The sequence below is a fragment of the Sphingomonas sp. QA11 genome, from assembly GCF_028473665.1.
In the GTDB taxonomy this organism is placed as follows: Bacteria; Pseudomonadota; Alphaproteobacteria; order Sphingomonadales; family Sphingomonadaceae; genus Sphingomonas; species Sphingomonas phytovorans.
Genome location: NZ_CP098774.1, coordinates 4,485,687 through 4,541,167 on the forward strand (window position 1 = coordinate 4,485,687; position 55,481 = coordinate 4,541,167).

At 66.0% G+C, this 55,481-nt stretch carries 58 protein-coding genes (2 of these 58 cut by a window edge); 32 read left to right on the forward strand and 26 right to left on the reverse strand.

Features of this window, described 5'->3' with window-relative positions; genetic code table 11:
- A protein-coding gene (locus tag NDN01_RS20600) for a Dps family protein (RefSeq protein WP_272623711.1) crosses the window boundary here: on the forward strand, positions 1-390 show its 3' portion. The gene continues 108 nt to the left of window position 1, outside the view; only the last 390 of its 498 coding nucleotides appear in the window; its start codon lies off the left edge, out of view; it ends in the stop codon at positions 388-390.
- A gap of 57 nt (positions 391-447) precedes the next feature.
- Positions 448-633, forward strand: a complete 186-nt coding sequence (locus NDN01_RS20605; RefSeq protein ID WP_272623712.1) for a DUF1328 family protein — start codon at positions 448-450, stop codon at positions 631-633.
- Here the strand turns inward: NDN01_RS20605 and NDN01_RS20610 are convergent.
- A complete protein-coding gene (locus tag NDN01_RS20610; RefSeq protein ID WP_272623713.1) occupies positions 614-1,462 on the reverse strand; it encodes a metallophosphoesterase in 849 nt (282 codons plus the stop codon). The two genes, NDN01_RS20605 and NDN01_RS20610, sit on opposite strands and share 20 nt — an antisense overlap.
- A 64-nt stretch (positions 1,463-1,526) precedes the next feature.
- On the opposite strand from NDN01_RS20610, the gene NDN01_RS20615 reads away from it, so the two are divergent.
- Both NDN01_RS20615 and NDN01_RS20620 read left to right on the forward strand, forming a co-directional pair.
- A complete protein-coding gene (locus tag NDN01_RS20615) occupies positions 1,527-3,122 on the forward strand; it encodes a cisplatin damage response ATP-dependent DNA ligase (RefSeq protein ID WP_272628330.1) in 1,596 nt (531 codons plus the stop codon).
- Between the two features lie 78 nt (positions 3,123-3,200).
- Complete coding sequence (locus NDN01_RS20620) at positions 3,201-4,034, forward strand: DMT family transporter (protein ID WP_272623714.1); 834 nt, start codon at positions 3,201-3,203, stop codon at positions 4,032-4,034.
- On the opposite strand, the gene NDN01_RS20625 is transcribed toward NDN01_RS20620, so the two are convergent.
- A complete protein-coding gene (locus NDN01_RS20625; protein WP_272623715.1) occupies positions 4,035-4,541 on the reverse strand; it encodes a thioredoxin family protein in 507 nt (168 codons plus the stop codon).
- A 141-nt stretch (positions 4,542-4,682) separates the two neighbouring features.
- Positions 4,683-5,498, reverse strand: coding sequence for a cold-shock protein (locus NDN01_RS20630; RefSeq protein ID WP_272623716.1), 816 nt, complete (start codon positions 5,496-5,498; stop codon positions 4,683-4,685).
- Between the two features lie 199 nt (positions 5,499-5,697).
- On the opposite strand from NDN01_RS20630, the gene NDN01_RS20635 reads away from it, so the two are divergent.
- From NDN01_RS20635 to NDN01_RS20670, 8 genes are all read left to right on the forward strand, one after another.
- Positions 5,698-6,492 carry a TerC family protein gene (locus NDN01_RS20635; RefSeq protein ID WP_272623717.1) on the forward strand — a complete coding sequence of 265 codons (795 nt, stop codon included), beginning with the start codon at positions 5,698-5,700 and terminating at the stop codon, positions 6,490-6,492.
- Between the two features lie 31 nt (positions 6,493-6,523).
- On the forward strand, positions 6,524-7,144 hold the full coding sequence (locus NDN01_RS20640; RefSeq protein ID WP_272623718.1) for a ribonuclease D: 621 nt from the start codon (positions 6,524-6,526) through the stop codon (positions 7,142-7,144).
- Entirely contained in the window at positions 7,137-7,775 is a 639-nt protein-coding gene (gene lptC, locus NDN01_RS20645) for an LPS export ABC transporter periplasmic protein LptC (protein WP_272623719.1), read from the forward strand. Before NDN01_RS20640 ends, lptC begins: the two co-directional genes overlap by 8 nt.
- Before the next feature lie 6 nt (positions 7,776-7,781).
- Positions 7,782-8,342 (forward strand): LptA/OstA family protein, encoded by a 561-nt coding sequence (locus NDN01_RS20650; RefSeq protein WP_272623720.1) that lies wholly within the window; start codon positions 7,782-7,784, stop codon positions 8,340-8,342.
- A 159-nt stretch (positions 8,343-8,501) separates the two neighbouring features.
- Entirely contained in the window at positions 8,502-9,278 is a 777-nt protein-coding gene (lptB, locus tag NDN01_RS20655; protein WP_272623721.1) for an LPS export ABC transporter ATP-binding protein, read from the forward strand.
- A gap of 4 nt (positions 9,279-9,282) precedes the next feature.
- Entirely contained in the window at positions 9,283-10,782 is a 1,500-nt protein-coding gene (gene rpoN / locus NDN01_RS20660) for an RNA polymerase factor sigma-54 (RefSeq protein ID WP_272623722.1), read from the forward strand.
- Positions 10,782-11,075, forward strand: coding sequence for a putative quinol monooxygenase (locus NDN01_RS20665; RefSeq protein ID WP_272623723.1), 294 nt, complete (start codon positions 10,782-10,784; stop codon positions 11,073-11,075). The genes rpoN and NDN01_RS20665 overlap by 1 nt, the downstream gene beginning before the upstream one ends.
- 53 nt (positions 11,076-11,128) lie before the next feature.
- Complete coding sequence (locus NDN01_RS20670) at positions 11,129-11,536, forward strand: STAS/SEC14 domain-containing protein (protein ID WP_272623724.1); 408 nt, start codon at positions 11,129-11,131, stop codon at positions 11,534-11,536.
- Between the two features lie 23 nt (positions 11,537-11,559).
- Here the strand turns inward: NDN01_RS20670 and NDN01_RS20675 are convergent, their stop codons facing one another.
- A complete protein-coding gene (locus NDN01_RS20675; RefSeq protein ID WP_272623725.1) occupies positions 11,560-12,558 on the reverse strand; it encodes a ligase-associated DNA damage response exonuclease in 999 nt (332 codons plus the stop codon).
- A gap of 326 nt (positions 12,559-12,884) precedes the next feature.
- Between NDN01_RS20675 and NDN01_RS20680 the strand changes: the two genes are divergently transcribed.
- The 4 genes from NDN01_RS20680 (at position 12,885) to NDN01_RS20695 (ending at position 18,603) form a co-directional block, all read left to right on the forward strand.
- The gene (locus tag NDN01_RS20680; RefSeq protein ID WP_443025260.1) at positions 12,885-15,218 is read left to right on the forward strand and encodes a ligase-associated DNA damage response DEXH box helicase; all 2,334 of its coding nucleotides are present in this window, start codon (positions 12,885-12,887) and stop codon (positions 15,216-15,218) included.
- Between the two features lie 79 nt (positions 15,219-15,297).
- The gene (locus NDN01_RS20685; protein ID WP_272623727.1) at positions 15,298-16,218 is read left to right on the forward strand and encodes an aspartyl protease family protein; all 921 of its coding nucleotides are present in this window, start codon (positions 15,298-15,300) and stop codon (positions 16,216-16,218) included.
- Positions 16,208-17,131 carry an aspartyl protease family protein gene (locus NDN01_RS20690; RefSeq protein ID WP_272623728.1) on the forward strand — a complete coding sequence of 308 codons (924 nt, stop codon included), beginning with the start codon at positions 16,208-16,210 and terminating at the stop codon, positions 17,129-17,131. Before NDN01_RS20685 ends, NDN01_RS20690 begins: the two co-directional genes overlap by 11 nt.
- Positions 17,132-17,232: 101 nt before the next feature.
- Positions 17,233-18,603, forward strand: coding sequence for a M20/M25/M40 family metallo-hydrolase (locus tag NDN01_RS20695; RefSeq protein WP_272623729.1), 1,371 nt, complete (start codon positions 17,233-17,235; stop codon positions 18,601-18,603).
- Positions 18,604-18,695: 92 nt separating this feature from the next.
- Here NDN01_RS20695 and NDN01_RS20700 read toward each other — a convergent pair whose 3' ends face one another.
- The gene (locus tag NDN01_RS20700; RefSeq protein ID WP_272623730.1) at positions 18,696-20,579 is read right to left on the reverse strand and encodes a potassium transporter Kup; all 1,884 of its coding nucleotides are present in this window, start codon (positions 20,577-20,579) and stop codon (positions 18,696-18,698) included.
- A gap of 171 nt (positions 20,580-20,750) precedes the next feature.
- Here NDN01_RS20700 and pdeM point away from each other — a divergent pair, with 171 nt between their 5' ends.
- Complete coding sequence (gene pdeM, locus NDN01_RS20705) at positions 20,751-21,410, forward strand: ligase-associated DNA damage response endonuclease PdeM (protein WP_272623732.1); 660 nt, start codon at positions 20,751-20,753, stop codon at positions 21,408-21,410.
- A gap of 4 nt (positions 21,411-21,414) precedes the next feature.
- Here pdeM and msrA read toward each other — a convergent pair whose 3' ends face one another.
- The 4 genes from msrA to pabB form a co-directional block, all read right to left on the reverse strand.
- Positions 21,415-22,080 carry a peptide-methionine (S)-S-oxide reductase MsrA gene (gene msrA, locus NDN01_RS20710; protein WP_272623734.1) on the reverse strand — a complete coding sequence of 222 codons (666 nt, stop codon included), beginning with the start codon at positions 22,078-22,080 and terminating at the stop codon, positions 21,415-21,417.
- A gap of 65 nt (positions 22,081-22,145) precedes the next feature.
- The gene (locus NDN01_RS20715; RefSeq protein WP_272628472.1) at positions 22,146-22,295 is read right to left on the reverse strand and encodes a hypothetical protein; all 150 of its coding nucleotides are present in this window, start codon (positions 22,293-22,295) and stop codon (positions 22,146-22,148) included.
- 96 nt (positions 22,296-22,391) lie between these two features.
- On the reverse strand, positions 22,392-23,591 hold the full coding sequence (locus NDN01_RS20720; RefSeq protein WP_272623736.1) for a pyridoxal phosphate-dependent aminotransferase: 1,200 nt from the start codon (positions 23,589-23,591) through the stop codon (positions 22,392-22,394).
- Positions 23,592-23,623: 32 nt separating this feature from the next.
- On the reverse strand, positions 23,624-25,417 hold the full coding sequence (gene pabB / locus NDN01_RS20725; protein WP_272623737.1) for an aminodeoxychorismate synthase component I: 1,794 nt from the start codon (positions 25,415-25,417) through the stop codon (positions 23,624-23,626).
- 83 nt (positions 25,418-25,500) lie between these two features.
- Here pabB and NDN01_RS20730 point away from each other — a divergent pair, with 83 nt between their 5' ends.
- The gene (locus NDN01_RS20730; protein WP_272623738.1) at positions 25,501-26,160 is read left to right on the forward strand and encodes an MBL fold metallo-hydrolase; all 660 of its coding nucleotides are present in this window, start codon (positions 25,501-25,503) and stop codon (positions 26,158-26,160) included.
- Positions 26,161-26,184: 24 nt separating this feature from the next.
- On the opposite strand, the gene NDN01_RS20735 is transcribed toward NDN01_RS20730, so the two are convergent.
- Positions 26,185-26,625: an MAPEG family protein gene (locus NDN01_RS20735; protein WP_272623739.1), complete on the reverse strand. Its 441-nt coding sequence runs from the start codon at positions 26,623-26,625 to the stop codon at positions 26,185-26,187.
- A 205-nt stretch (positions 26,626-26,830) separates the two neighbouring features.
- Here NDN01_RS20735 and rpmF point away from each other — a divergent pair, with 205 nt between their 5' ends.
- From rpmF to NDN01_RS20760, 5 genes are all read left to right on the forward strand, one after another.
- Positions 26,831-27,010, forward strand: coding sequence for a 50S ribosomal protein L32 (gene rpmF, locus NDN01_RS20740; RefSeq protein ID WP_272623741.1), 180 nt, complete (start codon positions 26,831-26,833; stop codon positions 27,008-27,010).
- A gap of 29 nt (positions 27,011-27,039) precedes the next feature.
- The gene (plsX, locus tag NDN01_RS20745; protein ID WP_272623743.1) at positions 27,040-28,071 is read left to right on the forward strand and encodes a phosphate acyltransferase PlsX; all 1,032 of its coding nucleotides are present in this window, start codon (positions 27,040-27,042) and stop codon (positions 28,069-28,071) included.
- A complete protein-coding gene (locus NDN01_RS20750; protein ID WP_272623745.1) occupies positions 28,068-29,042 on the forward strand; it encodes a beta-ketoacyl-ACP synthase III in 975 nt (324 codons plus the stop codon). Before plsX ends, NDN01_RS20750 begins: the two co-directional genes overlap by 4 nt.
- A 115-nt stretch (positions 29,043-29,157) precedes the next feature.
- Positions 29,158-29,457: an integration host factor subunit alpha gene (locus NDN01_RS20755; RefSeq protein WP_272623747.1), complete on the forward strand. Its 300-nt coding sequence runs from the start codon at positions 29,158-29,160 to the stop codon at positions 29,455-29,457.
- 7 nt (positions 29,458-29,464) lie between these two features.
- On the forward strand, positions 29,465-29,866 hold the full coding sequence (locus tag NDN01_RS20760) for a MerR family transcriptional regulator (RefSeq protein ID WP_272623748.1): 402 nt from the start codon (positions 29,465-29,467) through the stop codon (positions 29,864-29,866).
- A gap of 352 nt (positions 29,867-30,218) precedes the next feature.
- On the opposite strand, the gene NDN01_RS20765 is transcribed toward NDN01_RS20760, so the two are convergent.
- A complete protein-coding gene (locus tag NDN01_RS20765; protein WP_272623750.1) occupies positions 30,219-30,878 on the reverse strand; it encodes a TetR/AcrR family transcriptional regulator in 660 nt (219 codons plus the stop codon).
- Between the two features lie 124 nt (positions 30,879-31,002).
- Here NDN01_RS20765 and NDN01_RS20770 point away from each other — a divergent pair, with 124 nt between their 5' ends.
- Together NDN01_RS20770 and NDN01_RS20775 are read left to right on the forward strand one after the other, a co-directional pair.
- Positions 31,003-33,360: a TonB-dependent receptor gene (locus NDN01_RS20770; RefSeq protein ID WP_272623752.1), complete on the forward strand. Its 2,358-nt coding sequence runs from the start codon at positions 31,003-31,005 to the stop codon at positions 33,358-33,360.
- Between the two features lie 227 nt (positions 33,361-33,587).
- Entirely contained in the window at positions 33,588-34,832 is a 1,245-nt protein-coding gene (locus NDN01_RS20775) for a spinster family MFS transporter (protein WP_272623755.1), read from the forward strand.
- Positions 34,833-35,069: 237 nt separating this feature from the next.
- Here the strand turns inward: NDN01_RS20775 and NDN01_RS20780 are convergent, their stop codons facing one another.
- From NDN01_RS20780 to rpmI, 6 genes are all read right to left on the reverse strand, one after another.
- Positions 35,070-36,641, reverse strand: coding sequence for a peptide chain release factor 3 (locus NDN01_RS20780; RefSeq protein ID WP_272623757.1), 1,572 nt, complete (start codon positions 36,639-36,641; stop codon positions 35,070-35,072).
- 17 nt (positions 36,642-36,658) lie between these two features.
- Positions 36,659-37,534, reverse strand: a complete 876-nt coding sequence (locus NDN01_RS20785; protein ID WP_272623759.1) for an aldose 1-epimerase family protein — start codon at positions 37,532-37,534, stop codon at positions 36,659-36,661.
- Positions 37,535-37,757: 223 nt separating this feature from the next.
- Entirely contained in the window at positions 37,758-40,115 is a 2,358-nt protein-coding gene (pheT, locus tag NDN01_RS20790) for a phenylalanine--tRNA ligase subunit beta (protein ID WP_272623761.1), read from the reverse strand.
- Positions 40,112-41,266, reverse strand: coding sequence for a phenylalanine--tRNA ligase subunit alpha (gene pheS, locus NDN01_RS20795; RefSeq protein ID WP_272628332.1), 1,155 nt, complete (start codon positions 41,264-41,266; stop codon positions 40,112-40,114). The genes pheT and pheS overlap by 4 nt, the downstream gene beginning before the upstream one ends.
- Positions 41,267-41,362: 96 nt before the next feature.
- Positions 41,363-41,728, reverse strand: coding sequence for a 50S ribosomal protein L20 (gene rplT, locus NDN01_RS20800; protein ID WP_272623763.1), 366 nt, complete (start codon positions 41,726-41,728; stop codon positions 41,363-41,365).
- A gap of 17 nt (positions 41,729-41,745) precedes the next feature.
- Complete coding sequence (rpmI, locus tag NDN01_RS20805; protein ID WP_272623764.1) at positions 41,746-41,949, reverse strand: 50S ribosomal protein L35; 204 nt, start codon at positions 41,947-41,949, stop codon at positions 41,746-41,748.
- A 157-nt stretch (positions 41,950-42,106) separates the two neighbouring features.
- On the opposite strand from rpmI, the gene NDN01_RS20810 reads away from it, so the two are divergent.
- Positions 42,107-44,284, forward strand: coding sequence for an AsmA family protein (locus NDN01_RS20810; RefSeq protein WP_272623765.1), 2,178 nt, complete (start codon positions 42,107-42,109; stop codon positions 44,282-44,284).
- Between the two features lie 16 nt (positions 44,285-44,300).
- Here the strand turns inward: NDN01_RS20810 and hisN are convergent, their stop codons facing one another.
- Together hisN and NDN01_RS20820 are read right to left on the reverse strand one after the other, a co-directional pair.
- A complete protein-coding gene (gene hisN, locus NDN01_RS20815) occupies positions 44,301-45,083 on the reverse strand; it encodes a histidinol-phosphatase (RefSeq protein ID WP_272623766.1) in 783 nt (260 codons plus the stop codon).
- A gap of 9 nt (positions 45,084-45,092) precedes the next feature.
- Entirely contained in the window at positions 45,093-45,326 is a 234-nt protein-coding gene (locus NDN01_RS20820) for a hypothetical protein (RefSeq protein WP_272623768.1), read from the reverse strand.
- 229 nt (positions 45,327-45,555) lie between these two features.
- Between NDN01_RS20820 and NDN01_RS20825 the strand changes: the two genes are divergently transcribed.
- From NDN01_RS20825 to NDN01_RS20835, 3 genes are all read left to right on the forward strand, one after another.
- Positions 45,556-46,590, forward strand: coding sequence for a GGDEF domain-containing protein (locus tag NDN01_RS20825; RefSeq protein WP_272623770.1), 1,035 nt, complete (start codon positions 45,556-45,558; stop codon positions 46,588-46,590).
- Positions 46,591-47,100: 510 nt separating this feature from the next.
- Positions 47,101-47,229 carry a hypothetical protein gene (locus NDN01_RS20830; RefSeq protein ID WP_272623772.1) on the forward strand — a complete coding sequence of 43 codons (129 nt, stop codon included), beginning with the start codon at positions 47,101-47,103 and terminating at the stop codon, positions 47,227-47,229.
- A 3-nt stretch (positions 47,230-47,232) separates the two neighbouring features.
- Positions 47,233-47,541 (forward strand): alkylphosphonate utilization protein, encoded by a 309-nt coding sequence (locus NDN01_RS20835; protein WP_272623774.1) that lies wholly within the window; start codon positions 47,233-47,235, stop codon positions 47,539-47,541.
- A gap of 37 nt (positions 47,542-47,578) precedes the next feature.
- On the opposite strand, the gene NDN01_RS20840 is transcribed toward NDN01_RS20835, so the two are convergent.
- Positions 47,579-48,106, reverse strand: coding sequence for a YciE/YciF ferroxidase family protein (locus tag NDN01_RS20840; protein ID WP_272623776.1), 528 nt, complete (start codon positions 48,104-48,106; stop codon positions 47,579-47,581).
- 177 nt (positions 48,107-48,283) lie between these two features.
- Here NDN01_RS20840 and NDN01_RS20845 point away from each other — a divergent pair, with 177 nt between their 5' ends.
- Both NDN01_RS20845 and ung read left to right on the forward strand, forming a co-directional pair.
- A complete protein-coding gene (locus NDN01_RS20845) occupies positions 48,284-48,967 on the forward strand; it encodes an endonuclease III domain-containing protein (RefSeq protein ID WP_272628334.1) in 684 nt (227 codons plus the stop codon).
- Positions 48,968-48,999: 32 nt separating this feature from the next.
- On the forward strand, positions 49,000-49,701 hold the full coding sequence (ung, locus tag NDN01_RS20850) for a uracil-DNA glycosylase (RefSeq protein WP_272623777.1): 702 nt from the start codon (positions 49,000-49,002) through the stop codon (positions 49,699-49,701).
- Here the strand turns inward: ung and NDN01_RS20855 are convergent.
- The 6 genes from NDN01_RS20855 to NDN01_RS20880 all read right to left on the reverse strand — a co-directional run bounded on the left by NDN01_RS20855 (position 49,591) and on the right by NDN01_RS20880 (position 54,279).
- Positions 49,591-50,223 (reverse strand): 2'-5' RNA ligase family protein, encoded by a 633-nt coding sequence (locus tag NDN01_RS20855; RefSeq protein ID WP_272623778.1) that lies wholly within the window; start codon positions 50,221-50,223, stop codon positions 49,591-49,593. The two genes, ung and NDN01_RS20855, sit on opposite strands and share 111 nt — an antisense overlap.
- 85 nt (positions 50,224-50,308) lie before the next feature.
- Positions 50,309-50,773 (reverse strand): nuclear transport factor 2 family protein, encoded by a 465-nt coding sequence (locus NDN01_RS20860; protein WP_272623780.1) that lies wholly within the window; start codon positions 50,771-50,773, stop codon positions 50,309-50,311.
- A gap of 106 nt (positions 50,774-50,879) precedes the next feature.
- The gene (locus NDN01_RS20865) at positions 50,880-51,287 is read right to left on the reverse strand and encodes a VOC family protein (RefSeq protein WP_272623782.1); all 408 of its coding nucleotides are present in this window, start codon (positions 51,285-51,287) and stop codon (positions 50,880-50,882) included.
- Between the two features lie 242 nt (positions 51,288-51,529).
- Positions 51,530-53,026: a tyrosinase family protein gene (locus NDN01_RS20870; RefSeq protein WP_272623783.1), complete on the reverse strand. Its 1,497-nt coding sequence runs from the start codon at positions 53,024-53,026 to the stop codon at positions 51,530-51,532.
- Between the two features lie 158 nt (positions 53,027-53,184).
- On the reverse strand, positions 53,185-53,637 hold the full coding sequence (locus tag NDN01_RS20875; protein WP_272623784.1) for a D-Ala-D-Ala carboxypeptidase family metallohydrolase: 453 nt from the start codon (positions 53,635-53,637) through the stop codon (positions 53,185-53,187).
- 126 nt (positions 53,638-53,763) lie between these two features.
- On the reverse strand, positions 53,764-54,279 hold the full coding sequence (locus tag NDN01_RS20880) for a MarR family winged helix-turn-helix transcriptional regulator (RefSeq protein ID WP_272623786.1): 516 nt from the start codon (positions 54,277-54,279) through the stop codon (positions 53,764-53,766).
- Between the two features lie 105 nt (positions 54,280-54,384).
- On the opposite strand from NDN01_RS20880, the gene NDN01_RS20885 reads away from it, so the two are divergent.
- On the forward strand, positions 54,385-55,481 hold the 5' portion of the coding sequence (locus tag NDN01_RS20885) for an alpha/beta fold hydrolase (protein ID WP_272623788.1). 445 nt of this gene lie beyond the right edge of the window; 1,097 of the gene's 1,542 nt are visible here — the first part of the coding sequence; it begins with the start codon at positions 54,385-54,387; its stop codon lies off the right edge, out of view.

The window sequence follows — 55,481 nt, forward strand, 5'->3', positions numbered from 1 at the left end:
TATTTCAAGACCAAGAATTTTCACTGGCACGTCTCCGGCCCGCATTTCCATGATTACCACCTGATGCTCGACGCACAGGCCGCGCAGATTTTCGCGACGACCGACGCGATCGCCGAGCGCGTGCGCAAGACCGGCAATACCACGCTGCGCTCCATCGGCGACGTCTCGCGCCATCAGACCATCAAGGACAATGACGCGCCCTTCGTCTCCGCCGCCGACATGCTGGCCGAGTTGCGCGACGACAATCTGAAACTGGTCGAGAGCCTGCGCGAAGCGAAAGACATCGTCGACGACGCCAAGGACAATGCGACGAGCGGCATTCTCGACGAATGGACCGACCAGGCCGAGGAGCGTGCCTGGTTCCTGTTCGAAGCAAGCCGCAAGGGCTGATTCGCGGAACAAGCCGGCCCGGCATATCGTTCAACTCCCATATCTCAGGAGAGTGACATGATTCGCTGGGCCATCATCTTCCTCGTCGTCGGACTGGTACTCGCGCTGCTCGGGTTCGGCGGCCTTGGCGGCGCCTTTATCGGTATCGCCAAGCTGCTGTTCTTCATCGCGATCGCGGCCTTTGTCGTGTTGCTGGTGCTCGGCCTGCTCGCAGGCAAGGGCATCAGGAACGCGATCGACTAGACATCTGGCCCGCCGGACCCAGGGTGAGAAGCCACAGGTCCGGCGGCGCGCCCAGGCGAAAGGGGGCGCCGCTGGCACCGAGGCCGCCCGTCACGACCGTCGTCCTGCTGCCCTCGCGCACCATGCCGCATCGATAGCGTGGCTGCGCGACCTCGCTCACCGGACCCAGGAACGGCAGCACGACCTGCCCGCAATGCGTATGGCCGGCCAGCAGCAAGGTGAGATCGGGCGGCAGGCTCGACGCCAGATCGGGCGAATGAGTGACCATCATACGAGCGCCCGGCAGAGCCTCCACCGCAACCATTGTCGCGCGCAGGTTCGCATGGTGGCTGAACAGATCGCCCACGCCGCCGATCGCCAGGGGGCCGCGCACCACCGCCTGATTCTCCAGCACGGTGACGTGAGCCCGCTCGAGCGCGCGACGGATCAGCGACGGCTGAGTCCAGTGATCGTGATTGCCGAGCGTCGCGACGACCCCCAGCCGCGCCGTCAGGCCGGACAGGGGCGCGACCAGCGCTTCCGCCATTGCCGCCGCCGGGGCCGGATCATGCCCGAAGACGAAATCTCCGGCGAGTACGACAAGGTCGGGAGACAGCGCATTGATCTGGCCGACGATTCGGGCAAGCCGGTCCTGCGTCATCGCGGCACTGCCGATATGCACGTCGCTGACCAGCACGACCCGCACCGGCGCAGCGCCCGCCGGCCAACCGGGCAGCGTTACATCGGCGCGGCGGACGATCGGGTCGGCACGGGCGCTGAGAAAGGCCAGCAGGAGCACCCCGCCCAACGCGACGATCAGGGCGGCGAGAAGCGAGAGAAGGAAGCGCATCGTTTCCGCATAGCCGCGCGATCGCGCTGGCGGAACCCGGGCGGCAGCGCCATGTTCAGTCGTGATGCGTGCCTTTGCCGACCTTCTCGACCGGCTGATCTACACCCGGTCCCGCAATGCGAAGCTGAAGCTGATCGCAGACTATCTGCTTGCCGCGCCCGACCCGGATCGCGGCTGGGCGATGGCCGCGCTGACCGGCGATCTCGATCTGCCGGCGGTCAAGCCAGCGATGATCCGGGCGCTGATCGAGGAACGGGTCGATCCCGTGCTGTTCCGCATGAGCCGCGACTATGTCGGCGACAGCGCGGAAACCGTCGCCCTGCTCTGGCCCGCCCCGGAAACGCCGCCGGCCGATGGCGAACCGCTCACGGTCGCGCGGGTCGTCGAGCGGCTGGGCTCGCTGTCGCGATCCGACGCCCCGGCGGCGCTTGCCGGCATGCTCGACCGGCTCGACGCCGACGAACGCTTCGCCCTGCTCAAGATGGCGACGGGGGCATTGCGCATCGGCGTTTCGGCGCGACTGGCCAAGACGGCGCTTGCCCAGGCATTCGACCTCGACGTCGAGGCGGTTGAGGAAGTGTGGCACGGCATCGCGCCGCCCTATGCCGCATTGTTCGCCTGGGCCGAGGGGCGCGGCCGGCAGCCGACCGCCGCGGACGTGCCGGTCTTCCGCCCGTTCATGCTCGCCCATCCACTCGCTGATCTGCGCGTCAGCCTCGACGATTATGCGGCCGAGTGGAAATGGGACGGCATCCGGGTCCAGATCGTCCATGTCGGCGGCGAGACCCGGCTCTACAGCCGCGCCGGGGACGATATCACCGGCAGCTTTCCCGACGTCGCACGCGATTTCACCATCCCCGGCGTGCTCGACGGCGAATTGATGGTGAAGGGGACCTTCCAGGGCGGGACGCTGGAGGAAGGCGGGGGCGCCGCGAGCTTCAACGCGCTCCAGCAGCGGCTTGGGCGGAAGATCGTCTCGGCGAAGATGCTGGCCGACTACCCTGCCTTCGTCCGGCTCTACGACATATTGTTCGAGGAGACCGAGGATCTGCGCGAACTCCCCTGGTCGGGTCGGCGCCCGCGGCTTGAGGCCTTTGCACGGCAGCTCGACCCCAACCGCTTCGATGTCAGCGAGGTGATCGACGCAGCCGATTTCACCGAGCTTGAAGGCATCCGCGCCGGCGCGCGCGATGCCTCGATCGAGGGCGTGATGCTCAAGCGTCGCGATTCGCCCTATGTCACCGGCCGGCGGGTTGGCCTCTGGTACAAATGGAAACGCGATCCGCTGACCGCCGATTGCGTGATGATGTACGCCCAGCGCGGCAACGGCCGCCGCTCCTCTTTCTATTCCGACTATACCTTTGGCTGCTGGACCGACGAAGGCGAGCTGCTGCCGGTCGGCAAGGCCTATTCGGGCATCACCGACGAGGAACTGAAGATGCTCGACGGCTTCGTGCGCGGCCACACGCTCAATCGCTTCGGCCCGGTACGCGAGGTCGAGAAGACCCTGGTGCTCGAGATCGCGTTCGATTCGATCCACGAATCGAAGCGTCATAAATCGGGCGTCGCGATGCGCTTCCCCCGTATCGCCCGAATCCGGACCGACAAGCCGGCGGCCGAGGCGGACACGCTGGCCGCATTGAGGAAGCTGATCACCTGAGGCCGGGCCGGATCGCCGAGGTCCAGTTTCGACAGTCCGGCGCTTGCCCTGTCCGATGGGGCCCTTCATGCCGTTCCCATGCCTGCCTACGCCCTAGCCGCGCTGATGATGATCGCCTCGGGCTCGATCCATGCAGTGGTCAACGCGATCGTGAAAGGCGGCCGCGACAAGGCGGCGGGTCGGGCCGTCACCGACGGGACGAGCGCGCTCATCCTGCTGCCCGCCACCCTGTTCGTGCCGCTGCCGCACGGCGCCTGGTTTTATCTCGCGGCCAGTGCGCTGATCCATGGCCTGTACCTTTATGCGTTGGTCCGTGCCTACAAGGCCGGCGATCTGTCGGCGGTCTATCCCGTCCTGCGCGGCACCGCGCCGCTGGTCACGGCCGGCGTGACCATCGGCCTTCTTGGCGAGCACGCCACGGCCGGCCAGATCGCCGGAATCGCACTGATCGGGGCGGCGATGTTCATGATGATCGCCGGCCGGCATCTCGGCCGCGCCGCGCTTGGATGGTCGCTGCTCACCGGGCTGTGCATCGCCGGCTATACCGTGGTCGATGCGACCGGCGTGCGCGCGGCGCCGAGTGCCGCCAGCTATATCGTCTGGGTCTTCGTCCAGATGGGCGTGGTGGTGGTCGCGATGTTCGGCCTTCTTTCCCGCGGCGCGATGTTCGCGGCCGCGCGGGCTCAATGGCGTCCGGGCGCAATCGCCGGAATCCTGTCGATCCTGACCTATGGGCTCGCGCTCACCGCCTTCTCGCTCGGCCCGACCGCACCGCTCGCGGCGCTCCGCGAGACGGGCATGGTCACCGCCCTGCTGATCTCGATCCTGTTCCTCAAGGAGCGTGCGACCGCCGGACGGATCATCGGCGTATTCGGGATCCTTGGCGGTGCCGCCCTTATCCTTGCCGGCTGATCATTTCGTCCAGCCCGCCAGCCAGTCGGCGAGCGCCTGGGGCGTCATGCTGCGCGCATCGGCCAGGGCCGCGGTGCGACCCTGGTTGATCAGCCGGTCATGGCGCGGATCGACGATCAGCACGCTCGGCACGCCTTCCATGCGGCCCTTGATGCCGTACCGCGCCGGGATATCGAGATTCTTGTCGAATCGGCCGACATCGACGATCGCCACTTCATAATGGGCGGCAATGAATTTGCTGAGCTGGGGAAGGTCCATCGTCCCGGCGAGCAGCCTGCAATCGAGGCACCAATTGCCACCCAGATCGATCAGCAGCAGCTTGTGACGGGCCTTCGCGCGCGCCTTGGCGGCGGCGACCACCGCCTGCCCATTGGCCTGTTCGTCGTAGGGAAGCGGCAGGGGTTTCGCGAGTTGCTCGAAGCTGGAGATCGCCAGGCGCGGCGCGGGGGCGGCCATGGCGGGGGCTGTCAGCGCGAGTGCCAGCAGGACAACAAACAGACGACGCATGAGCCAGCCTCTTCAACGTGCACTACATAGCGGACGTTGTGCGCCTTCGACTTCGGGCCGGCAGCAAAGAAAAACCCGACATGCCCTAAAGCATGCCGGGTCTTGATCTTCTCGCCTCGGGAACAGGCTTGTGGCCTGGCCTTACGCGATAGAGGTGAGGTTCACCGCCGCGTACTTGCCGCGCCGATCGACCTCGAGCTCGAATTCGAGCCGGTCGCCCTCATTGAGGCTGGTCATGCCGCCGCGTTCGACCGCGGAGATGTGCACGAATGCATCAGGCTGTCCGTCGTCGCGCTGAATGAAGCCGAAGCCCTTCATCGCGTTGAAGAACTTGACGGTGCCCGTCGCCTTCTCACCGGTCAGCTGACGCTGCGGGCCGGCACCGCCGGCACCCGCGCCACCGCGCGGGCCGCCTGGACCAGCCGCGTCACGCTCGCGCGGCGGACCGCGATCGGTGACCGGGAGGGGCTCGCCCTCGATCTTGAGGTCGGTCGCCGAGATGCGGCCGCCACGATCGACCAGGGTGAAGCCAAGCGGCTGCCCCTCGGCCAGACCGGTCAGGCCCGCCTGCTCGACGGCTGAGATGTGCACGAACACATCCTCGCCGCCGTCATCACGGACGACGAAGCCGAAGCCCTTTTGACCGTTGAAGAATTTAACCACGCCGGTGCCTTCGCCGACAACCTGGGGAGGCATGCCGCGGCCACCGCCACCGCCGCCACCACCGAAGCCGCCACCGCCGCCGCTGCGGAAACCACCGCCGCCGCCGCCACCGCCGCCAAATCGATCGCCGCCACCGCCGAAACGGTCGCCACCGCCACCGAATCGATCACCGCCGCCGCCGAAACGATCGCCACCGCCGAAGCCGCCGCCACCGAAATCATCGCCGCCGAAACCGTCGCGCTTATCGCGGCCACGCCCACCGCGATCCCCGCGGCGTCCTTTATCGAAACTCATGCCCTGTTCGTCTTCCCGGCCTCGCCCAAATCGCCATATCAACACGCCCGCGCTGGACGAAAGCGCGGTTGTTCGGACGCCAAACCTATCGCGCCACCGAGTCGGTGTAGCGTAAATCCGGTCAAGCTGCGAATAAATTCGTCTTAATTGCGGCACAGCTTGCTTGCGTCGGCTCAGGTGAGGCGGCAGAGCCACACATATGTCCATTCTCTCCATCTTCTCCGACCCCGCGACATGGGCAGCGCTGGCCACGCTGATCGTGATGGAGGTGGTGCTCGGGATCGACAATCTGATCTTCATCTCGATCCTGTCGAACAAGCTGCCCGAGGGCCAGCGGGTCCAGGTTCGGCGCGTCGGCATCAGCCTGGCCCTGATTCTGCGCCTCGGGCTGCTGTCCACGATCGCGTGGATCGCCAGCATGACCGTCCCCGTGTTCGACCTGGGGCTGAGGGGCGGTCTCGATTCGCATGGCGTGCCCAGCTTCGAGACGGCCTTCTCGATTCGCGACCTGATCCTGATCGCCGGCGGCCTCTTCCTGCTGTGGAAGGCGACCAAGGAGATCCATCACAGCATGGACCCCCATGAATCGGGCGAGGCCCTCGACACGAAGGGCCGCGCGGTGATGGGCTTCTGGGCGGCGATCATCCAGATCCTGCTGCTCGACATGGTCTTTTCGATCGATTCGATCCTGACCGCGATCGGCATGACCGACGATCTGCCGGTGATGATCATCGCGGTGGTCGTCGCGGTCGGCGTGATGATGTTCGCGGCGAACCCGCTCGCCAATTTCATCGAGCGCAACCCGACGGTGGTGATGCTGGCGCTCGGCTTCCTCCTGATGATCGGCGCCGTGCTGATCGCCGACGGCTTCGGCGTGCATGTGCCCAAGGGCTATATCTACAGCGCCATGGCGTTCTCGGCCGGGGTCGAATCGCTCAACATCTGGTCGCGAAAAGCGCGCGAGCGGAAAAAGGCTCCGGACGGCGGGCATTGAGCGCGGGCCAGTTCGCGGCTAGGCGGACCGGATGACCGTTCATCTGCACGAAGAAGACATCCCCGCCGGCCTGTTCGAGGCGGGCGCCGACATTGCCGTCGACACCGAGACGATGGGATTGATCACGCCGCGCGACCGGCTGTGCGTCGTCCAGCTTTCCGATGGCGGCCCGGACGAGCATCTCGTTCGCTTCTCCCCCGGCAGCGACTATGCCGCCCCCAATCTGCGGGCCCTGCTCGCCGACCCGGATCGGGTGAAGCTCTATCATTTCGCGCGCTTCGATCTCGCGGCGATCAAGCATTATCTGCATGTCGACGCCGCCCCGGCCTATTGCACCAAGACCGCGTCGCGGCTGGTGCGCACCTATACCGACCGGCACGGCCTGAAGGAGCTGGTCCGCGAGCTGCTCGGCCAGGATATCTCCAAGGCGCAGCAATCGTCCGACTGGGGCGGCCCGATTCTCTCCGACGCGCAAAAGGACTATGCGGCGTCCGACGTGCGCTATCTCCACAAGCTTCGCGAGGAACTCGACCGTCGCCTGGCCCGCGAAGGCCGGGCCGCGCTCGCCAAGGCCTGTTTCGATTTCCTGCCCTCGCGGGCCGATCTCGATCTGGCCGGCTGGCCGGAGGTCGACATCTTCGCGCATGTCTGACGTCGCGGCCAGCTTCCGCTCGGCGCGGCAGATCTGGGCGGCGCCCGGCAGCAGCCACGACCGCGTCATCGGCGTCCTGCGCATCGTCCTGCCGCTGCTGATCGGCGTCCTCTCCGCTTTCCTGGTGATGATGCCGCTCGCCGGCAGCGGCGACGTCAGCTTCCTGCTCGACAAGAACAAGGTCGACGTGGCCAAGGAACGGCTGCGTCTCCAGTCGGCGACCTATCGCGGCGAGGACGGCAAGGGCCAGCCCTTCCAGCTCAACGCCGGCTCGGCGGTGCAGAAGACGTCGGCCGAACCGATCGTGCAGCTCAACCAGCTTTCGGCCGAGATCGGGCTTCGCGACGGGCCGGCGCGGCTGGTGGCCGATCGCGGCCGCTATAATATGGACAACCAGCAGGTCATGGTCGACGGCCCGCTTCGCTTCAGCACCACCGACGGCTATCAGCTCGACACGCGCGACGCGACGATCGACCTGAAGACACGGCGGCTGCAGAGCGGCGGCGCTGCCACCGGCAAGGTGCCGCAGGGCACGTTCAGCGCGGCGCGCCTCAATGCCGACCTCGAAAGCCATATCGTCAGGCTCGACGGCAACGCACGCTTGCGGATCACGCCGCGAAGGACGAGATAGGCGCCCATGGCTCACTCGATCCGCCTGCTCGCGCTCGCCGCCTTCTTCCTCGCCTCGGGCGCGGCAGCGCAGAATCGCCACGATTCAGCGGCGCCGATCGATTTCGGCGCCGATCATATCGAACTGCAGGACAAGGCGAATCGCGCGATCCTGACGGGCAACGTCTCGGTCCGCCAGGCCGAGATGACGCTCAACTCGGCGCGGATGACGGTCGCCTATACCGGGCAGGTGGTCGACGGCTCCCCCCAGGTATCGCGGCTCGACGCGGCAGGCAGCGTCGTCGTCACGCGACCGCAGCAGACAGCGCGCAGCCAGTTCGCCGTCTATGATCTCAACCGTCGGGTCATCACCATGCTGGGTGCCGTGTCGCTGCTGCAGGGCGGCAACACCGTCAACGGCGCGCGCCTGACGATCAACCTCGATACCGGGCGCGCGGTGATCGACGGATCGGCGGTCAGCGGTGGCGCGAGCGCGCCGGGCGCCACCACCACGACACGCGGTGGCCGCGTCACCGGCACCTTCTCGGTACCGAAACGAACCCAGACGCCCCAGACGCCCACCCCCTGAGCCGACGCCATCGGCCGTCTTTTTCGTCGGGCTCGCCGCGGGGCCCTTTCCTTGCCGGCGCGTCTGGTGCAGGGTTTCGCTCGCAGCCATGCATGAAGCCTGCCAAACGCGGTTGGGGCGAGCTCCTCCTAACCATATGATGCGAGCACGGGACGCAGAATGACCGATGTGACCACCCTCGACGACGTCGAACCGATCACCGAAGCGCCGGTGATGAAGGGGCTGTCAGTCGTCTCCATCGCCAAATCCTATGACAAGCGCGTCGTGCTCTCCGATGTCTCCGTCTCGGTCGGACCGGGCGAGGTGATCGGCCTGCTCGGACCGAACGGCGCGGGCAAGACGACCTGCTTCTATTCGGTGATGGGCCTGGTGAAGCCGGATTCGGGCCGGATCATGCTCGACGGCGACGATATCACCGGCCTGCCCATGTATCGCCGCGCCATCCTTGGCCTCGGCTATCTGCCGCAGGAGACCTCGATCTTCCGCGGGCTGACGGTCGAGAAGAACATCCTGACCGTGCTTGAGCTGGCCGAGCCCGATCCCGCCGCGCGCCAGAAGCGGCTCGACACGCTGCTCGACGAATTCGGCCTGACCCGGCTGCGCGACGCGCCGGCGATGGCGCTGTCGGGCGGCGAGCGCCGCCGCGCCGAGATCGCCCGCGCGCTGGCGGCCGACCCGTCGATAATGCTGCTCGACGAGCCGTTCGCCGGCATCGATCCGCTGTCGATCGCCGATATCCGCGACCTGATCTGCGAGTTGCAGAAGCGCGGTATCGGCGTGCTGATCACCGATCACAATGTGCGCGAGACGCTCGAGATCGTCGACCGCGCGTACATCATCTATGACGGACGGGTGCTGTTCACCGGCTCGCCCGCTGAACTCGTCGCCGACGCCAATGTCCGCCGGCTGTATCTCGGCGAAGGCTTCTCGCTCTAGTCCTATGAGTCTCGCCCCGCGCCTCGATCTGCGCCAGTCGCAATCGCTGGTGATGACACCGCAGTTGCAGCAGGCGATCCGCCTGCTCGCGCTGTCGAACCTTGAGGTCGAGGGCTTCATCGCCGAGGAGATCGAGAAGAATCCCCTGCTCGAATCGGGCGCCCCCGACGATGACGGCCCAACTCTCGAGCGGGAAGCGCCGCCCGAGCCCCGGGACGAGCCGGCGACTGCCGACGAACTGCTGATGGGCGGCGACAGCACGGGCGAAGCATCGCTCGACGTCGATTTCACCGCGGAGAGCTTTCACCATGACAGCGTCGCTGACGGCGGCGGCATGGACGGTTCGCTCGGACTGAACGGCGCGAGCAGTGGCGCGATGGGGGAGGACGGTCCCGATCTCGACGGCTTCGCCGATACCAGCCTGAGTCTCGCCGACCATCTGCTGGCGCAGGCCGGCCCCGTGGTCGACGGCCCCGATGCCTTCATCGCCGCGCATCTGATCGACCAGATCGACGAGACGGGATACCTTACCGTGCCGCTGCTCGAGGTCGCCAACCGGCTCGGCGTCGCGCTTGCCCGGGTCGAGCATGTGCTTGGCATCATCCAGACCTTCGATCCGACCGGAGTCGGCGCGCGATCCTTGTCGGAATGCCTCGCGCTGCAGGCGAGGGAAGCCGACCGTTACGATCCGTGCATGGCGCGGCTGATCGACAATCTCGATCTCGTCGCGCGCGGCGACATGGCGCGGCTGAGGCGGCTCTGCGACGTCGACGACGAGGATCTGGCGGACATGATTCGCGAGCTGCGCAACTACGACCCCAAGCCCGGCTGCCGTTATGGCGGCGAGGCGATGCAAGCGGTGGTGCCCGACATCTTCGTGGCCAGGCGCAAGACCGGCTGGGCGATCGAGATCAACGCAGCGACCCTGCCCCGCCTGCTGGTCAATCGCGGCTATTATGTCGAGCTGTCCGGCGGGCACCAGGACAAGGCGAGCAAGGCCTGGCTGTCGGAATGCCTCGCCAGCGCCAACTGGCTGGTCAAGGCGCTCGACCAGCGCCAGCGCACCATCGTCAAGGTCGCGACCGAGATCGTGAAGCAGCAGGAGGCGTTCTTCGTCCACGGCGTCTCGCAGCTGAAGCCGATGACGCTGCGGCAGGTGGCCGACGCGATCGAGATGCACGAATCGACCGTCAGCCGCGTGACCAGCAACAAATATCTGAGCTGCGCGCGCGGGCTCTATGAGCTGAAATATTTCTTCACCTCGGCGATCCAGTCCTCGGACGGCGGCGACGCGGTGTCGGCCCAGGCGGTGAAGAGCGCGATCCGGGCGCTGATCGCGGCGGAGGAACCCAAGGCGATCCTGAGCGACGACACATTGGTCGAACTGCTCAACGCCAAGGGCTTCGACATCGCCCGGCGCACCGTCGCGAAGTATCGCGAGGCACTCGGCATCGGCAGTTCGGTGCAGCGGCGACGGCAAAAGGCGCTTGAGGGGGTCAGCTGATGATTATCGTCACGGGAAGCGTGACCGCACGACCCGAAACATTCGAAGCGCTGCGCCAGGCGAGCCTCGATCATGTCCTTCGCTCGCGCACCGAGCCGGGCTGCATCAGCCATTCGGTACAGGTCGATTGCGAGAATCCGTTGCGGCTGTTCTTCTTCGAGCGCTGGGAGGATATGGCGGCGCTCAGGACGCATTTCATCCAGCCCGGTTCGATCGCCTTCATCGCGGCGGTCCGCGACCTCGCCGCCGCCAGCGAGAGCATCTCGATGTACGAAGCCAGCCCGGCCGGCTGAACGAGCGGCCCCGCGTTCAGCTTTTTTCAAACAAGTCGCGGTAGTTGAGAGGAATGAGCGCGACTTTCCATGTTGAAGCCGACCCGGCCCGCGATCTCGTGCGGATCAAGCTGTCGGGGTTCTTTTCACCGGACGATATCGAGGGATTCCTCGAAGCGCGCCGGGCGGCGCATGCCAGCCTGCGGTGCGGGCCGAATCAGCATCTGACGATCAACGACGTCAGGGAGATGAAGATCCAGTCGCAGGAGATCGTGGCCGCGTTCCGCGACATGCTGTCAGCGCCTGACTATCGGTCGCGCCGGCTGGCGTTCGTGACGGGGCCGACCCTCGCCCGGTCGCAGCTCCTGCGGGCCCTGGAGAATCGTGCGGCCCGATGTTTCGACGATCATTTCTCCGCCGAGGCCTGGCTGTTTTCCCCCGATGCGGGGGAAGCATCGTCGCCGGGACGGGCAGCCGCCTGAACACCGCCGCGCAACCGGACGGATCAGTCGTCCTCGTCCTCATAGCCGATCAGGGCGAGCGCCCGTGCCTTGATCTGGCGAGTCATGCACCAATGGACCAGGGCCTCCTCCCGGCCATGCGTCACCCACACCTCCTTCGGTGCGATTTCGGTCAGGGTATCGGTCAGCTCGTCCCAATCGGCATGGTCCGACAGGATCAGCGGCAGCTCGACATTGCGCTGCACGGCGCGCTGGCGGACGCGCATCCAGCCCGATGCCATGGCCGTGATCGGATCGGGCAGCCGCCGCGACCAGCGATCGTTGAGCGCACCGGGCGGCGCCAGGACGATCCGGCCCTTCAACTCGGCCTTCGGCACGCCCGTCGCCGGGCGCAGCTCACCAAGGTCGACCCCATGCGCGACATAGAGATCGCATAGCCGCTGGAGCGCCCCGTGAATGTAGATCGGGTCGTCAAAACCCCGCGCGCGCAGTTCCGCGATCACCCGTTGCGCCTTGCCCAGCGCATAGGCGCCGACCAGGACGCAGCGATCCGGATTGGCGTGGAGCGCGGCGGTGAGCTTGTCGATCTCGTCGCCGGTTTCCGGGTGGCGGAACACGGGCAGGCCAAAGGTCGCCTCGGTGACGAAGATATCGCATGGCACCGGTTCGAACGGCGCACAGGTCGGGTCGGGGCGGCGCTTGTAGTCGCCCGAGACGACGATGGTCTCGCCGCGATGCTCAAGCACGATCTGCGCCGAGCCGAGCACATGGCCGGCGGGCACGAAGCGGATATCGACGCCGCCCAGGCGCAGCGTCTCGCCATAGCCGACCGGGTGGCCGGCCTGGGGCCCGTAGCGTGCCTCCATGATCGCCAGGGTCTCGGCCGTCGCCCAGACCGCGTCGTGCCCGCCCCGCGCATGATCCGCATGGCCGTGCGTGACCAGCGCCCGTGGCGACGGGCACGACGGGTCGATCCACGCGTCGGCGGGCTTTACATGAATGCCGTGCGGTTGCGGATCGATCCAGTCGCCGAGTTTCGCCATGATGCCTATATGGATGGGATGCCGCCTAGTTCCACTTCTTTACCTGATTTACCTGAACCCCCTCCGCCCGGGTCGATCGTGCGAAGTGGGTGCAGGCGGCTCCCCCCATTCCGTCCTGCCGGACCTGTTCCGGCATCCACTATTCCGCACCTTCGCCGACCGCTTGGTTTCCGGAACAAGTCCGGGGTGACGGAGCGGGTGATGACTGGGGTTCACCCGCAGAATCGACCTTCCGCTGAGTCTCAGTGTTGAGCCCTTCCCTTCCCGCTCCGCTTGCCAACTGGTTCGCGTCGCGCGGCTGGGTGCCGCGGTCGCATCAGCTCGACATGCTCGATGTAGGCCGCGCCGGCCGGCACGGGCTGCTCGTCGCCACCACCGGCGCGGGCAAGACGCTGGCCGGGTTCCTGCCGACCCTGGCCGAGCTGATCGAGGCGCCGACCGAGGGGCTGCACACGCTCTACGTCTCGCCGCTCAAGGCGCTGGCGGTCGACGTGCAGCGCAACCTGCTGACGCCCGTCGAGGAAATGGGGCTCGACATCCGCATCGAGACTCGCACCGGCGATACCCCCAGCGACCGCAAGGCGCGCCAGCGCATCCGCCCACCGCAGATATTGCTGACCACCCCGGAATCGCTCAGCCTGCTCTTGTCCTATCCCGACAGCCTCCTGATGTTCGAGGGGTTGAAGACGATCGTGGTCGACGAGGTCCATGCCTTTGCGACGGGCAAGCGCGGCGACCTGCTGTCGTTGTGCATGGCGCGGCTTCAGCGGCTCGCGCCCGGGCTGCGCCGGGTCGCGCTGTCAGCAACGGTCGCCGATCCCGACGGCTATCGCGCCTGGCTCGCACCTGACGGCGACATCGATCAGGTGACGCTGGTGCGAGGCGAGCCGGGCGCCGATCCGAACATCGCCATCCTGCTGCCCGAGGGCCGCGTCCCCTGGGCCGGGCATTCGGGGCGCTATGCGGCCGAGCAAGTCATGGCCGAGATCGAGACTCACAGGACCTCAATCGTCTTCTGCAACACCCGCAGCCTGGCCGAACTGATCTTCCAGGATTTGTGGAAGGTGAACGCGATGCAGCTGCCGATCGGCATCCATCACGGCAGCCTCTCGCTTGAGGCGCGGCGCAAGGTGGAGGCGGCAATGGCGGCGGGCAGGCTGCGCGGGCTGGTCGCGACCGCCAGCCTCGATCTCGGTGTCGACTGGGGCGATGTCGATTGCGTGATCCAGATGGGCGCCCCCAAGGGATCGTCCCGGCTGCTGCAACGGATCGGACGATCCAACCACCGGCTGGACGAATCGTCGGAGGCGGTGATCGTGCCGGGCAACCGCTTCGAATATCTCGAGGCGCGAGCGGCGCTCGATGCGGTCGTGGCGGGTGAGCTCGATCCCGACCTCTTCCGTACCGGCGCGCTCGACGTGCTCGCCCAGCATGTCATGGCCTGCGCCTGCGCAGCCCCCTTTCGGCAGGAGGAGATGCTCGACGAGATCCGCTCTGCCCTGCCCTATTCGGCGCTGGAGACGGAGACGTTCGAACAGGTGCTCGGCTTCATCCGCGACGGCGGCTATGCGCTGAAGGCCTATGAGAAATTCAAGCGGCTGACCCGGGACCCGGACGGTAGCTGGCGGGTAAGCCATCCAAGCTTCGTCACCCAGCATCGGCTGAACGCAGGCATCATCGTCGAGGCGACGATGCTGACGGTGCGGTTCCGGAACGGGCGGACATTGGGCAAGGTGGAGGAGGCATTCGCCGCCTCGATGAGCCCGGGCGACACCTTCTTCTTCGCCGGCACCAGCCTTGAAGTGGAGAAGATCGATACCGAGGACCTGATCGTCCGCGCGACCGCCCGCCCCGCGAGAATCCCCACCTATGGCGGCGCGCGCATGCCAATCTCGACCAACCTTGCCGATCGCGTACGCGGTTTCCTGGCTGACCCGGCTGAATGGCCGCGCTTTCCCGCTGACGTTCACGAATGGCTCGAAGTGCAGTCGCGGCGGTCGAAACTGCCGACCCCGGGCCAGTTGCTGGTCGAGACCTTCCCGCACGAGGGGCGGCATTTCATGGTGGCCTACAGCTTCGAAGGCTGGAACGCGCACCAGTCGCTCGGCATGCTGCTGACGCGGCGGATGGAGACGCAGGGATATCGCCCGCTCGGCTTCGTCGCCAGCGACTATTCGATCGCCTGCTATTCGCTCGATCCCGTCACTGATCCCGCCACTCTGCTGTCACCCGACATCCTCGAAGACGAGTTCGTCGACTGGGTGCAAAGCTCCGCCTTGCTCAAGCGGGCCTTTCGCGAGGTCGCGGTGATCGGCGGGCTGGTCGAGCGCCAGCATCCCGGCAAGCGCAAGACGGGACGGCAGGTCACCTTTTCCACCGACCTGATCTACGACGTGCTGCGCCGCTATGAACCGGGTCATTTGCTGCTCCAGGCCGCCTGGGCGGATGCGCGCGCCAAGATGACCGATGTCGGGCGTCTGGCCGATCTGCTCGACCGCGCGGCGGAGACGATGCTGCATGTCGACCTGCCCCGGGTCTCGCCTCTCGCCGTACCGGTACTGACCCTCATCGGACGAGAGCGGATCGCGATGGGCCTCGCCGACGACGCGCTGCTGATCGAGGCCGAATCGCTGGCGGCGGAGGCCATGCGGCTCGACTGACCCATTTTCGGCTGAACGTCGGTTTTCTGCGGTCGAATAGGCCCTTGTTGAAGGTCCGCAACGGGCGTAACTTCGTCTCATGCGCGGAATAACCGCCCTTGTCATCGCTATTGCCGCCGCCGCTCCCGGAGGGTTGCCCGCGCGACAGGGCGAGGTGCCGCCTCCCGCCGAAAACACCCTTGCCTTCGATGATTCCGCTCAGCGCATGACGGTGCCGGTCACCATCGGCACCACCGGCCCGTTCCCCTTCATCATCGATACCGGCGCCGAACGAACGGTGATCTCGCGCGAACTCGCGGCCACGCTGGGCCTTTCGCCCGGCCCCGATGTGCGGATGACGGCGATGACCGGCACGAGCAATGTCGGAACGGTCGTGATCCCATCGCTCAATGTCAGCAACATCCTCAGCCAGCGGATCGAGGCGCCCGCGCTGTATTCAATCAATCTGGGCGCGCCCGGCATGCTCGGCATCGACACGCTGAGCGGTCACGCCCTCTCGATCGATTTCGAGACCAACAGCATGACGGTGCGCCCGTCGACCAAGCGCAAGCGCGCGCCCGTCCTGAACGGCGACATCGTCGTCCGCGCCAGGAGCGTCTATGGTCAGTTGATCGTCACCCAGGCCTATTACAAGGGCCGGCGAATCAGCGTGATCGTCGACACCGGCTCATCGGTCAGCATGGGCAATTCGGTCCTGCGCGCCAGGATGCGCGGCGAGTTGAAGGCAGCCCAGCCGATTACCCTGACGAGTGTGACAGGCGACAGGCTGACCGCCGACTATACCCAGGTCACCAGCCTCGACATCGGCGGGGTTACCTTCAACCATTTGCCGATCGCCTTTTCCGACGTCGCGCCGTTCCGGCGGTTCGGGTTGAGCAACGAGCCCGCCCTCTTGCTGGGCATGGATGCGCTGCGCCTCTTCCGGAAGGTCGAGGTCGATTTTGCCAATCGTGAAGTGCGCTTCGCGCTTCCAAGGGGGAGTCGTCCCGATGCCTTCTGACGCGCCCGCCATGCGCCGCTTGATCCTTGTGTCGCTTGCAATGGCGGCCGTCGCGCCCGGCGCGTCGGTGGCGCAGGATCCGACGCCACCACCCACGCCGACCGTGCTCGATATCGGATCCGCCGACGATCGCATGACCGTGCCGGTTTCGATCGGCAATAGCGGCCCGTTCCATTTCATCGTCGATACCGGCGCGCAGCGCACGGTCATCTCCCGCGAACTCGCCGGAAAATTGGGTCTGCCATCGGGCAGGGACGTCCGGCTGACAGCCATGACGGGCACGTCCAACGTCGCGACGGTGATGATCCCGAAGATCAGCGTGAGCACGATGGGCGGCACCAGCATCGAGGCACCGTCGCTCGAATCGCGCAACCTCGGCGCGCTGGGCATGCTCGGGCTGGACACGCTCCAGGGCCACGCCCTGACGATCGATTTCGCAAAGGATACCATGACCCTCACGCCGTCCGCGAAACGACGGCGGAGCATCAGCGCGATGCCAGGCGAGATCGTGGTTCATGGGCAGAATCTCTACGGCCAGCTTATCGTGAGCGACGCCAGCTATCGCGGACAGAAGATCCGGGTCATCCTTGATACCGGATCGGGTATTACCATGGGGAATATGGCGCTGAAGCGCAGCGTCGCGCACGGGGCGAAGGCGGTGCGGCCAGTCGCGCTCTGGGGCGTAACCGGGGAATCGATGGAGGTCGGCTACACCCAGATCGACAAGGTCGACTTTGCGGGCATCACCTTTTCCCATCTGCCCGTCGCCTTCTCCGACGCCGAGCCGTTCCGCCATTTCGGCCTGACCGAGAAGCCGGCCCTGCTCCTCGGCATGGACGCGCTGCGGCTGTTCCGGCGCGTCAAGATCGATTTCCCGAACCGCGAAGTCCGTATTATGGTGATGGACGGCTAGGCCGGTATCGCCGTCACCGTCGATACCACCGGCCGCTGATCTTCTGGACCAACTCGGGGGTGCACGCCATCATTAGAACGATATCCATCTGCTCGGCGGCCGTGATCGCCCTGCTTCCCGCCGCCGCATCGGCACAGGCGCTCCGCCCCGATCAACAGGCATTTTTCGGGCTCTACAAGGAGCTGATCGAGACCAACACGACCCTGTCCTCGGGCAGCTGCACCCAGGCGGCGGCACAGATCGGCGCCCGGTTGAAGGCAGCGGGCTTCGCCGATGGCGACATCACCTATTTTTCGGTGCCCGAACATCCCAAGGACGGCGGCATCGTCGCGGTGCTGCCGGGGTCGGACAAGCATGCCAAGCCGATGCTGCTGCTCGGCCATCTCGACGTGGTCGAGGCCAAGCGCGCCGACTGGATCCGCGATCCGTTCAAGCTGATCGAGGAGGACGGCTATTATTATGCGCGCGGCGCGGTCGACGACAAGGCGATGGCCGCCGTGTGGGCTGACAGCCTGATCCGCTTCAAGACCAGCGGCTACAAACCGAAACGGACGATCAAGCTCGCCTTGACCTGCGGCGAGGAAACGACCTTCGCCTTCAACGGCGCGCAGTGGCTCGCGGCGAACAAGCCCGACCTGATCGCGGCCGAGTTCGCGCTCAACGAAGGCGGCGGCGGGCGCTACGATGCGAATGGCAAGCCCCAGCTATTGGCGATCCAGGTCGGCGAGAAGGCAGCGCAGAACTACACGTTCGAGGCGACCAACCCCGGGGGCCACAGCTCCCAGCCCACGCCCGAGAACGCGATCTACGAACTCGCCGACGCGCTCGAGGCGGTGCGGGCCTATGAATTCCCGGTCAAGTTCACCGATACCACCCGGGCCTTTTTCGGCGCGACCGCGGCGGCGATGCCGGGCCCCGTGGGCGACGCGATCAACCGCCTGCTCGCCAATCCGGAGGACAAGGCGGCCGACGCGCTGATCAGCCGGGACAAGGCGATGCATTCGACCCTGCGCACCACCTGCGTCGCGACACTGGTGAATGCCGGCCATGCCGAAAACGCCCTGCCGCAACGCGCCACCGCCAACGTCAATTGCCGCATCTTCCCCGGCGAGACGGTCGAGGCCACGTTCGCGAAGCTCAAGGAACTGGCCGGTCCGAAGGTGAAGGTGACCATCAACCAGCCGATCCGGCCGACCGCGATCCCGCCATCGCTCGATCCGAAGATCGTCGGCCCTGCCAAGGCGGTCGCCGCGAAGCACTTCCCCGGCCTGCCGATCCTGCCGCTGATGTCGACGGGTGCGACCGACGGCATCTTCCTCCAGGCGATCGGCATCCCGGTCTATGGCGCGCCCGGCATCTTCGTCGATACCGACTTGAACGGCATTCACGGGCTGAACGAACGGATCCGGACCAAATCGCTCTATGAGGGCCGGGACTATTTGTACGATCTCGTAAAGGCCTATGCCGGATAGGATCGAAGGCGGGGTTCCACGGTTGCGGGCGGCAGCGCCCGCCGCCCTGGATTTCCGCCTGCGCGGGGTGACCGTTCAGGCGCGTTCCGCGCCTAGACGGTCACCTGCTCGCCCAGTTCGAGGACCTTGCCCGGCGGGATGCGCAGGAAATCCGTCGGGTCGCTGGCATTGCGCTGGAGGAACATGAAGATCCGGTCCTGCCACAGTGGCATGCCCTGGTTCGCGGCGGGCTTCAGCGTATTGCGGCCGATGAAATAGCTGGTCTTGGCCGGGTTGAGCAATTTGCGCGCGCCGGCTTGCTCAAGCCCCAGGTCGCGCGGCACGTCAGGCGATTCCATGAAGCCGTAGGTAAGAACGACCGCCTTGAAATTGTCGTCGATCCGAGTCGTCTTCATGCGCTCCTCGGACGGTACGACCGGGCGGTCGGCGGTGCGGATGCTGACGATCAGGTTGCGCTCGTGCAGTACCTTGTTGTGCTTGAGGTTGTGCAGCAGCGCACCCGGCGCACTTTCCGGATTGGCGGTCAGGAAGACCGCCGTGCCCTCGACTCGCTCCGGCGGACGGCGGCTCAGGGCAGCCGCGAGATCGGCGAGCGGCACGCTCTGCCGCTGCTCGAACGCGCGGACGATGCCCCGGCCGCGGACCCAGGTGTAGATCACCAGAGCGATCATCGCACCGACCAGAAGCGACACCCAGCCACCCTCGATCACGCGCAGGATATTGGCCCCGAAAAAGATCAGGTCGAGCGTGAGGAACGGCAGGATCACCGTGATCGCCAGCGGTCGCGACCAGTTCCAGCGATGGCGCGCGACGATATAGGCGAGGCAGGTGGTGACGACCATCGTGCCGGTCACCGCGATGCCATAGGCCGCGGCCATCGACGAGGAGGTGCGGAACTGGATGACCAGGACCAGCACGCCGATCAGCAGCAGCCAGTTGATCGAGGGCAGGTAGATCTGCCCCGAATGCTGCGCCGATGTCTGGCGGACGCGCAGGCGCGGCAGCAGCCCGAGCTGGATCGCCTGCTGGGTCAGCGAAAAGGCGCCCGTGATCACCGCCTGGCTGGCGATGATCGTCGCCAGCATCGCGAGCGCGATCAGCCAGGGGCGGACATTTTCGGGCGCCATCAGGAAGAACCAGTCCTGGTTGCCGAAATTCTGATGGTTCGCCGCCGCCGTTTCCAGCGCGTTGAGCGCGAAGGCGCCCTGGCCGAGATAGTTGAGCGTCAGCGCCGGGAAAACGAGGAAGAACCAGCCCATCCGGATCGGGGCCGGGCCGAAATGCCCCATGTCGGCGGTCAATGCCTCGGCACCGGTCACTGTCAGGAACACGGCACCGAGCACGAACAGCCCGATCGTCCCATGAGTCGCGAGGAACACGCCGCCATACCAGGGGGAGAAGACGCGCAATATCGAAGGCTCGTCCCAGATGTGCCAGAGGCCGAGGCCGCCGATCGTCAGGAACCAGAGGATGCAGACGGGACCGAACAGCTTCGAGACATGCGCGGTGCCGCGTGCCTGGATCAGGAACAGCGCGATCAGGATCGCGATGGTGAGGAACAGGATGGTGTGCTCCCCGATCGCGGTGCCCGCGCCGGGAATGGTGCGCAGACCCTCGACCGCCGACAATACCGACAACGCCGGCGTGATGATCGCATCGCCGTAGAAGAGCGAGGCGCCAGCGGCACCGAGCACGAGCGCGATCATCGATCGCCGGCCGAGCGCGCGCCGCGCGAGCGCGGTCAGCGCCAGCACGCCGCCTTCGCCCTGATTGTCCGCACGCATCAGGAACCCGACATATTTGACGCTGACGACGAGGATCAGCGTCCACAGCGCAAGGCTCAGGACGCCGAGAATCTCGCTCGGATCGATCCCGTCCTGCGCCGACTGCGCCAGCGCCTCGCGAAACGCGTAAAGCGGGCTGGTGCCGATATCGCCGAAGACGACGCCGATGGCGCCGATGGTGAGCGCAAGCATCGCTGGATGGGAGCGATGCGGCTGCCCCGTCGTTTCAGGGACTGAAGACATGAAAATCTGGCCTGCCGAGGAGGACGGCGCGCTTTACGCCTGTTGCTGAGCAGCGCAAGGGCTTTTGTTGCGCTGCCGCAAGCCGTTGATCTGGGGGGCGTATCGCTGCATAGCAAGACCATGGTTCCCTTTTCGTTCGCCGGGCACGATCTGTTCGCACTGTCGCAAGGCGCGCTTTTCTGGCCCGCGCGGCGCGCTTTGCTGGTTGCCGACCTGCATTTCGAGAAGGCGAGCTGGTTCGCGATTCGCGGCCAGATGCTGCCCCCTTATGATACGATCGCAACGCTGAGCGAGCTTGCCGAGCTCGCCGCCCGCACCGAGGCAACCGAAATCTGGTGCCTGGGCGACAGTTTCCACGATTCGGCCGGGTGCGAGCGCCTGCCCGGCGAGGCGCAGGAGATGCTGCGCGCCCTGGCCACTACGCGGCGCTGGGTCTGGATCACGGGCAATCACGACCGCACGATCGACCGATGTGGCGGCGAGGTGATGGACGAAGCGCTGGTCGATGGGCTGGTGCTGCGCCACGAGGCCGATCCGCGCGAGACCCGGCCCGAGCTGTCGGGGCATTTCCACCCAAAGCTGCGGGTACGGGTGCGGGGGCGCCAGGTTTCGCGCCGCTGCTTCGTCGCGAGCGGGACGAAGCTCATCCTGCCGGCGTTCGGTACCCTGACTGGCGGTCTCGATGCTGACCACCCAGAAATCGCCCGCGCGGTGGGCGCCGGTGCCGAGGCACTGGTGCCGGTCGAGGACCGGCTGCTGCGCTTTCCGCTGGCAGCCTGAAGGCTCAGCCCGGCTTGGCCAGCGCCGGGAAAGCCGCCTTGAACGCAGCCACCTTCGGCTTGTCCCACTGGACGATATAGGGGTGGCGCGGATTCCGGTCGTAGAAATTCTGATGATAGGCCTCGGCCGCGAAGAAGCGACCGCTTTCCAGCCTGGTCACGATCGGCTGGGGGAAGGCCCGGGCCTTGCCGAGCTGGGCGATATAGGCGGCCGCAACGTCGCGTTGGGCCGGGTTCTGCGGGAAGATCGCCGAGCGATAGCTGGGGCCGGTATCCGGCCCCTGGCGGTTGAGCTCGGTCGGATCGTGCGCGATCGAGAAATAGACACGCAACAGCGTCGCGTAACTGACCTGCGCCGGATCGAACACGATCTTCACCGCCTCGGCGTGGCGCGTGGTTTCAGTGCTGACCTGATCATAGGTCGCTGTCCCCGCGACGCCGCCCGCATAGCCGGCGGTCACATTGCGGACCCCCTTCACCCGTTCGAACACTGCCTCCATGCCCCAGAAGCAGCCGCCGGCGAGGATCGCGGTCTGGGGGCCCGGTGCCTTCGGCACGTCCTGAAGCGCGGCCGGAATCGGCACCGCGCGTTCGGCATTGGCGACCCCACCGGACAAGGCGGCAAGGCCCACCCCTGCGACAGCAGCAACGGCTAGCATAGTCCTGAACATGGATCGCCTTTCGATGGGGCATCCACCTGAATATAGGAACTCCCGGTCGCGCCGGAAGTGGCCGGTCAGGGAAGAGCGTGCAATACGCTCGCGAGGTTGTCGACGAGCCCCGCAGCATTCGCCGGCTGGAGGATCAACAGGCCGATGGCGCCGATGACGAAACCGCCCGCGAATCGCCAGAAAAACGCTTCCTTCAGAATAGCGCGCATCGCCACTCAACCTTCACATCTATTCTACGCGGGATCGGCACTGGACCGATTCGTTACGGCGCCCGCTTTTGCCTTGTCCGGATGAACGGGAGCTTGCTGCCCCTATCGCAGGGCGGCGCAAGCCGTCTGGATTCGCTCGCACGCCTCGCGCAACAGGTCCTCGGAAGTCGCATAGCTGATCCGCATCGCCGGCGAGAGACCGAACGCCGCGCCCTGGACCGCCGCGACCTTCGCCTCGTCGAGCAGATAGGCGACCATCGCCTCGTCGGTGTCGATCAGCTGGCCCTTGGGGGTCGACTTGCCGATCAGGCCTGAGAATTCAGGATAGACGTAGAAGGCGCCCTCGGGCCGCGGGCAGGTGATGCCGTTCGCCTGGTTGAGCATCGATACAACTAGATCGCGGCGCGACTGGAACAAAGCCGCATGATCCTTGAGGAACGCCTGGTCGCCGGTCAGCGCCGCGACCGAGGCCGCCTGGGCGATCGAGCAGGGATTCGAGGTCGACTGCGACTGGAGCTTGGCCATCGCCTTGATCAACCAGGGCGCCCCACCGGCGAAGCCGATGCGCCAGCCAGTCATCGCATAGGCCTTTGAACAGCCGTTCGCGGTCAGCGTGCGATCGTAGAGCGAGGGGCAGACCTGAGCGATCGTGGCGAATTCGAAACCATCATAGATGATATGCTCGTACATATCGTCGGCGAAGATCCAGACATGCGGGTGCCGTTCGAGCACCTCGCCCAGCGCCTTGAGCTCGGCGGCCGAATAGGCGGCGCCGGTCGGGTTGGACGGCGAGTTGAGGATGACCCACTTCGTCTTCGGCGTGATCGCCGCCTCGAGCTGCTCGGGCAGCAGCTTGTAGCCCTGCGCCGGCCCCGCCGCGACGAACACCGGCGTGCCGCCCGCGAACAGCACGACGTCGGGATAGCTTACCCAATAGGGCGCGGGCACGATCACCTCGTCGCCGGCATCGACCGTCGCGACCATCGCGTTGAACAGGGTGTGCTTGCCGCCCGCGTTGATGGTGATCTGGTCGGGCGTGTAGGTCAGGCCGTTGTCGCGCTTGAACTTGGTGATCACCGCCGCCTTCAGCTCGGGCGTGCCGTCGACATTGGTGTATTTCGTCTTGCCGTCGCGGATCGCCTTGATCCCCGCTTCCTTGATGAATTCGGGCGTGTCGAAATCGGGCTCGCCGGCGCCAAGGCCGATCACGTCGACGCCGGCCCGCTGCAACTCCTGAACACGCGAGGTGATCGCGAGCGTGGGCGATGGCTTGATACGGGCGAGCGCGGCGGATGGGTGCATGAATTGGGCGCCTTTGTCTGGAAGCGGCGCGGCTATAGACCCGGGTCGGTTCCGTTCGCAACCGCAACAATGGCGGGAATCAGCCCTCGCAGCGCATTTCCGATGAAAAAACCGCCGACGAGATCGGCCGGGGTGAGATCGCCCTCGATCGCGCGGCCAGTAGCAATCAGATCGGCGCGCAGCACGCCGGGCAACAGCCCGCGCGCAAGCGGCGGCGTGACGAGGATCCCGTTGCGTTCGACAAACAACGAGGTGAAGCTGCCCTCGGTCAGGAATCCATCTGGATCGATGAAGACCATCTCGAAACAGCCAACCGGCGGAGTGCCGTAAAAAGCGCGATCGCTGATTTTGTGGCGAAGGCGGAAATCGGAGGGATCGACCGGCAGCGGCACGAGAGCGACGACCACAGGTTCCGCCGGCGAACCCGGCATCGGCGACACCTCGACCGCGATCGCCCCGCTCTTCGCCAGCACCAGCCTGATGCGTCGCGCCCTGCGCAGGCGGAAGGTCGCGGCCTGGAGTTCATTGCGCACGGCATGCCGATCGAACGGAAAGCCGAACAGGTCGGCGCTCGCCTTCATCCGCGCGAGGTGACGTTCGAGCAGGGGCATGCCCGTCTCCGGATCGAACGCCATCGTCTCGATCAGGTCGAAAGATCCGTCGCTGGTCAGGAAATCACCCTTGGCAAGGCATTCGTCCCATTCCTCATGCACTTTCGAATCGGCGACGATGCCGCCGCCCACGCCGAACGCCCCCTCGGGCAAATCATGCGCGTCGCCGCGCCGGATCGCCAGAGTCCGGATCGCGACGTTGAACATCGCATCGCCGTCCGCGTCCAGCCGGCCGATCGCCCCGGTATAGACGCCGCGTGGCTGGCTTGCCTGCTCGACCTCGGCAATCGCCTGCATCGCCCGGATCTTCGGCGCGCCCGTCACCGAGCCGCACGGGAACAGCGCAGCAAGCACGTCGATCGCGTCGCGATCCTCCGCGAGATCGGCGGTGACGGTCGAGACCATGGTATGGACGGTCGGATAGGTCTCGACGGTGAACAGGGCGGGCACAGCGACACTGCCCGGCCGGGCGATGCGCGAGAGGTCGTTGCGCATCAGATCGACGATCATCAGATTTTCAGCGCGCTGCTTGGGATCGGCGCTGAGGGACGCAGCAAGCGCCTGATCCTCGGCCGGGGTGGCGCCGCGGCGCACCGTCCCTTTCATCGGGCGGCAGGTGAGCCGCCGATCGTCGAGCGCGAAGAAGAGCTCGGGCGACAGCGACAGGAACAGGTCAGCGCCCGTATCGATCAGCGCGCCGAAGCCGGCCCGCGCCCGGGCACGAAGCTGCGCGTAGAGAGCGAGCGGATCGCCGGCGTGACGCACGGTCGCGCGGTAGCTGAGGTTGATCTGGTAGACGTCGCCCGCCGCGATCAGATCGAGGACCCGCGCGAACTGATCGTGATAGGTCGCCTGATCGATGCCCGGCTGCGGCGGTGCGATCCAGGCGCCGGCGGGATTGGGCAGCAGCGCCGGCACCTCTGCCGCCGCGATCTCCTCATACCCTTCGAACAGACCGAACCAGAGCAACGGCGCATCGGTCGCCCGCGGCATGCCCAGCACCGGCTCGAAGGCGGCGCCGGCATCATAGGAAAGGAAGCCGGCGGCATGGAGCCCTGCATCCCGCGCCGCGCGGAGCATGTCGAGTGCAGGCAGCACCTCGGCGATGGTGCGCGCTTCCACCACGCGCACCGGCCGGCGATAGAGGCGCGCGGGAACGGCGTCCTCTCGGGCATCGTCCAGCAGAACGAACGGGGCGGTTTCACGGGCGAGCATCGACAGCCCGCCAAATGCAACCCGAACGGGCGCACGGCAACCCCGCGCTTGCCCGGAGACGCGGCGAGGCTTACCTCCGCGGCATGGCACTTCCTCCCCTTCGCGCGGCGATCGTCCCGGTCACGCCGCTCCAGCAGAACTGCTCGCTGATCTGGTGCACCGCCACGATGCGCGGCGCGTTCGTCGATCCCGGCGGCGACCTGCCCAAGCTGCGCGCCGCCGCCACGCAGCACGGCGTGACGGTCGAGAAGATCATCCTGACCCACGGCCATATCGACCATTGCGGCGAGGCCAAGCCGCTTGCCGAGGAGTTCGGCGTGCCGATCGAGGGGCCGCACGAGGCCGACCGCTTCTGGATCGCGCGACTCGACGAGGACGGGAAGAATTACGGCATCCGCGGCGTCGTGTTCGAGCCGGACCGCTGGCTGGTCGAGGGCGATACCGTCACGATCGGCGACCTGACGCTCGACGTCTATCACACCCCCGGCCACACGCCGGGCCATGTGATCTTCCACCACGCGCCGTCGAAGCTCGCGCTGGTCGGCGACGTGCTGTTCCAGGGATCGATCGGGCGGACCGACTTCCCGCTCGGCAACCACCAGCATTTGCTTCAGTCGATCGTCGAGAAGCTCTGGCCACTCGGTAACGACACCGCCTTCATTCCCGGCCACGGCCCGCCAAGCAACTTCGCGCATGAGCGGGAGCACAACATGTTCGTGAGCGACCGGGCGATGGCGGCCTGAGAAGGGGCTGGCCGAGAAGGAGCATCACCCCGCGGCGGGGATCGTCTCGATCACCGTCGGCTTCGCGTCGTGCTTCGCGAGGAGCGGCAGGCTGATCGCGTAGAGGCCAAGGCCCGCGAGCAGCAGGAAGGTGATCAGGATCCCGGCCGACCGGCCGTATTTCATGCCGTCCATGCCCAGCGGGTGGAGGATTCGCGCGACGAGGAAGGCCACGCTCGCCGCCCAGAGCCAGGTCGAGGTGCCGGCGCTATATTCGATCAGCGCGATCAGGATCAGGATGAAGGGCGCATATTCAGTGAAGTTCGCCTGCGCGCGCATGCGGCAGATCAGCGCCGCGTCGCCGCCGTCGCCGATGCTGACCTTCGCCTTCTGGCGCACGCTACCAGTGCGGATCGCCAGCCACAGGGCGATCAGCGCGGTCGCCCCCGCGGTCGTGAGCGTGATCGGCAGCATGATCGGATTCATCGTGTCTCTCCCCCGGGAAATATGTGCCGCCAGCGTGCCAGTCCTTCGCCGCGCTTGCAACGTGCGCCCGAATCGCTATAGGCGCACGCTTCGCGATGCGTCCGGCCGCAGGTGCCTACCGCGGCTGACGGAAGCGTCGGTTGCGCTGGCGTCCGTCCGGGCGTACCGCGCTTATTGACCCAGACAAGAACAAGGTTTCGCCGAAATGGCCGTCCCCAAGAGAAAGACTTCGCCGTCCAAGCGCGGCATGCGTCGCAGCCACGACTCGCTGAGCATCGACTCCTTCCAGGAGTGCCCGAACTGTGGCGAACTGAAGCGCCCGCATAACCTGTGCGGATCGTGCGGCCATTATAATGGCCGTGAGATCGTTTCGGTCGAAGGCTGAGCCAGACAGTCCAACAGGGGGCCAGCCGCGTGTCGAACAGCTCCCGGATCGCCGTCGACGCAATGGGCGGCGACGAAGGCCTTGCTGTGATGCTGGCCGGCGTCGCGCGCGCGCGACGGCGCTTCGAGGATATGCGCTTCATCCTGGTCGGGGACGAAGCGCGGATCCGCGAAGGCCTGAAAACTCATCCCAACCTGACCGCGCATAGCGAGATCGTCCACGCCCCCGAGGTCGTCGGATCGAGCGACAAGCCGAGCCAGGCGATTCGCCGCGCCAAGACGACGTCGATGGGCGTCGCCATCGACATGGTAAAGCAGGGCCGCGCCGGCGCCGCCGTCTCGTCGGGCAATACCGGCGCGCTGATGGCGATGGCGAAGCTGTCGCTGCGCATGCTGCCGGGGATCGACCGGCCCGCCCTCGCGGCGATGCTGCCGACGCTTGGCGAGAACGACGTGGTCGTGCTCGACCTCGGCGCCAATACCGAATGCGATGCGCGCAACCTCGTCCAGTTCGCGGTGATGGGGGCCGCCTATGCCCGCACCAATCTCGATCTCGAATCGCCCCGCGTCGCGCTGCTCAACATCGGCAGCGAGGACCAGAAGGGCACCGAGGAAATCCGCGACGCAGCCCAGGCGCTCCGCGATGCGACTCACCTGCCGATGAGCTTCACCGGCTTCATCGAGGGCGACCGGCTGTCGCGCGGCGATGTCGACGTGATCGTCTGCGACGGCTTTTCCGGCAACATCGCGCTGAAGACGGCCGAGGGCACCGCCCGATTCGTCGCCGACCTGCTCAAGCGGGCGTTCCGCAGCTCGACCCGGTCGAAGATCGGCTTCCTCATCTCGAAGCCTGCGACCGAGCTGCTCCGGCACCATCTCGACCCCAACAACCATAATGGCGCTGTATTCCTCGGCCTCAACGGCATCGTCGTGAAGAGCCATGGCGGCGCGAACGAGTTGGGCGTGGCGACCGCGATCGCCGCCGCCGCCAAGATGGTCCGTGACGACCTGACCCGGCGGATCAGCGAAGACCTGGGTAATTTCGAGGCCAAGGCAGCGTGATTCGATCGATCATCACCGGCACCGGATCGGCCCTGCCCGCACGGCGCGTGTCGAATGCCGAACTGGCCGAGACCGTCGACACCTCCGACGAGTGGATCGTCGAGCGCACCGGCATCCGCTTCCGCCACATCGCCGGGCCCGACGAGACAACGGGCACCCTCGCCGCCGATGCGTGCAAGGCAGCACTGGCGGCCGCCGGGCGCTCGGCGCAGGAGATCGACCTGATCGTCCTCGCCACGGCGACCCCCGACCAGACCTTCCCGGCGACCGCCACCAAGGTGCAGGCGATGCTGGGCATCAACGATTGCGTGGCGTTCGACGTCGCCGCGGTCTGCTCCGGTTTTCTTTATGCGGTGCAGGTCGCCGACAGCATGATTCGCGCCGGCGCGCATCGCCGCGCGCTGGTGATCGGCGCCGAGACCTTCAGCCGGATCCTCGACTGGGAGGACCGCACGACCTGCGTGCTGTTCGGCGACGGCGCGGGCGCGATCGTGCTCGAAGCCAGTGAAGGCGACGGGGCAGGCCCCGGCGAGCGCGGTATCCTGGCGACTCGGCTCCATGCCGACGGCCGCCACAACGAGCTGCTCTATGTCGATGGCGGCCCTTCGACCACCGGCACCGTCGGCAAGGTGCGGATGAAGGGGCGCGAGGTTTTCCGCCACGCCGTCGTCAACCTGGCCGCGGTGATGACCGAATCGCTCGCGGCCGCCGGGCTCGAATCCTCCGACGTCGACTGGGTCGTCCCGCACCAGGCCAATGCCCGGATCCTCGACGCGACCGCGCGCAAGCTGGGGCTCGATCCGGCGCAGGTCGTGGTGACCGTCGACCAGCACGCCAACACATCGGCTGCGTCGGTGCCGCTCGCTCTCGATACCGCGGTGCGCGACGGCCGGATCAGGCCGGGCCACCTCCTCGTGCTCGAAGCGATGGGCGGCGGGTTCACCTGGGGCGCCGCGGTCGTCCGACTCTAGGCCATTTCCACCGGATGCCGGGCGGGGGCGCCGTTTTCATCGTGGAACAAAGGCCTTTCAGTCCGCAGCATCATTGTGTTAGGTTAACTTCTTGCCACTCTGGGGAGGGTAGCGGATGGCACCTGCGGGGACGTTGACACGAGCTGATCTGGCGGAGGCGCTGCACCATCAGGTGGGGCTGTCCCGTGCCGATTCCTCGAAACTGGTTGAACAGATTCTCAGCCATATGTGCGAGGCGCTGTCCAAGGGCGAGAACGTCAAGATATCCGGCTTCGGGACCTTCGTGCTTCGCGACAAGGGCGAGCGTGTCGGCCGCAATCCGAAGACGGGCATCGAGGTGCCGATCGCGCCCCGCCGTGTGCTCACCTTCCGCGCCAGCCAGATGATGCGCGATCGCATCGTGGGCGCGGGCTGACCCGATCATGGCCGGCGTGCCCGACAAGGCGGCTGGCGCGTTCCGGACGATCGGCGAGCTTTCCCGCGAGACCGCGCTGCCCCAGCATATCCTGCGCTATTGGGAGACCCGCTTTCCCCAGCTCAGGCCGCTGCAGCGCGCCGGCAAGCGACGCTATTACCGGCCGGAAGACGTCGCGCTGGTGATTCGGATCAACAGCCTGCTCAATCACGAGGGCTATACGATCCGCGGCGTGCAGAAGCTGCTGTCCGACGAACGCAAGCGCGTATCGTCGGCAAGCCAGGGGCCGGCACCGGCGCCCACAGGAACTTTCGGTGCGGGATCACCCGGCGGGGCGGATATCGGCGCGATCCGCAAGGTGCGCGATTCGCTTGCCGAGGCGCTGGCGGACGATTCGAGCAGGGCCTGACGGTCGCCGATTCGGGTCCGATATGACGCGGGGGCCACCCCGCATTTTTTCTTCCGCTGTTATGCTGGATTTTCGGACCGGATTCGCGCCGGTTTTCCAGAGGTTTGAGCCCCCATTTTCCCTGTTACCGGATAACAGGGGAAAAATGCCCGCCGAAAAGCGCAAAATCGCCGGCTCCTTTCCCGCATGAACGCGCGAAAAGCCCGCCAATATTCGTCACGATGAGAAGGAGCGGATCGGGGCTCCGGCAGGAGCCTCGACCGCTTCATGCTGTCATGGCGAGAGGCGGGGTTGAATCGGAAGGCCCAAACCGAGCAGCAAACATCCCCTCATTCGTCTTCCGTGCCGGCGATCAGCGCGCGCCGATTCCCCGGGCGAGCATCTCCGCAACCGTGTCCGCCACCTCGTCAGGCGAGGCATCGTCTTCCCAAACGCCGTAGCGCAGGCCGAGGAAGACGTTCATGCCCATGATCGCCCAGGCATGGACCTCTGACACATCGGCGCGGATCTCACCCCGCGCTGCCGCCGCCTTGAGTCGCGCCGCGATTCGATCGGCGGTGACGGCGTAATGAAGACGAAAGCTTTCCGGATCGACGAATTCGGATTCGTCGATGATTCGGTAGATTTCCTTGTGGCCGCGCACAAAGGCGATGAATTCGCGCAGGCCCGCGCGCTCGGCCGCGATCTGGTCGGGCGCGGCGCGGATCGCCGGGGCGACATGGTCGCGGACCTGATCCGACATGTCGCGCACCAGCGCACGGAACACGGCGTCCTTCGAATCGAAATAGGTGTAGAAACTGCCCAGCGCGACCCCGGCCCGGCGCGTGATGCCGCTGATCGAGGCATCGTGGAAACCCCGCTCCCCGAACTCGACCGCCGCGGCATCGAGAATCGAGCGCAAGGTCTTGCGCCCCCGCTCAGTGCGCGGCGCCTTGCCCTCGCTCGCGGCCAGCGCCGCATCCCCCCTCGAAAGCCCTTCAACCGTTGCCGGTTGGCCACGCTCACCCGCCATTTTCGGCATCCTCCCATTCCCAAGTTGAAACCTGGTTCATGTTTCAGTATAGCGCCTTCGACTGGCGCACAACCCGGTAACAGACCGGGCGCATCCAAGCGGCGCCGCAGGAGGGGAGATCTTCATGACACGCCTTTATTCCATGCGCACGCTGCTCAACGCCGGCGCCGCGATCGCCGCGCTGACCGCCGTGCCTGCCATGGCGCAGGAAGCGCCTGACCAGCAACAGACAGCGGATGCGCCCGCCGACGATGCCGAGATCGTCGTCACGGCCCGCCGTCGCGAAGAGACGCTGCTTGACGTACCGGTTGCCGTCACGGCCTTTTCCGCGGCCAAGCTGGAGCGGACCGGCATCGTCGACCTGACCGACCTGCAGAACGTGACCCCCAACACCACGCTGAAGAACGCGCGCGGCACCAATTCCACCCTGGCTGCCTTTATCCGCGGCGTCGGCCAGCAGGACCCGGTCCCCGGATTCGAGGCCGGCATCGGCATCTATCTCGACGATGTCTATCTCAACCGCCCCCAGGCAGCGGTGCTCGACGTCTATGACGTGGACCGGATCGAGGTGCTGCGCGGACCGCAGGGCACCCTTTATGGCCGCAACACCATCGGCGGCGCGGTGAAATATGTCACCAAGCGGCTCCCCGATCATTTCGAGGCGAACCTCAAGGCAAGCTATGGTTCGTACAACCAGGCTGACGGCATCGTCAGCGTCTCGACCCCGATCAACGACATGATCCGCATCGGCGTGTCGGGCGCCCGGCTGACGCGCGACGGGTTCGGCAAGAACACCTATCTGGGCATCGACAATTACGACAAGAATATCTGGGCGGGACGGGGCACGATCGAATTCGAATCGCCCGACAGCCGGATGTTCGTGCGCATCACCGGCGACTATACCGACGACAAGTCCAATCCGCGCAACGGCCACCGCCTGATCCCCGGCATCGCCTCGGGCGCGCCAGTCCTGTCGAACGTGTTCGACACGCGCGCCGGCCTCAACAATCCGAAGCAGAACATCCAGGCCGGCGGCCTGTCGATGACGGCAAGCGTGGAACTGACCGACCACCTGACCCTGAAAAGCATCAGCGCCTGGCGCAAGGACCGGTCCTTCACGCCGATCGACTTCGATGCGCTCCCCTCAGTGGATGTCGACGTGCCGGCGGTCTATCGCAACGAACAGACCAGCCAGGAATTCCAGCTCGCTTACAAGAGCGACAAGCTGAACGGCATTTTCGGCTATTATTATCTCGGCGCGAAGGCGAGCACGACGTTCGACGTGCTGCTCTCGACGACCGTTCCGAACTTCAACGCCAATACCAAGGGCGATGTACGGACCGAGACCAGCTCGATCTATGGCGACTTCACCTATGATGTCACGCCGCAGATCAGCCTGTCGCTCGGCGGCCGCTATACCTGGGATCAGCGCCAGTCCTACATCTTCAAGGCGAGCTATCTGGGCCAGAGCGCCGATTTCGGCGGCAACCCGATCCTGCTGGGCGCACCGTCGACCGATTTCCGGGGCGTCGCCAACTTCAGGCGTTTCACGCCGCGCGCCTCGCTGAGCTTCAAGCCTGTCGAGGGTCACATGCTCTACGCGTCCTATTCGGAAGGCTTCAAGGGCGGCGGCTTCGACCCGCGCGGATCCGCCACGTCGGCGCCGGCCAGCAACCCGGCGGCAGGGGCCACCTATCAGGACATCTACAATTACCTGCGCTTCAAGCCGGAAACGGTGAAGACTTACGAGATCGGCTGGAAGGGTGCTGCATTCGACCGCCGCCTGACCTGGGCGCTTGACGGCTTCTATTCCGACTATAGCGACGTGCAGGTTCCCGGATCGGTCGGCTGCCTGATCGGCGGCGTCCAGTCCTTTTGCGGGATCACCACCAACGCCGCCAAGGCGACGATCAAGGGTATCGAACTGGAGACCAATGCGACGCTGGCACGGGGCTTCGCCGGGGCCGGATCGTCGCTCTATTTCGCCGGCACGCTCGGCTATATGAATGCCAAGTACAAAACCTTCATCGGCCCGACCGGCGTCGATGTCGCCAAGGTCCGCGTGTTCCAGAATACCCCGGACTGGACGCTGTCGGGCACACTGGGCGGCAATATCCCGGTCGGTTCGGGAACGGTCAACGCCTCGACCGTGGTCTCCTATCGCAGCCTCACCCATCAGTTCGAGACGGCCAGCCCGTTCCTTGATCAGCCGGCCTACACGCTGCTGGACGCGCATCTGACCTACACCTTCGGCGGCGGGCGCTATTCGATCGGCGTGCACGGCAAGAACCTGACCAACCGGATCTACAAGACCGCCGGCTATCAATATATCCGTACCGACATCGCGGGCACGCCGATCAACCTCCTGAACCAGCCGGTGCCGAACGGGCCCTATGTGCCGACGCTTGGCAAGGAAGGCATCGCCACCGCCTTCTACGGCAATCCGCGGCAGGTGTTCGGGACGCTGACGGCGCGGTTCTGAACCGATAGACGAAAACGGTATCGAGACCGGGCGCTCCCAGCAAAGAGCGTCCGGTCTCGTCATTTTGGGAGACGGCACCTCGCATTGTCCGTCATGCCGGACTCGTTCCGGCATCCACTGTTCCGCAGACGTGCCGACGTCGGCCTTGCGGAACGGTGGCCCCGGAACGACTCCGGGTGACGTGATCGTCCTGTGGCGTCCGAACGATCAAAGGCAGGATGAGGCGCATGACCGACAATCAATCCCGCGGATATCGCGCACTGGCGCTGGCGATGCTGCTGCTCGTCTACACGTTCAACTTCGTCGACCGGCAGATCTTCAGCATCCTGGTGCCGGCGATCAAGGCGGACCTCGGCCTGACCGACACCCAGTTGGGCGTGCTGGGCGGACTTGCCTTCGCCCTCCTCTATTCGACCTTGGCGATCCCGCTTGCCTGGATCGCCGACCGCACCAGCCGGACCTGGACGATCACGATCAGCCTTGGCGTGTGGAGCGGCTTCACCGCCTTGTGCGGCTGGGCGGGGAATTTCGCGCAACTGTTCGGCGCTCGGCTGGGCGTCGGCGTGGGCGAGGCCGGCGGCGTCGCGCCCTCCTATGCGGTGATCGCCGACACCTTCCCGCCCGAGACCCGGGCACGGGCGCTGGCGGTCTATTCGCTTGGCATCCCGCTCGGCTCGGCGGCGGGCGTGCTGCTTGGCGGCTATATCGCGACGACGGTCGACTGGCGCGCCGCCTTTATCGTGGTGGGGCTGGCGGGCGTCGCCATCGCGCCCCTGTTCCGGCTGCTGGTGCGCGAGCCAGTGCGCGATCGGGCCATTGCCGCGACCGAGCCGGTGCGCCGGGTCTTCGCGATCCTGGCGCGCAAGCCGAGCTTCTGGCTGCTGGCCTTCGGCGCATCGGCCAGTTCGATGCTCGGCTATGGCCTTGCCTTCTGGCTGCCGTCGCTGCTCAAGCGCAGCTTCCATCTCGACTTGCAGGACGTGTCCTATTTCTACGGCGCGATCCTGTTGCTGGGCGGCGTGCCCGGCGTGCTGCTGGGCGGGATGGTCGGGGACAAGTTCGGGACGAAGGACCGGGCGGCCTATGCCCGGGCGCCGGCGATCGCCTTCGTCATCGCGGTGCCGCTGTTCGCGGCGGGAATCCTGTCCTCTTCGGTGACGGCGGCGTTCCTCTTCTTCCTGGTCCCGCAGGCGCTTGCCTATGTCTGGCTGGCGCCGGTGATCACCGCCGTGCAGCATCTCGTGCCGCCGCACATGCGGGCCACCGCATCGGCGAGCTTCCTGTTCATCAACAATCTGATCGGGCTTGGCGCGGGCAGCTTCGCGCTGGGGGCGCTATCCGACGGTCTGACCAAGCGGCTTGGCGACGAGGCGCTGCGCTATTCGATGCTGATCGGGCTGGTGCTGTATCTGGTCGCGGCGCTGCTGATGTGGCTGGCGGCGAAGCCGCTGCGCAAGGACTGGGTGGCGTAGGCGCCACCCATCCGCATCATTATCGGCGGGAAGAAGGGATTCACGCGAAGGCGCGAAGGCGCGAAGAGATGGCGCATCGGCCCCCTCCTTCGTGTCTTCGCGTCTTCGCGTGAATATTTTTGCCTTGGGCTGGCGCGCGATGCTCTGATTGGCGCGTCGAAACTGGGAGCGGCGATCCCTTTTTCAGCGCGCGGACGCGCGCAACCACCCCCAGCCCTCCCTCGCAGGGAAGGGAGCTTATCGTTCCCGCGTCGCGGCGAATTTCACTTTCGGATAGCGGTCGGCCACATAACCCACGTCCCACGCCGTCTTCGCCATATAGACGGGGTTGCCGTCGCGATCCTTGGCCATCGAAGAACGGTTGAGGTCCATGAACGCCTTCAGGTCGGTCGGGTCCTCCGCCGAGACCCAACGCGCGGTGTCGAACGGGGCCATCTCTAGCCCGGCATCGACCTTGTACTCGGCATCGAGACGCGAGAGCAGCACTTCCAGCTGGAGCTGGCCGACCACGCCGATGATCCAGTTGGAGCCGATCTCCGGATAGAAGACCTGAGTCACGCCCTCCTCCGCCATGTCGTCGAGCGCCTTGCGCAGCTGCTTGGTCTTGGTCGGATCCTTCAGCGCGACCCGGCGCAGGATTTCGGGCGCGAAATTGGGCAGGCCGGTGAAGCGGATCGTCGCCTTCTCGCTGAGCGTGTCGCCCACCCGCAGCGTGCCGTGGTTGGGGATACCGATGATGTCACCCGGGAACGCTTCATCGGCAAGTTCCCGGTTCTGGGCGAAGAACAGGATCGGCGAGTGAATCGCGATCGGCTTGCCATGGCCGGTCGGCGTCAGCTTCATGCCGCGCTTGAAGGTGCCCGAGCAGAGCCGCATGAAGGCGATTCGGTCGCGGTGCTGCGGATCCATGTTCGCCTGGACCTTGAACACGAAGCCGGTGACCTCTGCATTGTCCGGCGCGACCGGCAGCGGTTCCGCCGGCTGCGGCCGAGGCCCGGGGGCATGCTGGCCAAGCGCCGCGATCAGCTCCGCCACGCCGAAATCCTTGAGCGCCGAGCCGAAATAGACCGGCGTCAGATCGCCGTGGCGATAGGCGGCCGCGTTGAACGTGGCGTAACCGCCCTGCGCCAGCTCTGCCTCGTCGCGCAACCGGGTCAGCCCGTCCTCCGACAGGATTTTCTCCAGCGCCGGATCGTCGAGGCCGGTGAAGTGCAACGGCTTGCCCATATATTCGCGCGAGGGACCCTCGGGCTGGCTCAGCGTGTTGGCGTGGAGATCGTACACGCCTTCGAAATCGCTGCCCATGCCGACCGGCCAGCTCATCGGGCAGACGTCGAGCTGGAGGATGTCGGCAACCTCGTCGAGCAGTTCGAACGGGTCGCGCCCCTCGCGATCGACCTTGTTGACGAAGGTGATGATCGGCACTGAACGCAGACGGCAGACCTCGAACAGCTTGCGCGTCTGCGCCTCGATGCCGCGTGCCGCGTCGATCACCATCACCGCCGAATCGACCGCGGTCAGGGTGCGATAGGTGTCTTCCGAGAAATCCTCATGGCCCGGCGTGTCGAGCAGGTTGAAGGTCAGCCCGTCCTTCTCGAAGGTCATCACCGAGGAGGTGACCGAGATGCCACGCTGCTGCTCGATCTTCATCCAGTCGGACCGGGCACGGCGATTCTGGCCGCGCGCCTTCACCTCACCGGCGAGATGGATCGCGCCGCCGAAATAGAGGAGCTTTTCGGTGAGCGTCGTCTTGCCCGCGTCGGGATGGGAGATGATCGCGAAGGTGCGGCGGTCGGAAATTCCAGTCATCCGGCGCCCCTAGCGGTTCAGGAGCGCAACGTCACGTCCAGCGCGCAAGACCAGGTGGCGCCGGGCGCGATCTCGACGATGCCGGGCTTGTCGCGGATGTCACCGCCATAGCCTTCCGGATCGGCGATGCCGTGCCACGGCTCGATGCAGATGAAAGGCGCACCGGGCTTGGTCCAGATGCCGAGCTTCGCGGTGTCGGGGAAGGCGATGTCGAGCTGGGGACCCGCGGGTGCGCCATAGGTGGCGCGGCGGGAGCGAACCGGATCCCAGACCAGCGCGTCATTGGTGAAAAGATCGTCGCGAAGGTGGAGGGTTCGGCCATCAAGCGGCGACGGGCGCGGCGCGGGGCCGATCAGGCCACCCGGGACGATCTGCCTGAGCGGATCGGGTTCGTCGGTGTCGAAAAGGATTCGGTGGTCCTCCCGTGGCTGACCATAGGGCAGCGGCCAGGCAAAAGCGGGGTGCCAGCCGAAGCTGGCGGGCATCGGGGCGGTGCCGCGATTTCCGATGCTCGCCTCGATCCGGAGCGTGGCGGCATCGAGGGCGAAGGCGATGTCGAGCGCGAACGCAAAGGGATAGACGGCGCGGGTCTCTTCGCAGTCGGTGAGGCGGAAGATGGCGCGATCCGGCGCCCGATCGACCACCGCGAAGGGCATCCGCCGTGCAAAGCCGTGCTGCTTCATCGGATAGTCGTTGCCGTCGATGCGGAGCAGATCGCCGTTGAGGCGGCCGACGATCGGGAACAGGATCGGAGCGTGGCCGGTCCACCAGGCCGGGTCCGCATCGGTCATCAGCTCGCGACCATCAGCATCGCGCAAATGGGTGAGCTCGGCGCCGAAGGGGTTGATCGCGGCGGAGAGGCCGGAGGACGCGATGTCGATCAGGTCAGCCACTTACACCTCCCGATTTCAGGGTCGCCGGCAATCAACCGCTACCGTCATGCCGGACTTGTTCCGGCATCCACCGACCCGCGAATTGCCCGGCCCTTGCTTTGCGGCCCGGTGGCCCCCGGGACAAGCCCGGGGTGACGAAATGAAGTAGCTTCACAGCGCGGCGACGACGCCTCTGTCAAAACGAAGGGCGGGGAGACACAGGGCCCGGCATCCGTCACAAAAATCAGCCACGCAGACTCGCGCCAAGCTTCGCCGCCGCAGCCACCACCTTGTCGGCGACCGCCTTCAGCTCCTCGTCGGTAAAGCTCTTCTCGCCCGGCTGGAGCGTGATTTCGAGCGCGAGGCTCTTCCTGCCTTCCTCGACGCCGGTGAAGACGTCGAACAGGCGCGCGCCGGTGATCGCTGCCTTGTCCGCGCCCTTCACCGCGCGGAGAAGGGCGTCAGCGCCAAGTTCGGCGGGGACGAGGAAGGCGAAGTCGCGGCGGACTGCCTGCAGCGAGGGCGGTGCATAGGCAGGACGCATGAAGCCAGCCGAGCGCTTGCCCGGGATCGAATCGAGATAGAGTTCGACCGCGGCGACCGGACCGTCGAGATCGAACGCGCGGGCAGTGAGCGGATGGACCATGCCGAACGCGGCCAGCACCGTCTTCGGGCCAAGGCGCAACGTGCCTGACTGGCCGGGGTGCCAGGCATCGCCCGCCTCTCCCATCACTTGCAGATTCTCGACCGGCGCTCCTGCCGCGGCGAGCAGCGCGAGCGCCTCCGTCTTGGCGTCGAACGCGTCGAACGGCACTGCCTTGCCCTGCTGCCAGCCCCGCGCGCGGCCTTCACCGGCGAGGACGACGCCGAGCGTCGGGCGTTCGGCATCAGCCAGATAGCGGCGGCCGATCTCGAACAGGCGAACCGTCTGCGCGCCGCGCTTGATATTGCGCTCGGCCGCGGCGAGCAGGCCGGGGAGGAGCGACGGACGCATGACCTTCAGGTCCTCGCTGATCGGGTTGGCGAGGCTCCAGGCACCGCCACCGAACGGCGCGGCTTCGGCCTCGGACAGGAAGCTCCACGTCACCGCCTCGTTGAGGCCGCGTGCGGCGGCCGCGCGGCGGGTGCGGCGCTCGAGCTTCTGTTCGGGCGTGGCGGTCGGCGTCGCGACGCCCGGGACACGATCGAGCGGAACAGGCGGCACCTTGTCGATGCCCTCGATCCGGATGACCTCCTCGACCAGATCGGCCGAGCCGTCCACGTCACGACGCCAGCTCGGCACCGTCACGTTCCAGGTCCCGTCGACCGTGAAGCCCAGGCTTTCGAGGATCGCCTTTTGCCGGTCGGCCGCGATGGCGAGGCCACCCAGCGTCTCGGCGCGGTTCGTGTCATAGGCAATCGTGCGGGGCGTCACCGGCGGGGTGCCGGCGCGTGTCACGCCGCTCGCCGTGCCGCCGCAGATGTCAGTGACGAGACGCGTGGCGATGGCCAGGCCGTCTTCAAGGAAAGCGGGATCGACGCCCCGTTCGAACCGGGCGCGGGCGTCGCTGGTCAGCGCCAGCTTCTGGCCGGTACGGGCGATATGGTCGGGATCGAAATAGGCGCATTCGATCAGCACGTCGGTGGTACCGGCCGACACGCCCGATTCCTCGCCGCCCATGATGCCGCCGATGTCATGCACATGGGCGTCGTCGGCGATGACCGTCATCGTCTCCTCGAGGGCATAGGTCTTGCCGTTGAGCGCGAGCACTGTCTCACCGGCCTTCGCCCGGCGGGCGACCAGGCCACCCGAGAGCTTTGCACGGTCATAGACGTGAAGCGGACGGCCGAGATCGACCGACACATAATTGGTGATGTCGACCAGCGCCGAGATCGGCTTCTGCCCGATCGCGACGAGGCGGCGGCGCATCCAGTCGGGTGCCTCGCCATTGGTAACACCGGCGACCGACTGGCCGAAGAACGCCGGGCAGCCATTGGCATCGTCAGTGCGCACGTCCGGGCCGGGGCCTTCGCCGGCGACCGGATCGACCTTCAGCGGCCTGAGCGTGCCGAGACCGGCGGCGGCGAGATCGCGCGCGATGCCGCGCACGCCCATGCAATCCTGCCGGTTGGGCGTGATGGCGACGTCGACCACCGGATCGTTGAGGCCGGCATAGTCCGGAAAGACGGTGCCGATCGGCGCATCGGCGGGCAATTCGATGATGCCGTCATGATCCTCGCCGAGCTCGAGTTCGCGGGTCGAGCACATCATGCCGTTCGATTCGACGCCGCGGATCGCCGCGACCTTCAGCACCATGCCGTTGGACGGCACGACCGCGCCGGGCAGGCCGAACACGCCGACCAGACCGGCGCGGGCGTTGGGCGCGCCGCAGACGACCTGCAGGGGGCCGTCGCCGGCATCGACCGTGAGGACCTGAAGCTTGTCGGCCTGGGGATGCGGCGCGGCGGTCAGCACCTTCGCCACCTTGAAGGCGGCGAGCTTCTCGCCCGGATTCTCCACACCCTCGACCTCGAGGCCGACACGGGTCAGCGCCTCGACGATGGCGTCGAGACCGGCGGTGGTTTCGAGATGCTCGTTGAGCCAGCTCAGGGTGAACTTCATGCCCCGACTCCCCCGGACAGAGTGGGCACGTCGAGTGCCGCGAACCCATAATGTTTCAGCCAGCGGATATCGCCGTCGAAGAACGCCCGTAGATCGTCCATGCCATATTTAAGCATCGCCAGCCGATCGATGCCGCAGCCGAAGGCGAAGCCCTGCCATTCGTCCGGATCATAGCCGCCGGCCTCGATCACCGTGCGGTGGACCATGCCGCTACCGAGCACTTCCATCCAGCCGTCCGACCCGCCGATCACGCGCTTGCCGTTGACCAGGCTGAAGCCGACATCGACCTCGGCCGAAGGCTCGGTGAAGGGGAAATAGCTGGGGCGCAGGCGCAGCACGATATCGTCGCGCTCGAAGAACGCCTTGAGGAAGGTCTCGAGCGTCCATTTGAGATGGCCGAGCGTGATGCCCTTGTCGATCACCAGCCCCTCGACCTGATGGAACATCGGGGTGTGGGTGGCGTCGCTATCGGAGCGATAGGTGCGGCCGGGCGCGATGATGCGGATCGGCTTGTCGCCGCCGGCTGCCTTCATAGCGCGGATCTGCACGGGCGAAGTATGCGTGCGGAGCAACATCCGCGAGGAATCGAGCGCGGCCCGCGGCGAGCCAAGCTCGCCGTCGGACGACGGGCTTTGCCCGGCGCCGGCCGTGCTCGCCTCCGGCTGCGCCGGGAAGTAAAACGTATCATGCATCGCGCGTGCCGGATGAGTCTCCGGGATGTTGAGCGCGGTGAAATTGTGCCAGTCGTCCTCGATCTCCGGCCCCGTGGCGACCGCGAAGCCGAGATCGGCGAAGATCTCCGCCAGTTCGTCCATCACCTGGCTGACCGGATGGACGCTGCCCGCACCGATTCCATCGGCCGGGAGCGTCATGTCGAGTGTTTCGCGGGCGAGGCGCGCGTCGAGATCGGCGCGGTCCAGCGCCGCCTTCCGCTCGGCGATCGCCGTCGTCACCGCCTCGCGCAGCCCCTGGATGCGCGGCCCTTCGACCAGCCGCTGTTCGGGCGACATGGCGCCGAGCGTCTTGAGCAGGGCGGTGATGCTGCCCTGCTTGCCCAGCGCCCCAACGCGCACCGTATCGAGCGCGTCGAGCCCGCCCGACGCCTCCACGGCGGCGAGCAGATTGTCACGCATCTGGTCGAGATCGGTCATGGCATCCTCAAACTGGCCGGGCATGAGGCCCGATAACGAAAAGGGCGCGGGTGGAAAACCACCCGCGCCCCATGTCTTTCGGTCGCTACAGGTCGCTCAGGCGGCCTGGGGCAGAGCCGCCTTCGCCTGCGCGATGATGGCGCTAAACGCGGCGCCTTCGTGCATCGCGATGTCGGCCAGGACCTTCCGGTCGAGTTCGACACCGGCGAGCTTCAGGCCGTGCATGAAGGTGCCATAGGTCAGGCCTTCGACGCGGACAGCCGCGTTGATGCGCTGGATCCAGAGCGCCCGGAACGAGCGCTTCTTCACCTTGCGGTCACGATAGGCGTATTGCCCGGCCTTTTCGACAGCCTGGCGGGCGATGCGGATCGTGTTCTTGCGACGGCCGTAATAGCCCTTCGCCTGATCGAGGATCCGGTTATGCTTTGCGCGGGTGGTTACACCCCGTTTTACGCGTGCCATTCTCTATATCCTCCAGTTCAGCTCAGACCGTAAGGCGCCCAGGCCTTCACGGTTGCGGTGTCTGCCTTGGACAGGACCGAGGTGCCGCGGTTCTGGCGGATATACTTGCCGTTGTGGCTGATCAGGCGGTGGCGCTTGCCGGCGACGCCGTGCTTCAGCTTTCCGGTGGCGGTGAGCGTGAAGCGCTTCTTCACGCCGCTCTTCGTCTTGAGTTTGGGCATTTTCGTCTCCTCATATTCGCGACGATCTATGAACGGCCACGGCAGCCCATACCGGCCGGGCAGTTCCTCTTACTCGCGGAAAGGCGGGCGCATAGCGGTACCCGTCCTCAAATGCAACCATCCGGAACCCCGCGCCCGCGCGAACGGTTGGGGTGCGATGGATTTGCCACCTGAAACCGTTCCCGCCGAAGAGTCGGCCGGCGCCGATGCCGAAGAACGGCCGGTCGCGAGCGAATCGGCGACAGAGCCGCCAAGTACCGGGCGGCGCCTGTCGAAGCCATGGCGAATCGCGCGCAACATCGTGCTTGGCATCATCGGCACTATCTTCCTTGCCTGGCTGATCCTGTACATCACCAAGGGCCGATTCCTGAAGCATCCGTTCGAGCGGACCGTCGCCGCGATGACTCACCGCGCGGTGAAGGTGCCGGGCGACTTCCAGCTCTATTTCGACCCGATCAACATCCATTTCGTCGCCGAGGGGATGACGATCTCCAACCCGGCCTGGGCGTCGAAACCCCATCTGTTCGAGGCGAAGCGAATCGATACGCGAATCGCCACTTTCCCGCTGATCTTCGGCAACCGGCGCGTGCGGTGGCTCGACATGCTCGACGGTGCGATCGACCTCGAATGGAGCAAGGACGGACGGACCAACACCTGGACCTTCAGCGAGAAGAAGGGAAAACCCTTCGAGATGCCGTTGATCCGGCGGGCGTCCGTCGCCGGCACGACCTTGCGCTATGTCGATCCGAAGCTGAAGCTCTCGGTCGACCTTGCCTTCCAGACGATCAAGGCAAGCGACACGCGGTTCGAGAATTCGATCCAGTTCACCGGGAAGGGCGTCGAGCGGACGACCCCCTTCACCCTGTACGGCGCGATGGTGACGCCTAACGCGACCGTGACGAACGGCAGGAACCAGCTCGACCTGCACATCAAGGCCGCCCGCACCGCGATCGACGTCGCGGGCACGCTCGACGCGCCGACGCGGATCGACGGGGCGGACCTGAAGGTCACCGCGCGGGGCGCCAACATCGCCGACCTGTTCAGCATCATCGGCGTGGCGGTGCCCGAGACCCGGTCCTACCGGCTCCAGTCGGCCCTGACCAAGACCGGGGACGAATATCGCTTCACCGGCCTGCACGGCCGCTTCGGCGACAGCGACATCGCCGGCAAGCTGACCGTCGCGATCGTCGAGCCGCGCCTGAAGATCGACGCCGCGCTGGCGACGCGCTCGCTCGACATCGTCGATATCGCGCCCTTTATCGGCTACAACCCGGACGCGGTGGCGGCGAAGGGCAAGGGCGCCGTGGTCAAGCAGATCAACGGCACGCCGCGCCTGCTGCCCGATGCGCCGCTACGGGTGGAAGCGCTCAGGAATTTCGACGCCACGCTTCACTATACCGTGCGGACGGTGCGCGCGCGCAACCTGCCGGTATCGAATATCGACCTCACGCTGGGGCTCGACAACAGCCTGCTCACCCTCTCGCCGCTGGCCTTCGACATGGCCCGCGGCCATGTGACGTCGGACATCAGGATCAATGCGCGGCGGCCGGTCGTCCATACCGACTACGACATCCGCCTGTCGCCGACGCCGATGGGCGTGCTGCTCGCCGGCTACGGCGTCGACGAAGCCGGTACCAGCGGCACGGTAAAGGCGCGCATCCAGATGGCGGGTGACGGCAATACCGTTCATGAATCGCTGTCGACCGCCAATGGCCGGATCGCGATCATCATCCCGGCCGGCAGCTTCTGGACACGCAACGTCCAGCTCGCCGAGCTCGATATCGGCACCTTCATCCAGAAGATGTTCCAGCATAAGCTGAAGGAGCCGGTGCGGATCAATTGCGGCCTGATCGCCTTCACCGTGCGCAACGGCATCGCCGCCGCCGACCCGATCCTGATCGACACGCAGAAGAACGTCATCGTCGGGCGCGGCGGCTTCAGCTTCAGGAACGAATCGCTCGATTTCGCGGTGCGGGCCGACGCCAAGAAGTTCAGCCTGTTCTCCGCCCAGTCGCCGGTCGGCGTGAACGGCTATTTCGCGAAGCCGGGCATCAGCGTGATCAGCCCCGAGCTGCTGACCCGCGCGGGCATCGGCATCGGGGCGGCGGTGATCGCAAGCCCGATCGCGGGCATCCTTGCCTTTGTCGATATCGGCGATGCCAAGGCCACTCAATGCGGCCCCGTGCTGTCGGGCGCGACGGCGATGGCCCAGCGCACGACCGGCGGCAAGCCGCGCGACGATGTCGGGCACGGCACCACCGCCAAGGCGAAGAACGGCAAGACAACGCGCGGCGAACGCACGGAGCAGCGCAAGAAATTCCTGGGCGTGTTCTGAAGCCCGGCCGGGGCGGTCAATGCCCCCGGCAGGCAAGCGCCTCGAGAATATCCTCGATCCGCGCCGGATCGCCGGCGGCGACCACCTCGCCGATGCTGTCGGCGGTGAGCGGATCGCCGGCCCAGTCGCACATCCGGCCCCCGGCTCCCTCGACCACGGGGACGAGCGCCGCGAAATCATGGAGCTTCAGCCCGTCCTCGACGACGATATCGAGCCAGCCCGAGGCGAGGCAGGCATAATTATAGCAGTCACCGCCCAGCACCGTGCTCATCACCGCCGCGTCGAGATGTTCGAAGGCGTGGAGCTGATCGTCGCCGAACAGAGCGGGCGAGGTCGTGGCGAGCAATGCCTGGGACAGTTCGGAACAGCGGCGGGTGGCAGCGGGCGTGCCATTGAACAGGGTCGGCCGGCCGACCACCCCAACCCAGCGTTCGTGCAGGATCGGCTGGTCGATCACGCCCATCACCGGCCAGCCATCAGCGACCAGCGCGATCAGCGTCCCGAAGATCGGGCGTCCGGAGATGAAGGCGCGCGTGCCGTCGATCGGATCGAGCACCCAGGCGCGGCCGCTGGTCCCCTCGCGCACGCCATATTCCTCGCCGATGATCGCATCGTCGGGAAAACGCGCCTCGATCGCCGCGCGCATCGCTGCCTCGGCCGCGCGATCGGCAAGGGTGACGGGCGAGGAATCATCCTTCGCCTCAAGGCCATGGCTGTTGCGGAAATAAGGCCTGATCGCTTCCCCGGCGAGCCCGGCGAGCGTTTCGGCGAAGGCGATTTCTGCATCGGTAACACGCATGGCCATCGCCTAGCCGCGCCGCTCGCCGTGCGCCAGCCCGATCAGTCCAACGGCATGCCCGGCAACCGGGCAGATCGCCGCCGGATTCGTCAGGCGTAAAGACGGCTTCAAGCTTTGATGACCGGGCGTGGCAATCCAGGCACCGGCAAAGGGTGCAGCCGAAGCATATTTTTCATATCCGCTTGCATCCATTTCGGATGATCGCCGCATGTCTATTTCTTCGGACTGGCTTTTACGGGACATGGCGAGGCATTAAGCGGCGACAACCGCCGCGATATCCGTGCGCGGCCCGGCATCGCCTTCACCCGCCAAGTAACGCGGCAGTATCGCTTACCCTTTCGGGCGCCATGGTCACGGGATATTAGCAGTTCCCCGCTATCCCTTGCCTTCATGAGAGAGCCCTGCGCGCTGATGCGTCGGCTTCGGGAGACGACGGATCGTGAGGGCGGGAACAGGCGCAACACGGTTGGCGATGGCCGAGGACACCATGGCCGACGTCAATAATGCCCTGTTGTTCGAGCGTATCGGCGCGTTCCTTGCCGAGCATCGGCTCAGCCCGGACCCACGCCATTATGCCTTTGCCTATCGCATCTGCACCGAGCAGGCAGGCCCCCTGGCCCAGGCGGTCGCGTCGCTGACCGAAGGGGGTTTCCGCCTGTCAGGCCGGGACATCGAATCGCTTGGCGGCGAGATCGGCATGCTGGCGGTGTCGGCAGGCGCCCAGGATAGCGGCGAAAAGGCCGCGAAGACGGCGGAAGGCCTTGTCGCCCAGACCCAGATGCAGGTCGATGGCTTCACCGACATGATGCACGCGATCCGTGCGGAGACGCAGGATTTCGGCAGGGACCTTGCCGCGAGCGCCGATGCGATCCGCCAGTCGCGCGACACGCTGGGCATCGATGAGGTGGTTCGCCTGACCGGCGCCATGCTGGGGCGGGTACGCAACGCCGAGACGAAGCTGGAGGAGGCAACTCACGAAGCCAGCGAGCTGCGCGCCAAGCTGGAAGAAGCGCGCGACAATGCACGGCGCGATCCGCTGACCGACCTGCCCAATCGTCGCGCTTTCGAAGAAGCCTATGCGGCACAGGCAACCGAAGGGGCCCGGCTTTGCGTCGCGGTGTGCGACGTCGACCATTTCAAGCTGGTCAACGACCGGTTCGGCCATGCGGTGGGCGACCGTGTCCTGAAGGCGATCGGCGAGGCACTGGTGAAGGCATGCGAGGGCCATATGGTCGCGCGTTACGGCGGCGAGGAATTCGCGGTGCTGTTTTCCGGCGTCGGCCTCCAGGTCGCGCGCGCCACGCTGGAGGAGGCCCGAAGCGCGGTCGCGGCGAAACGATACCGGTTGCGCGAATCGGACGAGCCGCTCGGCGCCGTCACCTTCTCCGGCGGATTGACCGAGGCATCGAACGAAGAGGGACTCGACACCGCTTTCGGCCGGGCCGACCGCCTGCTCTACGCCGCAAAGCACGCCGGGCGGAACCAGTTGAAAACGGCCCATCCATAAGACGCCAGATTATGGCGTAAAATCCCAAATTCATCGTGGCGTTTTTGCCAATTCAGCGAAGGCGATTCCCACCAGGCAAGCAATTTCAATGCTTTGCGAGTTTGGCACGCTCCCTGCTAATACCTTGGCATCGGCGGCCGGATGGTCCGGAACGCCAAGATCAGGGAATGAACATCATGTCGATCCGCTTCCAGAACGCCCAGAACCTCGCCCTTTCCTTCTTCGGTGCGCTGCTGTTCACCGCGCTGATGGTCAGCGCTGCCGTTCCCGTCGTCCCGGTCGTCTGAACCGCGACGCCTTCTCCATCGAAAGACCGTTGAAATGACCCGCTCTCTCACCATCGGTTTCGCATCCTTCGCGACGACCGCTATCTTCCTCCTCGGCCAGTACGCCGCCGTCGGCGCGATCGGCTGAAACACCCGCCCCGCCGCCCGCAGCGATAATGCGGGCGCAGCGGGCGCGAAGCGTGTAGCGTTCCCCCGGGCGACCCGCCCGCAAGGAACCGCCGCCATGGCCAAGGGCCAGAAAAAATCGAACAAGGAAATCCGCAAGCCCAAAGCGGAAAAAGCCCCGAAGCAGAACGCCTCGAACCCATCGAGCAAGGGCAAGGCAGTCGAAATAACCACGCTCAAAGGCTGATCCATGGCCAGTGACGACGACGCCTTCGTCTATGACGAAGCCAGCGGCGAATGGATCAGCGCCGCCGATGCGCTGGCGAGTGCCGCCAGCGCGGAGACGATCGAAGTCCGCGATTCGGTAGGCAACCTGCTCGCCGATGGCGATCAGGTTACCCTGATCAAGGACCTGACCGTCAAGGGCGCGGGCCAGACACTCAAGCGGGGCACGCTGATCAGGTCGATCCGACTGACCGGCGATCCGCAGGAGATCGACTGTCGTTACGATGGCATCAAGGGCCTGGTGCTGCGCGCCGAGTTCGTGCGCAAGCGATAGGCGCGGACCGGCAACGCCGGCCCGCGCCCCGCGCCTGTCAGGCGTCGGCCGGCTCGGCCCCCACTTCAGCCTGGGCGTTGATCCTGCTCTCAGCGATCCTGGTGAGTTTCTCGTCAGTCGCCTTTTCTTCGGCCAGGGTCTCGGCGAGCACGCCTGCGCAATCGGCGCGGCCGAGTTGCTTCGCCCAGGCAATCAGCGTGCCGTAGCGCGTGATCTCGTAATGCTCGACCGCCTGCGCGGCCGCGACCAGCGCCGCGTCAAGCACTGCCTTGTCGGCGATATCGCCGGCGATCTCGTTCGTTTCCTTGATGATGCCGTCGATCGCCGGACAGGTAACTGCCCTGGGCTCGTGACCGTGCATCCGGAAGACCCGCTCGAGCCGCGCGATCTGCCCCTCGGTCTCGCGCAGATGTGTTTCGAAGCCAGTCTTGAGATCTGGCGCGCTGGCCTTCTCGATCATCTTCGGCAACGCCTTGGTGATCTGGTGCTCGGCATAATAAATGTCCTGCAGCGTGTGCACGAACAGGTCGTCGAGCGTCTCGATATCCTTGGTGAAGAGTCCCATGCTGCATTTCCTCGATACTGGCCTGTCCGGGCGCGGGATGCGATGGACCGGCAGCACAGGAACGTGACCCGAGTGGCAAGGTTGCACAGTATATCAACAACTTGATCTCGATCAGCATGATTCCCGGATGGCGCGACGCCCTTTCATTTGTTCATTATATGTTCCATATTGAGCACCATGCAGCAGAGCTTCGACCTCGTCGCCGGAGATATTGCACAGTGGCGCGACAAGCTTGCGCCACTGCTTGACGGCGTTGACCTGACGACACGCCGCAAGCCGATCGGGCAGTTGGTGAAGTCGCTGATCAGCGGACGGACGCGCGATGCCGTCTCGCTCACCGCCTATCATCGGCTGCGCGCGCGTTTCGGGTCAGCCGCCGGCATCGCCGCAGCCGAACCAGGAACGGTCGAGGCGGCGATCGCCGACGTAACCTTCGCCAGCGCCAAGGCGGACTGGCTGGTCGCGGCACTACGCCGGATCGGGCGCGAGCGGCCTGACTTCAACCTGGACTTTCTGGGCGACCTGCCCCTCGACCCGGCACTGGCATGGCTTGAACGATTGCCCGGCGTCGGCCGCAAGGTCGCCGCGTCGACCCTCAATGCCAGCACGCTCGCGCGGCCGGTGCTGATCGTCGACAGCCATGTGCTGCGTGTGCTTCATCGTATCGGCTTCGTGCCGGCATCGGCCGATGCCCGGGTCACGAGTGAGGCGGTCACCGCGGCGATGCCGGCCTGGCGCGGCGACGATTTCCTGCTGCTGCATTTCGGCATCAAGCGGCTGGGACAACGAATCTGCCGGTTCGACGCGCCGATTTGCGCCGCCTGTCCGATCGCCGACGACTGCCCGTCACGCGGCGATTGACAGGTCCCGCCGCGTTCGGACATGCCAAGCCGATGAGCGACGGCGTCAAACTCCATCCGAGCTGGCTCGAGCCGCTTCAGCCCGAATTCGACAGCCCCTATATGGCGGCGCTCAAAACCTATCTGGTCGCTGAGAAGGCAGCTGGCAGGCGCATCTTCCCCAAGGGCAATGAGTGGTTCCGCGCGCTCGACCTGACCGCGCTCGAGGATGTCCGAGTCGTGATCCTTGGGCAGGACCCCTATCATGGCGAAGGACAGGCGCATGGCCTGTGCTTCTCGGTTCAACCCGGCGTCCGGCCACCGCCCAGCCTGGTCAACATGTACAAGGAAATGGCGAGCGATCTCGGCATCCAGCCCGCGCGCCATGGCTTTCTCGAACATTGGGCGAAACAGGGCGTGCTGCTGCTCAATTCAGTGCTGACGGTGCAGATGGGCATGGCGGCCTCGCACCGCGACTGGGGATGGGAGAAGTTCACCGACGCCGTCATCCGCCTGGTCAACGCGAAGCCCGAACCGGTCGTGTTCATCCTGTGGGGCAGCTACGCCCAGAAAAAGGCCGCCTTCGTCGACAGCGTCGATCGCGGCGGGCGGCATCTCGTGCTGAAGGCCGCCCATCCCTCCCCGCTATCGGCGCATAACGGCTTCTTCGGATGCCGGCATTTCTCCAAGGCGAATGCCTTTCTCGAAAGCCATGGACAGAAGCCGATCGACTGGGCGTTGCCGCCCCTGGGTTGATGACGCGCCGGCCAGCGGCCACCGATCGAGCACGACATGCTCGCTCAGGCCGACCTTGCTGTGCACCAGCAACAGTTCCTCCACCCGCCAGCTTATCGGCTCGATCTCCCAATCGAACGGCTCGCCCTTTCGATAGGCCAGCGTGATATGCGGGCTGAACCGGTAGGCAGGCCCTCGCAACCGATCGACGCGCGCCATTGCCGCGGCGATCCGCGCCTGCAGAGCGAACAATGCATCAATCCGTTTGCTCGGGCGCAGCAGGACTGAGTCGACGCCGCCGGTCATTCGATCCACTGCGGCGTGGAAGGGCGGGAGCGTCATCGAATCGCCGATCGACCGCATCAGCGGAACAGCCCAGCCCGGCAGGCGGGGAAAATCCAGCTTGCACAGCGTTATGTGGAGATAGTCGGTCCTGACCGGTTTCCCGAGATCAAGGAGTCGCCGTTCCCGGTCGATATGTCGGGCCAACGGCGCGGGTGGCCGCAGCAGAAAAAGCAGGCGATCCGATCGTTCGAAAAACATACCACGCGACTCGCAGAGAATGTTCCCCTTATGTTCCGACTCGAAAGCCTTGTCGAATCCTCATTCCCTCAGTCGATGTCGCTCGTCAGATGAGGACGAGGGGGTTGGCCGTGATCTGGTCTGCGCCCCCGACCAACCCGCTGAGGCGGGCGAAGCCGAGCGTATCGTACATCTCCATCAGGCTGACGCATTTGCCGCCCTGGAAATGCCATATGTCGACCTTGGGCGTCGCGATCTCGCGCCCGGTCCTGCGATCGCGCCAGCGACAGCTGCCGACCCAGACGATCGTGTCGCCGTCGACGATCAGCTGATGAGTCGGGGAATCGATCATTTCCATCGCGACGGTCAGCGAGGTCAGATAGTCGCGCGCTCGGTCGATGCCCACGCGCGCATCGGCCAGGGGATGGAGATCGGGCGGATTGAGCACCGAACGCAGCCGCACATCGTCGGCGAGAAGATCGAGGAAAAGGTCAGCACTTTGCCCCCGGGTCTCGTGCCATTGTTCATAGGCGTAGAGCAGGCGATCGGCGATGCTGGGCGCGGCGCTCATCGACTTCGTTCCCCCGGGTCCGTCTTGGCCCCCTGATCCAAACGCGACTAGACAGGATTGCTGTCGCGATGGTGCGGGAATTGAACGGATTCGGTGGTAAATCGAGTCAGGGTTTCCGGGTGAACTCGATGAGATCCCAGAGATTGCCGTACAGATCGCTGAACACGGCGACGGTACCATAGGGTTCGGCCCGGGGCTCCCGTACGAACACGACGCCCTTTTCCAGCATCGCGGCGTGATCCCGCGCGAAATCGTCAGTCGCGAGGAACAGGAAGACCCGCCCGCCGGCCTGGTCCCCCACGAACGCGGCCTGTTCCGGCGTGGCGGCGCGGGCGAGCAGCAGGGAGGTGGCACCGGGCCCGGCACCGGGCGGCGCGACGACAACCCAGCGCTTGTCCTGGGCTGGCTGATAGCTGTCCTCCACCAGCGTGAATCCGAGCGTGCCGACATAGAAAGCGAGCGCTTCGTCATAGTCGCGAACGACCAGGGCGATATGGGCGAGGGACTGGTGCATCGGCTGATTCCGCGGCTGGGGGCTGTTCCCTGATCTTGTGACGGCCATGGTCGCCCGTGCCAATAATTACCACCGATCCGGAGCAGGATTCTCCATGAACCGCGCTTCCCGCCCATGCGGGGACGGGGTTTCCGCCCCCGACGGGCTCGGCCGGAAAGAATCGGGGCCGGCGAACATGCGCCGGCCCCGCCCCCCTCCAAACCCGATCAGGCAGCCCGATCCATCGAGCCGCCCGTCATTCGCTATTCGTCCTCGAGCAGCAGCCGCGCGTTGATCGTCGGATTGCCTGCCTGCGACAGCGGGAACTCAGTCCCGGCCTCGTGCTGCGAGGGAACGGTGATCTCGACCGTGAGCTTGCGATCGAGAATCTTGTCCTGATCGACGCGGAAATTGACGTTGATCAGGCCGTGATCGCGGCAATTGGCGCAGTTGCGCGGCGTCGCCGGCTGGAAGAAGGCCCGTGTCGCGATCGTCTGTCCATCGGCAAGCAGGTGGACCTGGAACGAGCCGGGGATGTTGAGCCGGTCGATATCCTTGACCCGCACCGAGACCGGCGCGGCGCTCCTGATGGTGAAGCTGCGCTCCGCGTCGATGCTGCCGACCCTGTTCTCCAGCTGGGGCGGCGCCGCCGCCTCGGCACCGGTATCGAGCGTGTCATAGCTGATGTCGGTCTGCTCGATCGTCTGATCCGCCGTCACCGACCAGGCCGGGGTCGCGGGAAGCGTGCTGAACGGCGGCGAGAGCCAATATTGATCGGACGACGACATGGTCGATTTGAAGCCGGCAAGCGTCGTCGCGCCCACCAGGGTCTGCCATTTCCACCACAGCCGATCGAGGTTGCAATGGTAGAACCAGAAGATCGGATCGAACGACGCGACATTCTGATCAGCCATCGTATCGCCGACCGACATGTGGCCGCCGTCATGGGCCGCGATCGAGAAATCCTGATAGCCGTCGACGCCGTAATGGCCGAACCGGGTCTGCTGGAGCGAGGTCGCGGTGTTCCCGAAGAAATCATTCTCCTGCAGGTTCGAGGCGATCGTCGCGTCGGGATAGCGCGTGGTGGTGTAGTTCGCGCCGTAGCCCGGGCCGAGATTGACCGGCACGACATATTGGTCGAACGGCGCCTGCTTGAGCAAAGCGGGCACCGGTGTCGACATGTCCCAGTATGGGATGGTGACGTCGCCACAGCCCGCCACCGACCGCAGCGCATCCTCGAACACGCGCAGATATTCGCGGTGCCAGGGGTTGAATCGCGGTTCGTGATGCAGGCAGTTGGTCTGCGGCAGTCCGTGGATGCCGGCCAGCGCATAATAGCTGCCATTGGTGCCCGGATCGATCGCCATCAGGCCCTTGAAGGCATTGGTGAGGGCGGTCACCTCGTCGGGGCTCAGGCTGTCGACATTCTTGCGGACGCGGCCGGTGGCGCGCTCGCTCAGCGCCCGCACCGACGGCGCTGCCGCCACCGCGGCCCCCATCGGATAGCCGTTCATGATCCAGTTGTAGAAGGTCGCCGACATGTCCGCCGTCCATTTCGGATAGGGATCCGGCGGCATGTCGCCATCGGGCTGGCGGGTGTGGATATAGATGGTCGGCGCGTTCTTCTTCACGCCGTCATAGGAGGAAAGATCGATCCCCTTGGGGCCCATATGGGCGATGTCGTAATCAGTGAAGAACTGACGGATATCGGCCATATAGGTCGGATTCTTCACCGGCCCGTCCGCGCTGCTGTTGTCCATGACGCTGCCCCTCCACGATGGCGTTCCCGAAGCCGAGAACGGCGACTCAGCGCGCCATTCCGTCGACTTCCCGCCCGCGCTTCATGCTGCAGAATCCGGCCGCGCCGATAGCGGAACCGGCGCCGATTCGGCGCCTTCGCGCATGGCTGTTCCAGGCCCTATCGCAGGCCGTCGACGATCGCCGTGCCCGGTCCACCGGCCTGTGTCTTCACCACCCCGCGCAACCGGGGATCGAACGAGACATGGACGACGGCACGGCTCGTCTCGAGGATGAGCTGATCGAACTTCAGCCCGCTCGCCGCGAGCGTCCGGGCGACCGCCACCGGGCTCAGCCCGGCCACGCGGATATCGGCGGCATAGCCCTTTGTGTGCGCCGAGGTGGCGGTGCCCCCGACGATCCGGTTGATCGTCGGATTGCGATAGGCCGAAGTGATGACGATCGCGCGCGCGCCCAGGATCGACCGCGCCTTTTCGAGACCGGGCGCCAGGAGCTTGCCGATATTGGCGAGATGATCGGCGGTCGGCGTGTTGGCGATGCCACATCGATCAGCAGTGTCGGACACGAGGAATTCGTCGAGGAAGAAATGTTCGGTGAGTTTCGTGCGCGCCATGTCGGTTTCCCCGGTCAGTGAACGGGATGGTCCGATCAGACGGCCAGCCAAGCCTTCGACCCCATCCCGTCGCGGTGATGAACCGGATTGGAGCGCGGTTGAATCAGGACGCCCCCGGAGATGTGCTCAGAGGCCGAGAGTCAGCGTGCGCAGCAATGCGGCAAGATGATCGCGCTCCTGCCCGCTGAGGCTGGTCACCGCCTCGGCAGCCTCGGCGAAGCGTACGCTGATCGCGGCATCGACAAGGTCCCGGCCGCGATCGGTGAGCATCGCCGTCAGCGCACGCCGATCGTCCGGATCGCGCTCGCGGGTCAGCAGGCCCCGCGCCTCGAGCCGGTCGAGACAGGCGGTCATCGCGCCCGAGGTGAGCAGCACCGAGCGCCGCAACAGGGTCGGCTTCAGGCGGCAAGGCGGCCCGGAGCGTCGGAGCGTCGCCAGCACGTCAAGATCGGTATAGCTGAGCCCAGCCGGCTTCAGGACCTCGTTGGCCCGTGCCTCCAGTCGACCGGCGAGGTGCAGAATCCGCCCGACCACCGCCATCGGCGACGCATCGAGATCGGGCCGTTCGCGTCGCCAGTCGCGCAACAGCTGATCGACCACATCCCCTGCGCCCGCCTCCCCCTCTTCTTCCGATTCCGACATGCCGCCTTCCCTTCATTTATATCGATATCAAGTATCTTGACTTGAAGCTATATTGATCGAACCATGGCGTACGATCCCAGACCGGAAATCGGAGAGAGCGCCATCATGAAGAACATCCTCGCATGGTGTGGGCCCGCCTTCATGCTTGCCGTCATGGTGGCCGTGCCGGTCGCCCGGGCGGCGCCCGTGCCGCCACGCCAGGCAGGCGAAAAACGGGTCGAGCAGGGGGTGGCGACCGCGATCGACGGCACGACGATGAACTATGAGATCGGCACGCTGTTCGTGCCCGAGAATCGGGACAAGCCGGACAGCCGGCTGATCGGGGTGGGCTTTGCGCGGGTGAAGGCGGCGCGTCCGACCGGCGCGCCACCGATATTCCTGCTTGTCGGCGGACCGGGCGCGACCATGCTCGACATCATCCTCGATCATGACGAGGTGGCGCGGCGGCGCGTGAAGGTGTGGCAGGCCCATGCCGAGGTCGCCGATCTCGTGGTGATCGAGCAGCGCGGCTATACGCTGCGCGGCGACCGGTTAGAGTTGGCGACCAAAGCGCTGCCGCTCGACCGGCCGATGACCGTCGCCGACGATATCGCGATCGTGCGCGACCTGGCGCGGCGCGCGGCACCGGCCAATCCCGGCAAGGACCTGTCCGGATACACCATCGTCCAGGCGGCGAACGATGTGGACGACCTGCGCAAGGCGCTCGGCTATGACCGGATCAGCCTGGTCGCGGCAAGCTTCGGCTCGCAATGGGCGTTCGCGGTGATGAAGGCGCATCCCGGCATCGTGGCCCGGGCGGTGCTGTCCGCGGTCGAGCCGCTCGATTATGGCTATGACATGCCGGCGGCTGTGTTCGGGGCGTTCCAGCGCATCGCGTTCGACGCCGACCGGGACCCCGGACTGAAACCCTGGCTGCCGCAAGGCGGGCTGATCGCCGCGATCCAGGCGACGCGCGACCGGCTCGCCAAAGAACCGGTGACGGTCGTGGTCAGGGACGCTGGCGGCGCGGCGCGCACGATCGTGATGGGGCTGGAGGACTATCAACTCGCGCTGATCACCTATTCGGCGAACGCGGCGACCTTCCCGCGGTTTGTCCTGTCAGCCTATCACGGTCACTATGACGACTGGGCGCGGGACGACATCGACTGGCGGAAAGCCGAACCGCGCGCGCTGATCAACCCGCTGATCAATATCGGCCTGGG

Coding starts and splice junctions, on each gene's coding strand:
- NDN01_RS20730 (WP_272623738.1), top strand. CDS start 25,501: ATGGCACTTCCTCCCCTTCGCGCGGCGATCGTCCCGGTCACGCCGCTC.
- NDN01_RS20855 (WP_272623778.1), bottom strand. CDS start 50,223: ATGTTTTTCGAACGATCGGATCGCCTGCTTTTTCTGCTGCGGCCACCC.
- NDN01_RS20840 (WP_272623776.1), bottom strand. CDS start 48,106: ATGGGACTCTTCACCAAGGATATCGAGACGCTCGACGACCTGTTCGTG.
- NDN01_RS20690 (WP_272623728.1), top strand. CDS start 16,208: ATGCCTTCTGACGCGCCCGCCATGCGCCGCTTGATCCTTGTGTCGCTT.
- NDN01_RS20865 (WP_272623782.1), bottom strand. CDS start 51,287: ATGCACCAGTCCCTCGCCCATATCGCCCTGGTCGTTCGCGACTATGAC.
- NDN01_RS20860 (WP_272623780.1), bottom strand. CDS start 50,773: ATGAGCGCCGCGCCCAGCATCGCCGATCGCCTGCTCTACGCCTATGAA.
- NDN01_RS20875 (WP_272623784.1), bottom strand. CDS start 53,637: ATGGCGCGCACGAAACTCACCGAACATTTCTTCCTCGACGAATTCCTC.
- NDN01_RS20670 (WP_272623724.1), top strand. CDS start 11,129: ATGAGCGCGACTTTCCATGTTGAAGCCGACCCGGCCCGCGATCTCGTG.
- NDN01_RS20650 (WP_272623720.1), top strand. CDS start 7,782: ATGGCTCACTCGATCCGCCTGCTCGCGCTCGCCGCCTTCTTCCTCGCC.
- pabB (WP_272623737.1), bottom strand. CDS start 25,417: ATGCTCGCCCGTGAAACCGCCCCGTTCGTTCTGCTGGACGATGCCCGA.
- rplT (WP_272623763.1), bottom strand. CDS start 41,728: ATGGCACGCGTAAAACGGGGTGTAACCACCCGCGCAAAGCATAACCGG.
- NDN01_RS20720 (WP_272623736.1), bottom strand. CDS start 23,591: ATGCACCCATCCGCCGCGCTCGCCCGTATCAAGCCATCGCCCACGCTC.
- NDN01_RS20680 (WP_443025260.1), top strand. CDS start 12,885: ATGCTCGATGTAGGCCGCGCCGGCCGGCACGGGCTGCTCGTCGCCACC.
- NDN01_RS20700 (WP_272623730.1), bottom strand. CDS start 20,579: ATGCTTGCGCTCACCATCGGCGCCATCGGCGTCGTCTTCGGCGATATC.
- NDN01_RS20665 (WP_272623723.1), top strand. CDS start 10,782: ATGATTATCGTCACGGGAAGCGTGACCGCACGACCCGAAACATTCGAA.
- hisN (WP_272623766.1), bottom strand. CDS start 45,083: ATGCGTGTTACCGATGCAGAAATCGCCTTCGCCGAAACGCTCGCCGGG.
- NDN01_RS20870 (WP_272623783.1), bottom strand. CDS start 53,026: ATGGACAACAGCAGCGCGGACGGGCCGGTGAAGAATCCGACCTATATG.
- NDN01_RS20625 (WP_272623715.1), bottom strand. CDS start 4,541: ATGCGTCGTCTGTTTGTTGTCCTGCTGGCACTCGCGCTGACAGCCCCC.
- NDN01_RS20830 (WP_272623772.1), top strand. CDS start 47,101: ATGGCCAAGGGCCAGAAAAAATCGAACAAGGAAATCCGCAAGCCCAAA.
- NDN01_RS20620 (WP_272623714.1), top strand. CDS start 3,201: ATGCCTGCCTACGCCCTAGCCGCGCTGATGATGATCGCCTCGGGCTCG.
- NDN01_RS20880 (WP_272623786.1), bottom strand. CDS start 54,279: ATGTCGGAATCGGAAGAAGAGGGGGAGGCGGGCGCAGGGGATGTGGTC.
- NDN01_RS20755 (WP_272623747.1), top strand. CDS start 29,158: ATGGCACCTGCGGGGACGTTGACACGAGCTGATCTGGCGGAGGCGCTG.
- lptC (WP_272623719.1), top strand. CDS start 7,137: ATGTCTGACGTCGCGGCCAGCTTCCGCTCGGCGCGGCAGATCTGGGCG.
- NDN01_RS20820 (WP_272623768.1), bottom strand. CDS start 45,326: ATGTCCCGTAAAAGCCAGTCCGAAGAAATAGACATGCGGCGATCATCC.
- NDN01_RS20640 (WP_272623718.1), top strand. CDS start 6,524: ATGACCGTTCATCTGCACGAAGAAGACATCCCCGCCGGCCTGTTCGAG.
- pdeM (WP_272623732.1), top strand. CDS start 20,751: ATGGTTCCCTTTTCGTTCGCCGGGCACGATCTGTTCGCACTGTCGCAA.
- lptB (WP_272623721.1), top strand. CDS start 8,502: ATGACCGATGTGACCACCCTCGACGACGTCGAACCGATCACCGAAGCG.
- rpoN (WP_272623722.1), top strand. CDS start 9,283: ATGAGTCTCGCCCCGCGCCTCGATCTGCGCCAGTCGCAATCGCTGGTG.
- NDN01_RS20780 (WP_272623757.1), bottom strand. CDS start 36,641: ATGACTGGAATTTCCGACCGCCGCACCTTCGCGATCATCTCCCATCCC.
- NDN01_RS20635 (WP_272623717.1), top strand. CDS start 5,698: ATGTCCATTCTCTCCATCTTCTCCGACCCCGCGACATGGGCAGCGCTG.
- ung (WP_272623777.1), top strand. CDS start 49,000: ATGAGCGACGGCGTCAAACTCCATCCGAGCTGGCTCGAGCCGCTTCAG.
- NDN01_RS20810 (WP_272623765.1), top strand. CDS start 42,107: ATGGATTTGCCACCTGAAACCGTTCCCGCCGAAGAGTCGGCCGGCGCC.
- rpmF (WP_272623741.1), top strand. CDS start 26,831: ATGGCCGTCCCCAAGAGAAAGACTTCGCCGTCCAAGCGCGGCATGCGT.
- NDN01_RS20765 (WP_272623750.1), bottom strand. CDS start 30,878: ATGGCGGGTGAGCGTGGCCAACCGGCAACGGTTGAAGGGCTTTCGAGG.
- NDN01_RS20845 (WP_272628334.1), top strand. CDS start 48,284: ATGCAGCAGAGCTTCGACCTCGTCGCCGGAGATATTGCACAGTGGCGC.
- NDN01_RS20610 (WP_272623713.1), bottom strand. CDS start 1,462: ATGCGCTTCCTTCTCTCGCTTCTCGCCGCCCTGATCGTCGCGTTGGGC.
- rpmI (WP_272623764.1), bottom strand. CDS start 41,949: ATGCCCAAACTCAAGACGAAGAGCGGCGTGAAGAAGCGCTTCACGCTC.
- msrA (WP_272623734.1), bottom strand. CDS start 22,080: ATGTTCAGGACTATGCTAGCCGTTGCTGCTGTCGCAGGGGTGGGCCTT.
- NDN01_RS20735 (WP_272623739.1), bottom strand. CDS start 26,625: ATGAATCCGATCATGCTGCCGATCACGCTCACGACCGCGGGGGCGACC.
- NDN01_RS20835 (WP_272623774.1), top strand. CDS start 47,233: ATGGCCAGTGACGACGACGCCTTCGTCTATGACGAAGCCAGCGGCGAA.
- NDN01_RS20760 (WP_272623748.1), top strand. CDS start 29,465: ATGGCCGGCGTGCCCGACAAGGCGGCTGGCGCGTTCCGGACGATCGGC.
- NDN01_RS20605 (WP_272623712.1), top strand. CDS start 448: ATGATTCGCTGGGCCATCATCTTCCTCGTCGTCGGACTGGTACTCGCG.
- NDN01_RS20675 (WP_272623725.1), bottom strand. CDS start 12,558: ATGGCGAAACTCGGCGACTGGATCGATCCGCAACCGCACGGCATTCAT.
- NDN01_RS20770 (WP_272623752.1), top strand. CDS start 31,003: ATGACACGCCTTTATTCCATGCGCACGCTGCTCAACGCCGGCGCCGCG.
- NDN01_RS20825 (WP_272623770.1), top strand. CDS start 45,556: ATGGCCGAGGACACCATGGCCGACGTCAATAATGCCCTGTTGTTCGAG.
- pheT (WP_272623761.1), bottom strand. CDS start 40,115: ATGAAGTTCACCCTGAGCTGGCTCAACGAGCATCTCGAAACCACCGCC.
- NDN01_RS20615 (WP_272628330.1), top strand. CDS start 1,527: ATGCGTGCCTTTGCCGACCTTCTCGACCGGCTGATCTACACCCGGTCC.
- pheS (WP_272628332.1), bottom strand. CDS start 41,266: ATGACCGATCTCGACCAGATGCGTGACAATCTGCTCGCCGCCGTGGAG.
- NDN01_RS20775 (WP_272623755.1), top strand. CDS start 33,588: ATGACCGACAATCAATCCCGCGGATATCGCGCACTGGCGCTGGCGATG.
- NDN01_RS20630 (WP_272623716.1), bottom strand. CDS start 5,498: ATGAGTTTCGATAAAGGACGCCGCGGGGATCGCGGTGGGCGTGGCCGC.
- NDN01_RS20685 (WP_272623727.1), top strand. CDS start 15,298: ATGCGCGGAATAACCGCCCTTGTCATCGCTATTGCCGCCGCCGCTCCC.